At 35.5% G+C, this 50346-nt stretch carries 45 protein-coding genes, 1 tRNA gene, 1 pseudogene and 1 other annotated feature; of the genes and pseudogenes, 41 read left to right on the forward strand and 6 right to left on the reverse strand.

Annotated elements, in window-relative coordinates; genetic code table 11:
- Positions 1–112: 112 nt before the first annotated feature.
- Complete coding sequence (locus tag ACTND6_RS02515; RefSeq protein ID WP_441021835.1) at positions 113–751, reverse strand: HAD-IA family hydrolase; 639 nt, start codon at positions 749–751, stop codon at positions 113–115.
- Between the two features lie 105 nt (positions 752–856).
- Between ACTND6_RS02515 and ACTND6_RS02520 the strand changes: the two genes are divergently transcribed.
- The 4 genes from ACTND6_RS02520 to ACTND6_RS02535 all read left to right on the forward strand — a co-directional run bounded on the left by ACTND6_RS02520 (position 857) and on the right by ACTND6_RS02535 (position 7341).
- Positions 857–1450: a PDZ domain-containing protein gene (locus ACTND6_RS02520; protein ID WP_441021833.1), complete on the forward strand. Its 594-nt coding sequence runs from the start codon at positions 857–859 to the stop codon at positions 1448–1450.
- Between the two features lie 78 nt (positions 1451–1528).
- Positions 1529–2398: a phosphoribosylaminoimidazolesuccinocarboxamide synthase gene (locus ACTND6_RS02525; RefSeq protein ID WP_320100479.1), complete on the forward strand. Its 870-nt coding sequence runs from the start codon at positions 1529–1531 to the stop codon at positions 2396–2398.
- Positions 2399–2515: 117 nt separating this feature from the next.
- On the forward strand, positions 2516–2872 hold the full coding sequence (locus ACTND6_RS02530; protein ID WP_441021831.1) for a hypothetical protein: 357 nt from the start codon (positions 2516–2518) through the stop codon (positions 2870–2872).
- Entirely contained in the window at positions 2869–7341 is a 4473-nt protein-coding gene (locus ACTND6_RS02535; RefSeq protein ID WP_441021829.1) for a SpaA isopeptide-forming pilin-related protein, read from the forward strand. The genes ACTND6_RS02530 and ACTND6_RS02535 overlap by 4 nt, the downstream gene beginning before the upstream one ends.
- Before the next feature lie 29 nt (positions 7342–7370).
- Here ACTND6_RS02535 and ACTND6_RS02540 read toward each other — a convergent pair whose 3' ends face one another.
- Positions 7371–8207, reverse strand: a complete 837-nt coding sequence (locus ACTND6_RS02540) for a DUF4145 domain-containing protein (RefSeq protein WP_441045042.1) — start codon at positions 8205–8207, stop codon at positions 7371–7373.
- 209 nt (positions 8208–8416) lie between these two features.
- Here ACTND6_RS02540 and ACTND6_RS02545 point away from each other — a divergent pair, with 209 nt between their 5' ends.
- The 8 genes from ACTND6_RS02545 (at position 8417) to ACTND6_RS02580 (ending at position 17937) form a co-directional block, all read left to right on the forward strand.
- Positions 8417–9457, forward strand: coding sequence for a galactose ABC transporter substrate-binding protein (locus ACTND6_RS02545; protein ID WP_441021825.1), 1041 nt, complete (start codon positions 8417–8419; stop codon positions 9455–9457).
- A gap of 130 nt (positions 9458–9587) precedes the next feature.
- A complete protein-coding gene (locus ACTND6_RS02550) occupies positions 9588–11096 on the forward strand; it encodes a sugar ABC transporter ATP-binding protein (RefSeq protein ID WP_441021823.1) in 1509 nt (502 codons plus the stop codon).
- Between the two features lie 15 nt (positions 11097–11111).
- Positions 11112–12095: a galactose/methyl galactoside ABC transporter permease MglC gene (locus ACTND6_RS02555; protein WP_441021821.1), complete on the forward strand. Its 984-nt coding sequence runs from the start codon at positions 11112–11114 to the stop codon at positions 12093–12095.
- 92 nt (positions 12096–12187) lie between these two features.
- The gene (locus ACTND6_RS02560) at positions 12188–12505 is read left to right on the forward strand and encodes a hypothetical protein (protein WP_178175208.1); all 318 of its coding nucleotides are present in this window, start codon (positions 12188–12190) and stop codon (positions 12503–12505) included.
- A gap of 5 nt (positions 12506–12510) precedes the next feature.
- Entirely contained in the window at positions 12511–14124 is a 1614-nt protein-coding gene (locus ACTND6_RS02565; RefSeq protein ID WP_441021818.1) for a helix-turn-helix domain-containing protein, read from the forward strand.
- Positions 14121–15959, forward strand: a complete 1839-nt coding sequence (locus tag ACTND6_RS02570; RefSeq protein ID WP_441021816.1) for a cache domain-containing sensor histidine kinase — start codon at positions 14121–14123, stop codon at positions 15957–15959. Before ACTND6_RS02565 ends, ACTND6_RS02570 begins: the two co-directional genes overlap by 4 nt.
- 5 nt (positions 15960–15964) lie before the next feature.
- Positions 15965–16921, forward strand: coding sequence for a substrate-binding domain-containing protein (locus tag ACTND6_RS02575; protein WP_441021814.1), 957 nt, complete (start codon positions 15965–15967; stop codon positions 16919–16921).
- Positions 16922–16923: 2 nt separating this feature from the next.
- A complete protein-coding gene (locus tag ACTND6_RS02580; protein ID WP_441021812.1) occupies positions 16924–17937 on the forward strand; it encodes a galactose ABC transporter substrate-binding protein in 1014 nt (337 codons plus the stop codon).
- On the opposite strand, the gene ACTND6_RS02585 is transcribed toward ACTND6_RS02580, so the two are convergent.
- Entirely contained in the window at positions 17916–18530 is a 615-nt protein-coding gene (locus tag ACTND6_RS02585) for a DUF6553 family protein (RefSeq protein WP_441021810.1), read from the reverse strand. The genes ACTND6_RS02580 and ACTND6_RS02585 overlap by 22 nt on opposite strands.
- 75 nt (positions 18531–18605) lie before the next feature.
- On the opposite strand from ACTND6_RS02585, the gene ACTND6_RS02590 reads away from it, so the two are divergent.
- Positions 18606–19958, forward strand: a complete 1353-nt coding sequence (locus ACTND6_RS02590; RefSeq protein ID WP_441021808.1) for a sodium-dependent transporter — start codon at positions 18606–18608, stop codon at positions 19956–19958.
- A 200-nt stretch (positions 19959–20158) separates the two neighbouring features.
- Positions 20159–20679: pseudogene (gene tnpA / locus ACTND6_RS02595) on the forward strand (IS200/IS605 family transposase).
- A gap of 61 nt (positions 20680–20740) precedes the next feature.
- On the opposite strand, the gene ACTND6_RS02600 reads toward tnpA, so the two are convergent.
- Complete coding sequence (locus tag ACTND6_RS02600; protein ID WP_441021806.1) at positions 20741–21100, reverse strand: FMN-binding protein; 360 nt, start codon at positions 21098–21100, stop codon at positions 20741–20743.
- A 123-nt stretch (positions 21101–21223) separates the two neighbouring features.
- On the opposite strand from ACTND6_RS02600, the gene ACTND6_RS02605 reads away from it, so the two are divergent.
- From ACTND6_RS02605 to hpf, 4 genes are all read left to right on the forward strand, one after another.
- A tRNA-Ser gene (locus tag ACTND6_RS02605) sits at positions 21224–21314 on the forward strand.
- A 222-nt stretch (positions 21315–21536) separates the two neighbouring features.
- Positions 21537–22274, forward strand: a complete 738-nt coding sequence (gene aroD, locus ACTND6_RS02610) for a type I 3-dehydroquinate dehydratase (RefSeq protein WP_441021804.1) — start codon at positions 21537–21539, stop codon at positions 22272–22274.
- Positions 22275–22314: 40 nt separating this feature from the next.
- Positions 22315–23781, forward strand: a complete 1467-nt coding sequence (locus ACTND6_RS02615; RefSeq protein ID WP_441021802.1) for a DUF2779 domain-containing protein — start codon at positions 22315–22317, stop codon at positions 23779–23781.
- 155 nt (positions 23782–23936) lie between these two features.
- On the forward strand, positions 23937–24464 hold the full coding sequence (gene hpf / locus ACTND6_RS02620; RefSeq protein ID WP_178175218.1) for a ribosome hibernation-promoting factor, HPF/YfiA family: 528 nt from the start codon (positions 23937–23939) through the stop codon (positions 24462–24464).
- A gap of 28 nt (positions 24465–24492) precedes the next feature.
- Here hpf and ACTND6_RS02625 read toward each other — a convergent pair whose 3' ends face one another.
- Complete coding sequence (locus ACTND6_RS02625; protein WP_178175219.1) at positions 24493–25155, reverse strand: hypothetical protein; 663 nt, start codon at positions 25153–25155, stop codon at positions 24493–24495.
- A gap of 135 nt (positions 25156–25290) precedes the next feature.
- On the opposite strand from ACTND6_RS02625, the gene ACTND6_RS02630 reads away from it, so the two are divergent.
- From ACTND6_RS02630 to ptsP, 3 genes are read left to right on the forward strand one after another with little or no spacing between them, the layout of a single operon-like run.
- Entirely contained in the window at positions 25291–25620 is a 330-nt protein-coding gene (locus tag ACTND6_RS02630) for an MG284/MPN403 family protein (RefSeq protein ID WP_178175220.1), read from the forward strand.
- Positions 25621–25652: 32 nt separating this feature from the next.
- The gene (locus tag ACTND6_RS02635) at positions 25653–25886 is read left to right on the forward strand and encodes a hypothetical protein (RefSeq protein ID WP_320100480.1); all 234 of its coding nucleotides are present in this window, start codon (positions 25653–25655) and stop codon (positions 25884–25886) included.
- Positions 25887–25891: 5 nt separating this feature from the next.
- Positions 25892–27601, forward strand: coding sequence for a phosphoenolpyruvate--protein phosphotransferase (gene ptsP, locus ACTND6_RS02640; protein WP_441021799.1), 1710 nt, complete (start codon positions 25892–25894; stop codon positions 27599–27601).
- A gap of 72 nt (positions 27602–27673) precedes the next feature.
- Here the strand turns inward: ptsP and ACTND6_RS02645 are convergent, their stop codons facing one another.
- Positions 27674–28408 carry a fructose-bisphosphatase class III gene (locus ACTND6_RS02645; protein ID WP_441021797.1) on the reverse strand — a complete coding sequence of 245 codons (735 nt, stop codon included), beginning with the start codon at positions 28406–28408 and terminating at the stop codon, positions 27674–27676.
- Between the two features lie 94 nt (positions 28409–28502).
- Between ACTND6_RS02645 and ACTND6_RS02650 the strand changes: the two genes are divergently transcribed.
- From ACTND6_RS02650 to ACTND6_RS02745, 20 genes are all read left to right on the forward strand, one after another.
- The gene (locus ACTND6_RS02650; protein WP_441021796.1) at positions 28503–29234 is read left to right on the forward strand and encodes a YebC/PmpR family DNA-binding transcriptional regulator; all 732 of its coding nucleotides are present in this window, start codon (positions 28503–28505) and stop codon (positions 29232–29234) included.
- A gap of 82 nt (positions 29235–29316) precedes the next feature.
- A complete protein-coding gene (locus ACTND6_RS02655; RefSeq protein ID WP_441021795.1) occupies positions 29317–30207 on the forward strand; it encodes an alpha/beta fold hydrolase in 891 nt (296 codons plus the stop codon).
- 69 nt (positions 30208–30276) lie between these two features.
- The gene (locus ACTND6_RS02660) at positions 30277–30780 is read left to right on the forward strand and encodes a YceD family protein (protein ID WP_178175226.1); all 504 of its coding nucleotides are present in this window, start codon (positions 30277–30279) and stop codon (positions 30778–30780) included.
- Positions 30781–30796: 16 nt separating this feature from the next.
- Positions 30797–30973 carry a 50S ribosomal protein L32 gene (gene rpmF, locus ACTND6_RS02665; RefSeq protein WP_178175227.1) on the forward strand — a complete coding sequence of 59 codons (177 nt, stop codon included), beginning with the start codon at positions 30797–30799 and terminating at the stop codon, positions 30971–30973.
- A gap of 125 nt (positions 30974–31098) precedes the next feature.
- Complete coding sequence (gene mraZ / locus ACTND6_RS02670) at positions 31099–31560, forward strand: division/cell wall cluster transcriptional repressor MraZ (protein WP_441021793.1); 462 nt, start codon at positions 31099–31101, stop codon at positions 31558–31560.
- Complete coding sequence (rsmH, locus tag ACTND6_RS02675; protein ID WP_441021791.1) at positions 31557–32492, forward strand: 16S rRNA (cytosine(1402)-N(4))-methyltransferase RsmH; 936 nt, start codon at positions 31557–31559, stop codon at positions 32490–32492. Before mraZ ends, rsmH begins: the two co-directional genes overlap by 4 nt.
- 4 nt (positions 32493–32496) lie before the next feature.
- Positions 32497–32817, forward strand: a complete 321-nt coding sequence (locus ACTND6_RS02680) for a hypothetical protein (RefSeq protein WP_178175229.1) — start codon at positions 32497–32499, stop codon at positions 32815–32817.
- A gap of 7 nt (positions 32818–32824) precedes the next feature.
- A complete protein-coding gene (locus ACTND6_RS02685; RefSeq protein WP_441021789.1) occupies positions 32825–35017 on the forward strand; it encodes a penicillin-binding protein in 2193 nt (730 codons plus the stop codon).
- Positions 35018–35055: 38 nt separating this feature from the next.
- On the forward strand, positions 35056–36018 hold the full coding sequence (gene mraY / locus ACTND6_RS02690; RefSeq protein ID WP_441021787.1) for a phospho-N-acetylmuramoyl-pentapeptide-transferase: 963 nt from the start codon (positions 35056–35058) through the stop codon (positions 36016–36018).
- A 103-nt stretch (positions 36019–36121) separates the two neighbouring features.
- Positions 36122–36400, forward strand: a complete 279-nt coding sequence (locus tag ACTND6_RS02695; RefSeq protein ID WP_441021840.1) for a post-transcriptional regulator — start codon at positions 36122–36124, stop codon at positions 36398–36400.
- 1 nt (position 36401) lies between these two features.
- Entirely contained in the window at positions 36402–38702 is a 2301-nt protein-coding gene (gene secD / locus ACTND6_RS02700) for a protein translocase subunit SecD (protein ID WP_441021785.1), read from the forward strand.
- A gap of 52 nt (positions 38703–38754) precedes the next feature.
- On the forward strand, positions 38755–39414 hold the full coding sequence (locus tag ACTND6_RS02705) for an HAD family hydrolase (RefSeq protein WP_441021783.1): 660 nt from the start codon (positions 38755–38757) through the stop codon (positions 39412–39414).
- Positions 39411–40775: a hypothetical protein gene (locus ACTND6_RS02710; RefSeq protein WP_320100487.1), complete on the forward strand. Its 1365-nt coding sequence runs from the start codon at positions 39411–39413 to the stop codon at positions 40773–40775. Before ACTND6_RS02705 ends, ACTND6_RS02710 begins: the two co-directional genes overlap by 4 nt.
- Positions 40775–42085 carry a UDP-N-acetylmuramoyl-L-alanine--D-glutamate ligase gene (gene murD, locus ACTND6_RS02715; protein ID WP_441021781.1) on the forward strand — a complete coding sequence of 437 codons (1311 nt, stop codon included), beginning with the start codon at positions 40775–40777 and terminating at the stop codon, positions 42083–42085. The genes ACTND6_RS02710 and murD overlap by 1 nt, the downstream gene beginning before the upstream one ends.
- Positions 42075–43679 carry a single-stranded-DNA-specific exonuclease RecJ gene (locus ACTND6_RS02720; protein WP_441021779.1) on the forward strand — a complete coding sequence of 535 codons (1605 nt, stop codon included), beginning with the start codon at positions 42075–42077 and terminating at the stop codon, positions 43677–43679. Before murD ends, ACTND6_RS02720 begins: the two co-directional genes overlap by 11 nt.
- A gap of 41 nt (positions 43680–43720) precedes the next feature.
- Complete coding sequence (locus tag ACTND6_RS02725; RefSeq protein WP_178175238.1) at positions 43721–44254, forward strand: adenine phosphoribosyltransferase; 534 nt, start codon at positions 43721–43723, stop codon at positions 44252–44254.
- A gap of 68 nt (positions 44255–44322) precedes the next feature.
- The gene (locus ACTND6_RS02730; protein ID WP_441021777.1) at positions 44323–46539 is read left to right on the forward strand and encodes a RelA/SpoT family protein; all 2217 of its coding nucleotides are present in this window, start codon (positions 44323–44325) and stop codon (positions 46537–46539) included.
- Between the two features lie 40 nt (positions 46540–46579).
- Positions 46580–46791, forward strand: a binding site (T-box leader).
- Between the two features lie 38 nt (positions 46792–46829).
- Complete coding sequence (gene hisS / locus ACTND6_RS02735; RefSeq protein ID WP_178175240.1) at positions 46830–48095, forward strand: histidine--tRNA ligase; 1266 nt, start codon at positions 46830–46832, stop codon at positions 48093–48095.
- On the forward strand, positions 48095–49858 hold the full coding sequence (gene aspS, locus ACTND6_RS02740) for an aspartate--tRNA ligase (RefSeq protein WP_441021774.1): 1764 nt from the start codon (positions 48095–48097) through the stop codon (positions 49856–49858). The genes hisS and aspS overlap by 1 nt, the downstream gene beginning before the upstream one ends.
- Before the next feature lie 68 nt (positions 49859–49926).
- Positions 49927–50175, forward strand: a complete 249-nt coding sequence (locus ACTND6_RS02745) for a YneF family protein (protein ID WP_178175255.1) — start codon at positions 49927–49929, stop codon at positions 50173–50175.
- Positions 50176–50346: the final 171 nt, after the last annotated feature.

The raw sequence follows: 50346 nt of genomic DNA on the forward strand, positions 1-50346 counted from the left end.
GTATATACCTCAAATTCTTTTCTGAAATTTGTGAATATACCTGTTTTCATTCTAATTTGTAAACAATTTGATTAAATCTCGTTTATGACTGATACTTTTTCAACAGTCTCGCCTAGGCATTCTTTTTTAAGTATTCTTCCAATTGTTCAACAGTATCAACAACTGTGACTGCACCTGCTTCAATCATGGATTGTTTGTTTCCATATCCCCAATTGACACCAATACAAGGTATTGCATGTTCTTTTGCACCAAGTACATCAAAATCTGTATCCCCAATCATAATGGCATCTTGTACATCTTGTTTTTCTAGTAAATAGGCAATGACCGCACTTTTATTTTCTCTAGAAGCATCTAAAGAAGCACCTGCAATTTCTTCAAAGTACTGGCCGAGATGGAAATGTTCCAGAATTTCCTTTGCAATGTTTTCTGGTTTACTAGTTGCAACAAATAAATGAAATCCATTTTCTTTCAAATCCTTCAGCATTTGTTCAATACCTTCATATGGCTGATTCTCAAATTTTCCAATCGTCGTATAGCGAGAGCGGAAGATTTGAATTGCCTGATCAACATCTTCTTCTTTTACACCAAATTCAGGAAATGTTTTTCTAAGAGGCGGGCCAACAAATACTGAAAGTTCTTCGAGTGCAGGGTGAGGGATTCCTAATTGATCTAATGCATAGGCTGCAGATCGTGTAATACCAATTCCGGATTCTGTTAATGTTCCGTCTAAATCAAATAATATCGTTTTCATGAATACTACTTTATCATAGATTTCCCATTATGTTCTTGTAATATTCATTTAATATTCACATACGTTGTATACTCTATAGGTGCATTAAGAAAGAAGGTACAGAATATGAATGAAATAAAAAATGAACAGACAGAACAGCCAAAAGTGATATATGTTGAAAGAAAGAAAAAACCATTTCCTTGGAAAACAATTGGAAAATATGCACTTTGTTGTTTGCTTTCAGGCTTGTGTGGATTTGGTGGAGGTCTATTTGCCAATTATGTAGATCGTCAGAAAACAAATAATGACATTCAATATAACTACAGTGATAATAATGGAAATGATTTTTCAATGATTCCTGGATTTGGTGATGGTTCATCAAATGAAGAAAGTGGCAATTCTCAAATTGAAAATACAAACCAGGCAGCATTAGGTGTAAAAGTTAAAGAGACAAGTGATGGTGTCTATATTGCTGGCTTTTCTTCTAATTCCAATGCAGAAAGTGCTGGCTTGGAAATTAATGACAAGATCGTTGGTATCGATGGTAATAAATACAGTACATATAATGATATTGTAAGCTACATTGGTACAAAAAAAGTCGGAGATACAGTGAAAGTCAGTGTTGAAAGAGATGGAGAAGAAAAGACTGTGGATGTTGAATTAACAGAACGTGCATCTCAAACAACATTGCCAGGTTCTTCTAGTTCCTCTATTTACTGATTAAGAAAGAAGTGTTTCTTTCTTTTTCTTTTCATGAAGCGTATACTTTACATGTGCTAAATATGGAGGACAACATAAATGAAAGATTATGCACCAATTAAAGAAGGTAAAGTACGCGAGATTTACGATGTCGATGATGCGTTGATCATGGTAGCGACAGATCGTATTTCTGCCTTCGATGTTATCTTGAAGAATCAGATTACAAAAAAGGGAACTGTATTGACACAGATGTCTAAATTCTGGTTTGAGTACACAAAAGAAATCATGCCTAACCACATGATTTCTACAGATGTAAATGACATGCCTGAATACTTCAGAAAGCCTGAATTCACAGGTAATTCCATGCTATGTAAAAAACTCAATATGATTCCAGTTGAGTGCATCGTTCGTGGTTATATTACAGGTTCTGGCTGGGCAAGCTATCAGAAGACTGGTAAAGTTTGTGGTATTGAATTACCAGCTGGTCTAAAAGAAAGCGAAAAGCTTCCACAGGCAATCTATACACCAAGTACAAAGGCAGAAATTGGTGATCATGATGAAAATATTTCTTTTGAACAATCCATTGATGTATTGGAAAAAGCTTTTCCTTCACATGGTAAAGAATATGCTGAAAAGATTAGAGACTATACATTAACACTTTATAACAAGTGTGCTGAATATGCTTTATCTAGAGGTATTATCATTGCTGATACAAAGTTTGAATTTGGTGTCAATGAAGATGGTGAAATTGTTTTAGGTGATGAAATGCTTACACCAGACTCTTCTAGATTCTGGCCACTGGAAGGATATGAAGCTGGTCATTCTCAGCCATCTTTCGATAAACAGTTCGTAAGAGACTGGTTAAAGGCAAATCCAGATAGTGACTACAATCTTCCTCAGGAAGTGATTGATAAGACAATTGCCAAATATCTGGAAGCTTATCAGTTATTGACTGGTAAAGAACTATAATTGTAAATAGTTTCAATAGAAAACAAAGCCGATATGAAAATATCGGTTTTTTTTGACCTTTTTTCAGGGAATTCTTAAAAAATCTGTGAATAAGAATAGTGAAGGAAGGTGGTATATATGAAAACCGATGAATTGAAATTTAAAAAATTTGAAGAAGAATGCAGGAGATATCTGTATGAGAAGGAAGCTCTTTTACAGCTGGAAAAGCGATTTGTAAAAGTAAATACTTCCAACACACATTACAACGACAACTGTTCACGCTATGATCCATTAAAGAAATATCGTTTTCTTGAAGCACATACAAATCATGTGAATCATGTTTTTAAACTGATGGAAAAAGAGTATGGCTCTCTTGTCGCAAATACGATCAAAGAGCAGATGACGCATTTTCATACGAATGAAGAAATTGATGAAGCTTATAAGAATTCTGTCATTTGCATTTTAAATAAAACTGAAAAGGGAGTGCGCGCATGAAAAGGAAAATCTATCGTTGTCTTCAGTTTCTTTTATCATTTTTTATTGCATTTACAATGCCTGTTTTTTCAATGTTTGAAGTACATGCAGATGGATTGGATGTGAATCAGGCAATCAATGACATCATTGGTGGAAACATTGGAAATACATTTCATTATTCTTATCAGGGTGGTCAATATTTTGATCAGATTTTAACAAGCAACAGCAGTGAAGAATTGTATAACATAGGTTTAGACTGTACGTCAGGCACGCTTGCAATTGTGTCAAAAGCAATCCGAAATGCAAATGGAGATCCATATAAGTACTTTGGGGAATGTAGAGAGTATCTCAATACTGTCTATCCGTATGAATTGGCAACACATTTTACGAATATGGAACAGATTGCATCTGGAATTGTGGATGTGAGTGTATTAGAACCAGGTGACATTATTGTGTATGGTCAAATGGGAGAAAAGGGCCATATGAATGTGTATTGTGGAAATGGACAAACATTTGATTTTGGTTCGAATGGAAAAGGAGCAACTGCAAACTATCGTGGATTTGCAAATTACATAACATATAAAACTTCCGCTTCTTCGACGACTGGTTCGTATCCAATCAGTGCAGTATATCGAATACACTTAAATAAGAAGGTTCAGTATGAAATTGTAAAGCTTTCTACTGATCCACTTGTTTCTGCTACAGCACAATATTCACTTGCAGGTGCTGTATTTGGGGTATATACGAGCAGTGACTGCAATGAAGCAAGTCATATTGATACATTGACTAGTGATGCTTCTGGGCATGCTAGAGGAGAAGCAACGGTGTCTAATGATGTGAATACATTGTATGTAAAGGAAATCTCTGCACCAGAAAACTTCAGAATTTCAGATGCATCCATTCATACAGTGATGATACAGGATGGAAGTGCATATGATGAATTCAAGGATGAGCCAATGTATGCGAATGGATCAATTGAAATCAGCAAGATTGATCAGGAAGGCAAGAAGAATGCTGCTTCGATGGCAGAAACACATTTTACGATTACATACTATGATTCTTTTGATATCAATGGTGCAGCAACAAATACATTTACAATCAAAACACTTGCTGAATATGATGAAAGTGGTGTGAAGTATGTTGCGAGAATGGATGATGCACATCTTGTAGAAGGCGCATATATTCGCAATGCACAAGCAGAACCAGTCTTGCCAATGGGAACATATGTCATTCGTGAGACGAAAGCTGCAAGTGACTATACGATGGAAGGTGGATATTTTGAGAATGGTGTTCGTGTAGGCAGTCAGGAGCAGTTGATCTTTATTGTTGATCATGAAGGTGATTCCATTGTGATGAAAGCTGGAAATCATTATTCACAAGGCATGTATGAAAAAGAGGAACTTGTAAAGCGTGGAAGCTATGAGCTGCAGAAGAAAGACAAAGATTTATCTGCTGATCCGCTTCAGCCAGTTCGCTCTTTAGGTGATGCAACATTTGCATATGCTGAATTTGATTTATTTTATTTAGGCAATGGAAGTGAAGATGCTTCTATGATGATTGATCATGACGGAGATGGGATCGGCGATGGCAGCGAATTCATGCCATCTTTCACAACACCAGTTGATCATATCCAGCTGGATGAAAAAGGATATTACTCTACACCAAACGAAACATATTTAGCGTATGGAAATTACAGGCTTGTTGAAACAAAATCACCAGTTGGATATTCAAAACTGGATGGAGAACAGCCAGTCACAATTGATTTTTCTATTACAGAAGATAAAGAAAAGAAATATCTAGAAGCAATTGAAAAAGTGTATGAAGGTGATATCCAGATTGTGAAAACACAGAATTCTAACCAGTCCTCTTCTTTTACAAAACCGGAACAAGGTGCTGTATTTGATGTTGTATTGAAGAAATATGTTTTACAGGAAGCCAATGGCAGAGAAGTAGATCGTCAAATTGTTCTGGATGCATATGATAAAGCAAATACATGGAGCGGATATGATGCATCAAATCATTTTGTGAATGGATATGCAGATAAAGAATATGATCAGATTACTACAGATGTGAATGGCTGTGCAAAAACAAAGATGCTTGCCTATGGTGACTATTATCTTGTACAGGTTTCTTCCGCAAATGAAATGAAAATCATTGAAGATGTTCAGGAATTTTCGATTACACAAGAACATCAGCCAACATTACAATTCTATGCAACAAATAATGTTAAGGGATATGTGTTAAAGATCTTCAAGAAAGATGCAGATACAAATGAAAGAGTTACATTCACTTCATCAGCATTTAAAATCCATATGCTAAAAGATATGAATGGCAATGATGTATCGCATTCCACGACGAAAGATACATCTTTATCCACACGTTTAGTGAATGGATATGTTGTACAGACTCTTGGAGAAAATAGTGAAAAAACAAATGTAGATGTATTTATGACAGCTTCTAAAACAATGGCTTTATCGAATGATAAACTTGAAGAAGGTGTTTTCTATGGTGTGAATAACAATAAAAAAGACAATGTAGATAGCTGTACGAGCTTACCTGTAGAGTTATATCCAGGAGAATATCAACTGGAAGAAGTTGTTACAAGTGATGGCTATATCACATCTTCCCCATTACCTTTTACAATTCGACAGGAATCCATTACACGAATGAATGATGCGAAACAGAATATCATTGAAATTGAATTTAAAAATACAAGATTAAAAGGTGATGTTTTCTTTAATAAAGAAATCGTACATTATGAAAATGCAGATACGTCTTTGATCCATGATGATTTAACACAGTTTGGTTTTACACTGTATGCAAAAAATGACATTTATTCGAGTGATACTGGTGCATTGATTGTTAGAAAAGATGAAAAGGCAAAACGATTGACAACAGACATCAATCAGCCATATGCATCCATTGAAGAAACATATCCAGATACTTCAGGAAATTTTGCTTTCACTTCCTTGCCGCTTGGGGAATACTATTTAAAAGAAACGACAGTTCCAGATGGTTTTGTGAATGAAAACCGTGTATGGGATATCACAATTGAACAGTCTATGTTTGATCATTACATTGAAGAACAGACAACACTTCCATTACATTTAGGAGAAGTAACAGATCGTTCTATAGAGAAGGATGATGTGCGTACAGTTATTCAAGGAGAATCTACAAATACATACAAGATTACAAATGACGTAACAAAAGTCAGTATTTCTAAAAAAGATATTACAAATGATGAGGAATTAGAAGGTGCACAATTAAGTGTACTGGATGAAAATGAGAATGTTATAGATACATGGATTTCTAAAGATCAGCCACATACAATTGAAGGGCTGAAAGAAAATGGAACATATACTTTACGAGAAGACCTTTCTCCATTAGGCTACTACCAGACAACAGATATTTCATTTACTGTCAATCAAGGAAAACTTGTGCAGCAGATTGAAATGAAAGATGCGCCAGTCATGTACAAAATTAAAAAAGTAGATGAAAATGGAAATATCGTCAGTGGTGTGAAATTGAAACTGTTTGATCGTACAGATCAGGAAGAAATTCCATTAGAAAATGATGGTATTACAACAGAAAAGCCATTTATTTTAGATAAAGTATTAAAGACTGGACATACATATGAACTGATTGAAGAAGAAATTGTCGCAGGTGTTTTTCAAGCAGCAAATCTGACGTTTGTTGTACCAAAGGTTAATAATGATGCAGCATGTATCACAATTACTATGGTCGATGAAACAACAGGTGTGTTTGTGAATAAAGTGGATCAGTATGGGAATGGTGTTGTAAATGCAAAGCTAGAGATTCTAGAAGCAGAAGAGAATGAAAATGGTGAAGTTTATGCATTAGAAGGTATAGAACCTGTATATGCATTTACGACAGATGGAAGACAACATGATATTTCTTCTTATGTCAAAGGCAGTGATGAAACTAAGAAATACTGGTATATCTTAAGAGAAGTAGAATCTCCATTTGGTTATGCAATGATGGATGATATTGCATTTTATGTAACTGGCACAAAAGAAAATGTGCAGTTTATTCAGGCGATGGATATGAAAAAAGATGTTCGAATCAAAGTGGTGAAAAAAGATGCGTCTTCTAAAGATACATTGCTTAAAGGTGCAACGTTTACGCTGTATGATAAGGATCATCAGATTGTAAAAGATAAGGATGGAAACGATTGTATTCTGACAACAGATGATTCTGGTACAGTGCAGTTTGAAATTCCATATGATGAAGGCTATTACATCCAGGAAACAAAAGCACCACAGGGGTATCAATTAAATCAAACAAAATTTGATGTTGTATATCCAGAGAACTACACATTTCTTGAACCACTTGTCATTCAGGTAGAAGACAGGCCAAATGAAACAGTCAATACAGAAGATCAATCTAAAATATTCTTAGAAGTATGTGTATTGATTTCATCTATCACTGTTGGTGGGGTGTGGATGCGTATGAAACACGTTTACCGATAAAAGAAAAGTAGAGCGAGTCTCTACTTTTTCTATAGATGCATGATGAGATATATTGTAAGTGCAATTAGAAGTATCGCAAATAAGAGAAACAAGAATAAATTCTTTTTATCAATGGATTTTCCTTGCTTTGTGAATTCTCTTTGATAGCTTTGTAATGTCATATCCATTCTATCCAGCCATGTTTTTGCGATTGTTTTAGAAATATGTACGCTTTCTCCATGAGAAGCATTGTTGCAGTTTAAACGGATGTCATGAAAGAGGGAACGCTGAGAAGAAGTGATGTAGTTTTGTGCGTGTAGAAATGAAATGCGGTTGTATAAAGTATCAGATGGAATTTTTTGTGTATTGATAAAGATTTGATAGTTTTCATTCAGCTGATAATATTCGACAAGTGATTTTGTGAGCTGATCTACTGTACTTCTCATATTTGTGGCAAAAGATGTATCATCAAAATCTTTTTGATAGATGGCATTTGCTTTTTCATAGCATTGTAAAGCATTCTGATAATGATGAATTGCCTCATTGGATGCGGTGAGTCTTGGCTGCAATGTAACTGGGATTTCATATGTCATTCCTCGACTTTTTGCATAGACTTCATTTGTACGAAATTTTGTTTTGGAATCAGTAAACATAAAATGAGAGAAGGAATAGTTCTTTAAATGTGATGGATTGATGAATGAAGAAGTGTCTGGATTTGTTGCACCAATAAATGTAATGGTGTCATTTGGATAAATTCCTTTTTTGACATATGTATATTTTGTACAGCCAACATATAATGTTTTGTTTTGCTGATTAATAAAAACAGCGTATGAAATATGCTTTGCAGGATCACCAGAAAGCGTATTTCCACGAAATTGAATATCCATGTTTCTTTCCTTTCTAAATTTCATTTTAAGTATAACATGACAAAGTAAACATGAAATTGAGAAATCTTTCACATGATTTTCACATAAAAAATTTATAGAACCATCAAAAAAATTTCTATTTAAATATTGTAAGCGTTTTCCTAAAATACTAGTATCAAGTGAGGAACAGAAAACACCTCACACAAGTTAATAGGAGGGAATATTATTCCATGAACAAGTTTTCAAAAGTTTTACTCGCTGGAACAATGGCATTAGGTTTAGGTGCTTGCTCTAGCAAACCAGCTGCTTCAGCAGGTGGATCCGCTGCTACTAAAGGTGGCGATTATGCTGACAAGAAAGTCGGTATCGCAATTTATCAGTTCAATGATAACTTTATGACATTATTCAGAACTGAACTCGAAGACTACTTAGTAAGCAAGGGATTCGACAAGAGCAACATCACAATTACAGATGGTGCTAACGACCAGGCTACTCAGACAGCTCAGATCGATAACTTCATTACACAGGGTGTAGATGTTATGATCGTTAACCCAGTTAACTCTTCTTCAGCTCCAACAATTACTGATAAGGTAACATCTGCTGATATCCCACTTGTTTACATCAACCGTGAACCAGATGAAGAAGAACAGAAGAGATGGAAGGATGAAGGCCTCAAGGTTACATATGTAGGTGCTGATGCTAGACAGTCCGGTACATACCAGGGTGAACTCATTCTTGAAACAGAAACAAAGGGTGATATCAATGGTGATGGTGTTGTTTCATACATCATGATCGAAGGTGACCCAGAAAACGTAGACGCTCAGTACAGAACAGAATATTCTGTTAAGGCTTTAACAGATGCTGGAACAAAGGTTAAGGAACTCGATGACGAAGTTGCTAACTGGGATCAGGCACAGGCTCAGGAAAAGGTTCAGAACGCTCTATCTAAGTATCCAGAAGCAGAAGTTGTATTCTGCAACAACGATGCTATGGCATTAGGTGCTCTTGAAGCTATCAAGGCTACTGGCAAGACAGTTGGCAAGGATATCTACTTAGTTGGTGTTGACGCATTAGCTGATGCTTTAGATAAGGTTGAAGCTGGCGAAATGACAGGTACAGTATTAAACGACCACATCGCTCAGTCTCATGGTGCTGCTGATGCTGCTATGGACTACCTCGATGGCAAGGATGTTGACTACAAGTATGTTAAGGACTATGTTAAGGTAACAAAGGACAACATCGCTGACATCAAGAAATCCTTAGGCTTATAATTTAAAAACTTAAGCATTGATTCTCATGAGTGTGGGTGCTCATAGCGGTGCCCACACTCATATCTTATTTAAAATGATTTAAAAAATTCTATCAATTCACGGAGTAAAGTGAAAAATTACGGAGGATAAAATGGCGGAATACAAACTTGAACTCAAGGGCGTATCCAAGTCGTTCCCTGGCGTTAAGGCACTTGATAACGTACAGCTGTCTCTACGACCTGGATCAGTACTCGCATTAATGGGTGAAAATGGTGCAGGTAAATCAACATTGATGAAATGTTTATTCGGTATCTATCATATGGATGCTGGTGAAATTTACATTGATGGAGAAAAAGTAGAAATCAAAGATCCTGATGATGCAATGGAAAAAGGTATTGCAATGGTACATCAGGAATTACAGCCTGTACCTGCAAGGTCTATTGCAGAGAATATGTATCTTGGACGTTTCCCGGTACACAAATATGGACCACTTCAGGTCATTGATCACAAGACAATGAATGAAGAGACAAAGAGATGGTTGGCTCAGTTAGGATTGGACTTTGATCCAACAGCATTATTAGGTACATTATCAATTGGACAGATGCAGTGTGTAGAAATTGCAAAAGCTGTATCTCATAACGCAAAAGTAATTATCTTTGATGAACCGACATCTTCCTTATCTGATAAAGAAGTTGAATTTTTATTCAAGATCATGAATCAGTTAAGAGATGAAGGTGTAGCTATGATCTATATCTCACATAAAATGGATGAAATCAAGCGTATTGCGGATGATGTTCAAATCATGCGTGATGGTCAGTACATTGGAACATGGCCAGCAAAAGAATTATCTATCGATGAAATCATCACAAAGATGGTTGGTCGTGAAATGACACAGATTTATCCAGAACATCATCATGAAATTGGCGATGTTATTCTTGATTGTGAAGATATTTGTTCTATTCATTCTAGAAGCTTCCAGCATGTATCATTCAATGTGAAAAAGGGTGAAATTGTTGGATTTGGTGGACTTGTTGGTGCGCAGCGTACTGAATTAATGGAAGGTATTTTCGGTATTAGAAACCTTTCTGCAGGTACAATCACAGTCAATGGAAAGCAAGTTACGATCAAACAGCCTAAAGATGCTATGAAGGCAGGCTTAGGTATGATTACAGAGGATAGACGTGGCACTGGTATTGTTGGATGTCTTTCCATCAAAGATAACGTTGGTATCACAATTTACAACAAACACTTGAAAGCTGGATTTGTCTTAGATCATCCAACAATCAATAAGATCGTTGATGATTCTATTCAACAGTTAAGTATCAAAACACCTAGCATGCAGACATTAATTTCTACTCTTTCTGGTGGTAACCAGCAGAAAGTAATCGTTGCTAGATGGCTGGCAAATGACCCTGATATTCTCATCATGGATGAACCTACAAGAGGTATTGATATTGGTGCAAAACATGAAATCTATGAAATCATGGAAAATCTTGCACAGCAAGGCAAAGCAATTATCATGATCTCATCTGAAATGCCAGAATTGATTGGTATGTCTGATAGAATCTATGTTATGAGTGAAGGAAAACTCACAGGTGAAATTACTGATCGTAACGACATGACACAGGAAAAGATCATGAGTTATGCTGCTCAGTATTAAAAAGGGGAAAGGAAAATGAAAAAGGATTTTAATTTAAAGGACTTTTTGATCAATAATGGCGTTGTCGTTGTCATGATCATTCTTGTCCTCTATACAGGTTTTACAAGTAATAACTTCTTTACAGTGAAAAACTTCCTGAATATTGCGGCAAATATGTCCTATAGACTTGTTATTGCATTAGGTATCGCAGGATGCGTTATCACTGGTGGCTGTGACCTCTCCGGTGGTCGTATGGTAGGTTTTGCTGCATGTATCTCTGGTACATTGTTACAGAATCTTGATTATTCTCAGAAATTCTTCCCAGGTATGGAACCATTGAATCCATTCTTAGTTATCTTGATTGTTATGGTCATTTGTGGATTGTTTGGTGCAATTACTGGTGCATTCGTTGCTTACTTACATGTTCCACCATTTATCGCTACATTAGGTATGATGGACATTATCTATGGTCTTGGTTTGATCTATACAGGTGCTACTCCATTAGGTGGATTTACTAGAGCATATACAACATTCTCAACGGGTAAATTCTTAGGTATATCTTATCTGATCTGGATTGCTATTATCGTAATGGCAATTACATGGTTCATCTTCAACATGACACGTCATGGAAAGTATATGTATGCAATTGGTGGTAACGCACAGGCTGCTGAAGTTGCTGGTGTTCCAGTAAACAAGACACTTGTTATCATCTATGCTAAGGCTTCTGCTTACTTCGCACTTGCAGGATTCATGCTCGGTGCAAAAGCTGGTGGTTCTTCTGTAAATACAGGTCTATCCTATGAAATGGAAGGTATAGCTGCTTGTGCTCTTGGTGGTGTATCCGTTACTGGTGGACGTGGTAAAGTATCATCTGCACTAATTGGTGTTGCTGTTCTTGAATTATTGAAGGCTGCATTACAGTACTTAGGTGTCGACCAGAACGCACAGTATATCGCTATCGGTATCGTTATCTTGATCGCTATTACACTTGATATTCGTAAGTACGTTCAGAAAAAATAATTTCAGGAAAATCCTATTAACAAAGCGTTCTTCGGAACGCTTTGTTTTATTAAACAGAAGTGAGATAATAGTAAACAAGGAAAGGTTGTCATATGAGTTTTATAGAGTTTATTAATGAATCCTGGGTAACATTACTTTTAACATTTTTACCATTATATTATGCATTTCAACTATTGAAGAATGAAAGAATAGAGATGATTCGACCAAAGGGCAGCAAGGCAATTGAAAAAAAGAAAAGAAAACCATATGCACATGATGCTGGTATGATCATGTTGTTTACTGGTATTTCTATGGGATGTATTACAGTCATTCGTTTATTTTCACCAGTTGGTTCTTTGATTGGTTCCATTGTTGTATTTGCTGGATTTGTGTATGCATGGAAAAAAACACATGATGTGTATGAAAGATAATGATTATGAGAGATAAATATAAGGTTATTCTTGTCGATGATGAAATTGACGTTGCGGAAAGAATTGCAAACAAGATGCAATGGGAAGAACTGGGGTTTGAAAAACCTGTCATTTGTAAAAATGCATTAGATGCATTGGATGTTGCTGAAAAAATCCATCCTGAAGTTGTTATGACAGATATTACAATGCCATATATGAATGGATTACAGTTATCTCATAAGCTGAAGGAAGAGTATCCAAACATTCGTATTATTATTTTTTCTGGCTATGATGAGTTTGAATATGCACAAGAAGCGGTGCATATTCAAGCTGAAGAATATATTCTGAAGCCAATTGATGCAGATAAGTTAAAGACTGTTTTTACAAACATTCGCAACGACTTAGATAAAGAATATGATGAACGACAGAATATTTCAAAACTTGAATCGTATTATAATGATTCCTTGCCAATTTTACAGGAATCCTTTTACGCTTCTTTAATGGAAAATAAGTTTGCAAAAGATCAATTGGATCATTTTAAAGAAATCTATTCTATTGATTTGAACAGTCCATATTATTGTGCTGTGATCTTACATGTTTCTACACATACATTGAAAGAAAAAATGAATCCTTTGTATGTCAGCTTATCTGTAAAAAAACTGGCAGAAGAAAAGCTGTGTGAACAATGGAAAGGTAAATTGTTTACGTATCAAGGAAACACTGTCATGATTGCGCAGTTAGATGCTTCAGAAAATGAAATTACAAAATTGACGGATGACTGTGATAAGTTTACGCGTCTAGCAAAAAGTTTAGTGGATGCTACAGTGACAATTGGTATTGGCAGAATCTGTTCGCAGTTGATTGATATTTCTGACAGTTATAATGGTGCACGTTTAGCAGTCAGCTATCGCACATTGTATGGAACAATGAAAGCAATCAATATTAATGAAATTGAGCCAGATCAAGACGTGCAGCCTATATTTCTTGAAACAGATTCGCTAGATGAAGTATTTAAAAAAATGCGTGTGAATAATCAGGAAGGATTATCTCATGCCATTGATCAATATCTGGATAAATCTACGGCGAGCTTGACAAAAGTGCCTGAATTCCGTTTTTTTGTCATGCAGCTTGTCAGTGAACTGTATAGCTTTGCTTTAGCAAATAAACTTGAAATTTCAGAATTATTTACAAGCTATCATGAAATTATTCTTCAGGTTGAAAAGCTTGAATTAAAAGATTTGAATGAATGGATGAAAGATCATTGCTTTAAGATGCAGAGGATGATCAATGAAAAACGATCAAATACGACGAAGAACTTTATTGTAAAAGCAATTGATTATGCAAATGAAAAATATAGTGATCCAGATCTGACAGTTGAAAGTATCTGTGCATATCTGAATGTATCGTATGCATATTTTTCTACTGTATTTAAAAAAGAAACTGGAAAATCTTTTACAAGCTATTTAACAGATATTCGCTTAAAAAAGGCTGTTGAACTGCTGTTGGAAAAAGATGAAAAAACATATGTGATTGCACGTGATGTTGGATATACAGATCCCAACTATTTTTCCTATGTGTTTAAAAAAGCATATGGTGTTTCTCCAAATAAATATCGAATGAAAATTCAGGAAGAAGTATGAGTGAACACAAGACATTCAAAGATACATTTGATGATATATGCAACTTTAAGTCAATCAGCATTCAAGGCTTGATGTTGATTAGCTTTACTGTTGTTTCTGCAGTGATTGTCTTTGTTCTTGGAATTATTTTTTACAAATTCTTTTCAATTCAAAGTGCACAGACGATTATTCAATCAACAAAGCAGGTTACTTCACAAACTACAACAAATCTAGAAGATTATCTACAACAGATGAGACAATTATCTGATACTTTATATTACAATTCGATTAAAGAAATCGACATTTCTAATGCAACATGTGAAACAGAAATGAATATGTTATATGAAGCAAACAAAGATAAACTCATCTCTTTTGCGTTGTTTTCTGAAGATGGTAAATTGATTGCGGCTTCTCCAAATGCAGATTTAAAAGATGATGTCGATGTGAAAACACAACAATGGTTTCTAGATGCAGTAAGTGAAGTAGAAAACCTGCATTTTTCTCTTCCTCATGTACAAAACTTATTTGATGATTCTTCAATTCGCTATAACTGGGTGATTTCATTAAGCAGATCTGTCAGCTTGAACGATCATGGAAAAATGTGTGAAGGCGTTCTGCTTGTTGACATGAATTATTCCTATATTGAACAAATTCTAAATTCTGTGAATACTGACAATACAAATTTCTATACGTATTTAATTGATGGTTCTGGTGCTGTGATTTACCATCCAAAACAAATGCTGATTAATTCAGGTGACTATAAAGAAAACAATATGAAAGCAGCGTTGTATAAAGATGGTTTGCATAATGAAGAATTTGAAGGTGGAAATAGAAATGTTGTAGTGGATACAGTTGGATATACAGGATGGAAGCTGGTAGCAGTTTCTAGCGCAAATCCATCCATCTACGAAAATCGAGTGCGTTATATTGTAATTCTGCTTGTTGCAGTAACATTCTTAATCTTGATGTTTATTAACCGTTTTATTTCTCGATTTGTTTCTAGACCATTGTATGTACTTGCAGAATCTATTTCGGGTTTATCACAAGGAAGCAAAAAAGGATTGGAAATATTGCCAGGTGCTACGTCTGAAGTAAAACACCTGGGGGAAGTGATTCATTTTTATGAACAGAGTAATGAAAGACTTGTACATGATATTGTAAAAGAACAGGAAGAAAAGAGAAAGAGTGAACTGGATGCCTTACAGGCACAGATCAATCCACATTTCTTATATAACACATTGGATTCCATTGTCTGGATGATTGAAGAGGGTGGAAAGCAGAAAGATGCAGTATTTATGATTACTGAACTTGCTTCATTGTTCCGTCTATCTTTATCTAAAGGAAAAACAATCATTACGATTGCGGATGAAATCAAGCACGGCAAAAACTACATGAATATTCAGGCAGTACGATTTAAGAATCACTTTATATATGATTTTGATATTCCTGAAGAAATTGAGAAGTATTGTACAGTGAAACTGATTGTTCAGCCTATTCTTGAAAATGCAATATATTATGGTGTGAAAAATATGGATGAAGATGGAGAAATCCATGTTAAAGGCTGGAAAGAAAATGATGATATCTATATTACAGTCAGTGATAATGGATTTGGTATTCCTGAAGACTATCTGAAAACAATTCTTTCAGATACGGAACATAAAAAGGCACATGGTTCTGGTGTTGGCTTAATTAATGTTCATAAGAGAATTCAGCTTAGATTTGGTGAGCAGTATGGGATATCCATTGCTTCTGAATTGGATGAAGGAACATGTGTTACAATTCATATTCCAGCAGTTCCTTATACAGAAGAAAACCAGAAAGCTCTGGAAGATGGAACATATTTTGAGAAGGAGTGATATCAATGAAGAAAAATAAACCATTCATTATTACAGTTGTCATTCTTTCTATTGTAATTATGTCAACGATATTTGCCTTGCGTTCTCCAACAATTGAAAATGTATATGAAATATCAGTCATTGTTCCAAATTCTTCCAATAATATGTGGAATCGCTTTGAGTCTGGTGTTAGAGAAGCTATGGACAATGAAAATGTCATTGTGAATATTGTCAATACAACAGATATGGAAACCCTGGCTGATCAGAAAAATCTGATTGATAAGGAAATTAGAAATGGAACGGATGGATTGATTGTAGAATTTATTGCTTCCAATGATACAGAAAAAGTTGTGGATGATATTGTTTCTAAAACAAATCTTCTATTGTTGAATACAAAATGTGCAATGTATGACATTGATCTGAAAAAAGTTGATACGGTAACACTAGATGATGAATTGATTGCGACAACATTAACTTCTCAATTGTTTGATCAGGTGGGAAGAGATTTAAGATTTAAGCGTGTAGGGATTCTTGCGAATAATGTTGATCAATATAATATGAAAAAACGTCTAAATACTGTAGAAGATATTTTAGATCACGCAGGTGCGAAAATTGCCTGGGTTGTCAGTGGCAGTTCTTTGGAAATGGAAGAACAGTTGAAGTTTGTAGATATTCCAAATTATGTGATTGGATTAAACAGTGTTTCTCTTGATTCTGGAATTGATTTTGCGAAGAAATATAACATTCCTTTATATGGTATTGGTGAATCGGATCAGAATGTTAATGCATTAGATGAAGGAATTATTCAATCGATGCTTGTTCCGGATGTGTTTATGATGGGATATAATTCTGTTCAGTTAATGGTGCAGAGAATCAAGTTTCCTCATGAAAGAAAAGAAAAAATTATTGATTTTTATACGATAAACAAAGAAAATATGTTTTCTAAACAGAATGAAAGTATTTTGTTTCCGATTGGAGATTAATCATGCGTAAAGTATTGTATGGATTATTAACAGTGATGTTATTTTTAACAGGCTGTAAAGAAAAGATAATTGAAGAAAAGCAGAAAATTCGTATTGGTATTTCCTATTATGATTCTTATGATCCATTCATTATGGAATTATCATCTAGAATCGAAAAACAATTAAATGAATACGAAAATGTGATTGTAAAATCGGTTGATTCTGAAAAATCGCAATCAACACAGAATCGTCAGGTTTCTGATATGTTAAGTGATTCTTATGATGTGATTTGTGTCAATCTTGTTGATCGAACTGCACCGAAAAAAATTATCAGTATGGCAGAAGATTCTAATGTGCCAGTTATCTTCTTTAATCGAGAACTGGTATTACAAGATCTAGAAAGCTGGACAAGACTATATTATGTAGGTGCGGATGCAGGTGAATCTGGAAAGATGCAAGGTGAAATTGTTTCTGACTATATCAAAGAACATCCAGAAGTTGATAAGAATCAAGATGGGAAAATTCAGTATATTATTTTAGAAGGTGAAACCGGACATCAAGATGCAATTGTCAGGACAGATGTGTCGATTCAAACAATTTCAGATGCAGGCATTGTTCTAGATAAATTAAGCTTTGCGATTGCTAACTGGAATAGAAGTCAGGCATGTACAAAAACAAAACAGTTATTATCAAAATTCAATACAAATATTGAATTGATCATGGCAAATAATGATGAAATGGCAATTGGTGCAATTCAGGCATTGACTGAAACTGGAATTGCGAAAGAACAATGGCCAATTGTGATTGGTATTGATGGAACAGAAGATGGACTAGAACAGGTGAAAGAAGGAAATATGATTGGCACTGTCTATAATGATGGAATCAAGCAGGCAGATGCGATTGCAGATTTATCCATTGCACTCGCAAAAAACGAATCGTTAGATTCGTTTAATTTAAAAAATGGAAGATATATTCGCAGTCCTTATCAAAAAGTAACAATAGAGAATGTAGATGATTATCTTAAATTGCTGCAGTAATCATTCCAATACTGTTCACCATTTTCAAGCATCTGTTGATATGTTTCAACCATAATATCATGAAGCTCTTTGCATTCATCTTCAAGCAAGAAAGATGCAGGGAGTTTTTTTGTGATGTGATCGATGTCTCCCGCAATACGCATCGCAACATTTTTATCACTGACATGACCGATTCCCACGGCAACCTGCTTATAGGAATGGGAATCAATACAGGAAAGAATAAATTCCTGGGCAAAGCTTTTCCATTCTTCATGAAGAATGGGACTTCTTTCATAATTCAGGATACATAGATCTTCCAGACATTGTCTGAATTCTTTTTCTATTCTTTTTTTATTAAAGAAATGAATGTTTTCTGTTGTTAATGTCTTCGAATTAATCCATCCACGCATAAACAAATCAGCACGTTTATGATCTTTTAGACATACAAAACGTTTTTGTAGAAGCTGTAATCGGTTTTGGTCATCTACTGAATCAGGATTCTTTTCAATATAAGACTTTAAAATGTTTTCTCTTTCATTGATATCCTTGATTTCATAATAATGTTCAGGCCAGTTTTCAAGGTAATTTAAATTGATTTCTTTTTTTAATAACATATATTTATTATAGCTTGATTTGAAAAAAACATAAAATGACGGTATTATTTTTTCTGTTGAAAAAATGGGGAAAATATGAAAAGAGAGAAATTTGGATCACGCATTGGCTTCCTGCTTGTATCTGCAGGATGTGCAATTGGTATTGGAAACGTATGGAAATTTCCATATCTTGCTGGACAAAACGGTGGGGGCTTTTTTGTTCTGTTTTATTTGTTGTTTTTAATTATTATGGGTTTACCTGTATTAACGATGGAATTAGCAGTCGGCAGAGCATCGAAAGCTTCTGTTGTACAGGCATATGAAAAACTAGAGCCGAAAAATTCATTCTGGCATATCCATGGATGGGTGTGTATTTTTGGATGCTTGATGCTGATGATGTATTACACAACAGTATGCGGATGGATGATTGCGTACTTTGTTAAGTTTTTACAAGGTACATTTAATGGTATTTCTACTGAAGCTGCGAATATGGTTTTTTCTAATATGCTGGCCAGTCCAGAAGAGCTGCTTTTATATATGGCAATCAGTGTTTTTGGTGGTTTTGCGATATGTTCTTTTGGTTTGCAAAAGGGTCTGGAAAAAATTTCTACGATTATGATGAGCGCACTCATTGTATTGATTGTTGTTTTAGCTGTACATTCCTGTCTGTTGCCTGCAGCAAAGTCAGGTATTGCATTTTATCTTTTGCCAAGCATGGAACGATTAAAGCAGGCAGGAATATCAACTGTCATTTCTAATGCGATGAATCAGGCGTTCTTTACATTGTCATTAGGTATTGCGGCGATGGAAATCTTTGGGTCATACATGTCTAGTGAAAAAACGTTAACAAGCGAAGCATTTACGATTGCTTCCTTAGATACGTTTATTGCTTTACTGGCTGGATTGATTATTTTCCCGGCATGCTTCTCATTTGGTGTAGATCCTGATGCTGGACCGTCTTTAATATTCATGACATTGCCAAAAGTTTTTATGCATATGCAGGGTGGACAATTATGGGGAACATTGTTTTTTCTATTTATGTCATTTGCGAGTTTTTCAACTGTGATTGCGGTTTTTGAAAACCTGATCTCTACAACAATGGAAAACTTTCAATTTTCTAGAAAGAAGGCAGTACTCATCTGTTGCGTCATTGTATTTGTTATGAGTATTCCATGTGCACTTGGATACAATGTTCTATCAGATGTACATTTGATTGGAGGAAGAGATATTCTAGATTCTGAAGACTTCCTTGTATCAAATTTATTGCTTCCTGGAGGTTCATTGATCTATTTATTGTTCTGTACAACAAAATGGGGATGGGGATTCGATTCATATATGGAAGAATGTAATAAAGGAAACGGAATGCATTTATCAAAGAAGCTTAAGCCATACTTTCAATACGTATTGCCGGTGCTGATTTTAATCATTCTGATACAAGGACTGTTATAAAATTTATTTGAATGGACTATGCCAGTGAAATAGAATTCACTGGCTTTTTAAATGTCTGTTAGGGCGTTTAATAATACCACGTACTATGCGCGTGGATAAAAGAGCTTTAGCGTTGGGCGATATAGTATAAAAAATCTCCAAGTCGTAAGATAGAAATGGACTGACAACCACAACTATCAAAAGACAAGGAGAAGATACCTATGAAAATAGATAACACACAAAGTTTATCGCATACAAGTTATCGGTGCAAGTATCATATAGTGATAGTGCCCAAATATAGAAGAATGGTGATATATAATCGTTTGAGAAGAGATATCATCGAAATATTGAAAGTATTGATTCAAAGAAAACCTGATGTACGTACCATTGAAGGTGAGGCGTGTCCAGATCATATTCACATGCTACTAGAGATACCACCAAATATCTGTTATCAGAAATTATGGGATATTTGAAAAGCAAATCAACATTGATGATATTCGACAGACATGCAAATTTGAAATATAAATACGGGAACAGACATTTCTAGGCAAGAGGATATTTTCTTGATACAGTTGGAAAGAATGAAAAAGTAATAAGAGAGTATATTCAAAACCAACTGCAAGAAGACAAATTAGCAGATCAGATGAGTATGAAGGAATTTATAGACCCTTTTACGGGTGAGCCTGTAAAAGAAGGCAAGGGAAAGATTCCTTATAGGGCGAGAGCATACCACGTCTTTTAGGCGTGGTTATGTGATATATTGTGAACTAAAAAAGGATGCGTATTTGCATCCTTTAAAGTGCTTATTCGTAGTCGCTTGCGTTTAAGCCGGCAGCTTCTAAAGCAGCTTTCGCTGCATCCTTGATTGCATCAGAAGTGACTGTTGCACCAGTCACACCATCAACACTGATTTTGTTTTCCTTTACAATTTCACCAGGTAACTGATCAATAGCATTTGTGCCGATTCCTTCTGTTTCTCCAGCACCGTCAACGGAACATTCAGTGATTTTACCATCTTTTAATGTTAAAGTAACAGTAACGTCACCCATACCTTTTGCTGTACCTTTTGTTGTTCCAGAATATGCAGAACTCTTTGAAGAAGAACAAGCAGTGAGTGAAGCTGCCATAGCAATTGCAACAAGACTATTTAATAATTTTTTCATTTATTTTTCCTCCGTATAATGGCATTATATCGAGGAAATTTGAAAATAACAACGCTTTTACAAAAATAGATATAAAATAATGTTTGCTTTTCATTCTAATCTGTTGTAAACTAGATAAGCAATGCAGGATTACCCAAGCGGTTGAAGGGGCGGGCTTGGAAAGCTCGTAGATCGGGAAACCGGTGCCAGGGTTCAAATCCCTGATCCTGCGCCATAGATGAGTATCTGGAGACAGATACTTTTTTTATATTTTATTGCGTTGTAAAATGTTTGAGGAATATGAAAAAGAATAGAAAATTCAAAACAAATCTGTTGAGAGGTTTTTCCAGATTTCAGAAATTCTGGATTATTTTGCTTCTTTTATTATTAGCTGTTTCTTTATGCTTAACAGTGATTCAATTATTTATTTTGTTATTGATGCGATAAAGGTGAATATATGATTGTAAGAAATATAGAATTTGGGAATGGAACACCTAAGATCTGTGTTCCTGTCATGGGGAAGAATCTTCATTTATTAGAAGAGGAAATCTCTAATTTGCAAGGGTTGAAATATGATCTTGTTGAGTGGAGAATTGATTTCTATGAAGATATGGATCAAGTAAAAAATGATATTTATGTAATACGTGATCTTCTAGGAGAAACACCATTACTTGTAACATGTCGAACACAAGATGAAGGTGGAAATGTCTGCGTGAGCAAAGAAGAGTATTGTTCTCTATTGAAACCGGTGATTTCTAGTCAATGTTGCGATCTTGTTGACCTTGAATGTTTTCTAGATGAAGAAATCATTACTTCACTTGTAAAATATGCACATGAAAATGGTGTGAAAGTTATTATGAGTAATCATGATTTTTCAAAGACTCCTTCCTATGAAGAAATCATGTATCGCTTTTCTAAAATGGAACAAATGCAGTGTGATATTGCTAAAGTAGCATATATGCCAAAAGACAGTGATGATGTTTTGACACTTTTGCGTGCTACAAATGATGCCTCCAGAATGATGTCTTGCTTACTTGTATCAATGTCAATGTCTCAATTAGGTGTTATTTCAAGAATTTCTGGGGAATTTTTTCATTCCTGTATGACATTTGGGTGTGCAGAGAATGCAACTGCGCCAGGTCAATTAGAAGCAAATGTTTTAGCTGGTATCCTGGAAGCTTTGCATCAACGATGAAACAAAGATACTTGTGTGTTACAATAACGTAGGTGATTTTATGTTTCATATTAGTGATTGTAAAAAGTTTTCTAGATGTCCGCGCTTATATTTCAATGATTTAAAGGATGATACGACAGAATATCATCCATTTGTTCGTTTGGATGAAAAAGTAAGTGACCTGGCAATTCAGAAATTAGGAATTCAAGAATATTTTCTTGGCAGTGTTGGTGATGAAGCACAAAAAGCATTGGATGCTTTAGAAAAGTATGAATGGTTGGTAAAGGCTCGTTTTGAGTATGATTCTCTGCGTGTGAAAGTACCATTTCTACATCGTACAAATCGTGGATGGGATTTGTATTTTCTATTTATTGGTATTTATCCACATACAAATGATCTCGCATTTTATACAGATACTTTATGGGTATTGGAAAATAATGGCATTCAAATCAATGATATTTACATGATTCACCTGAATGGTGAATATGTTCGTGGAAAACAGCTTGATCCAGAAAAGCTGTTTGTCGTGACTGACTGTTTCTATAATAATAAAAATAATCCGACGCAGCCAATCAAGCCAACACTTCTGCAGGCAATGAAAGATGTGCATCCTTTACTGGAAGAGATGAAAAATACAACACTGGAAGATTTAGAACCTCCTGTTAGAACGAATAAATGCACAGGAAGAAGCAAGTGTATTTATTATGAACAATGTTTTCCACATGAAGAAAAGATGGAGGATAATTCCATTTTGACGCTGATTGCTTCAAGTGAGAAATATAAGATGCTGGAAGAAGGAAAACGCTATTTAAAAGATGCTGATATTGAACGCATTGAAGGAAGCAGACAACAATTTGCTCAAATCTGTGCAGATTTGAATGGAGGATTGTTTGTTGATCATTTAGCTTTACATTCCTGGCTGTCAAAGATTCAATATCCAATTGCATTTTTAGATTTTGAATGGGAAAGATTTGCTATTCCACCATACATTGGGATGAAGCCGTATGATGTCTTGCCATTTGAATATGCCTTGATTATCATGCATGAAGATGGCTCCTTGCAGAAAAAGATTTATCTTAATATTCATGATGATCGTAGAGATATGGCAGAAAATCTGACAAAAGATATTCCATCAACTGGAACAGTCATTGCATATAATGCAGAAGGAGCAGAAAAAGTGAGAATTCAAGAATTTGCACAACTGTTTCCTGATTTAAGCAAGAAGCTTTTATCCATCAATGAAAGGATGGAAGATCTGCAATTGCCATTCTTGTCTGGAACTGTATATGATACAAGAATGAGAGGACAATGGTCTTTGAAATCTATCATGTCTATGATGGATGATCCAGGATATCAGGCATTGGATATTCGTCAAGGAATGGATGCGGTATTTCAGTGGAGACATTTAGATTATAACGATGAAGTGGATCAAGAAGAAAAGAACAAAATCATTGAGGATCTGAAGAAATATTGTGGTATGGATTCCTATGCAATGACGGTTGTCTATAACTGGTTGAAAAAAAAATAAGAAGTTCAGTGAATGAACTTCTTTTTTATCTTATTTCTTCATCTTTTTTTCACATTATTCCTAAAAGAACTGCTATAATAAAATTATCAAAAAGATATATCTAAAAAATAATCGTCACATGTGTGTATTATACAATTTTAGCAGGAGGAATTATTATGAGGTTCGAAATTGTAGGTAAAAATGTCACTGTTACACCAGCTATGAAGGAGAAGATCGAAAAGAAAATTTCATCATTGAGCAAGTACCTGATTATCAATGATGATACGATCGTAAGAGTCGTTGCACGTGTCTATCCGAATTCTCAGAAAGTAGAAGTTACGATTCCAACAAAGATCGGTATTTTAAGAACTGAAGTAGTAAATGATGATTTCTATGCAGCAGTTGATTTAGCAATTGATAAGCTGGAAGATCAGATTAGAAGACAAAAGACCCGCCTGAGCAAGAGACATAAAGAACATCTTGTACAAGCATTTATTGATGAAATTGAATCCGAAGAAGAAAATGATATTCCAGTAAAGACAAAGAGTGTTACTGCAGAAGAAATGGTACTAGATGAAGCAATCATGCAAATGGAACTGTCTGGCCATAGTTTCTATATCTATAAAGATGAAGACAGTCAAAAAATCGCAGTTGTATATGCCCGTCATAATGGCGGATATGGATTAATTGAAGTCGATGAGTAACTGAAAAAGCTGGGTTTTCCCAGCTTTTTTATAACAATGATGCAATCATGAAGAACAAATTACTTCCCGCAAAACCAATCAATCCTGGAATGAAGGAATTAGATTGATTATATAAGTAAGAAAGAATCGTACAAAGAACAACGTTATATAACAAGGTAATCAATATTGTTAATAGATTCTTGCTTGGAAGAAATAAGATAGTAGTTAATAAACCAATGGAAATGCCAGATAATAAAATGATTTGCAATTCACGGTGATGAATCGTTAATGGATCCGTAGCACATTTTCCTACAATGCAAAGCATACTTGCTTCTGAGAAAGAGTATGCAATCAGCATTCCAATTCTTGCATATCCGTATCGTACGAGTACTTCTGTCCTTGGCATAATGACAATACATTTTAAGTAACGGTTGCTAATATATGTCCATAAAGTAAACAGAACAAATGCGATAAAAGAATAAATGCATGTATCAATAAAGTTATATTTTGCACGATTATAATGAATGCCAAATAGATTCCAATTGTACATGATCATAACAGCAGCACCTAAATTTAGTGAAAACATTAATGAGAGATCATATTGTACAACAGCGATGTTTATTAAATGTGCCAGCAAAGGTGTGCAGATAAATATTGCCAGCGTTATGAGAATTCTTTTCTTAGATAATGTCGTTATAGATGTATTTGTCATAGGACTCCTTACTGTCACGAGTATTTTATCAATCTTCTAGAAGTTTGTCATTTTTTTAAGAAATTTCAGGGAGATTTAGAAAAAACTGTGAATAGTATTATATATGGAGTAAGAGGGGTAGAAAGGAAGTGGAAAATGTATAAAGGAAAGAAAAACTTTAGACAATTGAAGAAGAATGTGATGTATATTGCAAAATGTTATCGAACAAATATTGATCGTCTTTTATTAGATGGCTATGATAACCATAAGGTTGATTATGTAAAACAGACACATTCGGATTTAGAAATGGTTGGATATCTAAACTTTGTTTTAGAACTATGCTCAAAAGAAAGTAACTTATTCTTACGTGCTGTTTATTTTGATCAAAATGATAACAAACTGTATTTCGAGAGTTTGTCTAGATCTTCATATTATCGTTTGGATCGAAAAGCAATCTATGAAATCGCTGATTGCTTAAACTTGTAATTAATGCTAAAATTTTTTTTAGAGGAATATTCATGAATCAATTGGCTATTCTTAATAAAATCTTAGAAAGAACAAGGGGATTTTCTGCTGGTTTGAAAGCGGATACAACATTTGAAGAATTAAAAATGGATGATTATGAAATTGTTGATTTTTTAATGAATGTTGAAGAATACTATCGTTTTGCATTTCATGAAAACGAAATGTTGGAAATGAAGACAATGCAGAATGTCATGGATATGATCAATAAAAATATGCAGGAGGATTAGAAAAAATGCTGAAAGGTATTGCTGCTTCACAAGGAATTGCTATCGCTAAAGTTTATAAGCTTGTTCAACCAGTATTAGACATCCAGAAGAAAGATGCTAATGCAGAAGAAGAATTATCAAAGCTTGATGCTGCTTTTACAAAGACTGTCAATGATATTGAAAAAATCAAGACAGTTGCTTCAAAGAGCTTGAAAGAAGAAGAACTTGCCATTTTTGATGCTCACTTAATGATGGCAAATGACCCAGAATTTAGAGGCATGATTGAAGAAGAAATCAAGAATAATAATGTCAATGCAGAATATGCCGCAAACACAGTTTCTAGTAACATGGTTGCAATGTTTGAAGCTATGGATGATGAATACATGAGAGGCAGAGCTGCAGATATTCGTGACGTTACATTCAGATTAATGTGCAATTTAACTGGTAAAGAAATTCCAAATTTATCTACATTAGATGAACCAGTTATCGTGGTTGCCAAGGATCTAACACCATCTGATACAGGTTCTCTAAATAAAGAATTTGCAAAGGGATTCGCAACTGAAATGGGTGGACGTACATCTCACTCTGCAATCATGGCTAGATCTCTTGAAATTCCAGCAGTTGTTGGATGCAAAGGTATCTTAGAAGGCGTAGATAACGGTGATATGATCATCTTAGATGCTATCAATGGTGAAGTTATCGTTAACCCTAGTGAAGAAGAAATCAAGTCTTATGAAAAGAAGGCTGAAGAATATGCTGCAGAAAAGGCTGCTTTATTTGCTATGAAGGAACAGCCATCCGTATCTACAGATGGCCACAAGGTATTATTAGTTGGTAATATCGGTTCCCCAGCTGATGTTGATGGCGTATTGGCAAACGGTGGTGAAGGTGTAGGTCTATTCCGTTCTGAATTCCTATATATGAAGAGCGAAGATGATTTCCCTAATGAAGAAACACAGTATGCAGCTTACAAAGAAGTTCTTGAAAGAATGGAAGGTAAACCAGTTGTTATCCGTACATTAGATATCGGTGGTGATAAGAAGTTAAACTACTATTCATTCCCAGAAGAAATGAACCCATTCTTAGGTGTAAGAGCTGTTCGTTTCTGCTTAAAGAGAAAAGATATTTTCAAGACACAGTTAAGAGCATTAATTAGAGCTTCAGCTTATGGTCATTTATGCATCATGTTCCCAATGATCGCTACAGTTGCTGAATTCAAGGAAGCTAAGGCTTGCTATGAAGAAGCTAAGGCTGAATTAATCAGTGAAGGCGTTAAGATTGGTGAAAAGATTGAAGTTGGATGTATGATTGAAATCCCAGCTGCAGCAGTACTAGCTGATCAGTTGTCTAAGTATGCTGACTTCTTCTCCATTGGTACAAACGACTTGATCCAGTACTCTATGGCAGCAGATAGAATGAGTGAACCAGTATCTTATCTCTATCAGCCATTGAACCCATCTATCTTGAGACTTGTCAAGATGACAATTGATGGTGCTCACAAGAATGGCAAATGGTGTGGTATGTGTGGAGAAATGGCAGGCGATGAACTTGCTGCTCCGGTTCTATTAGGACTTGGTCTTGATGAATTCTCAATGTCAGCTACATCTATCTTAAGAGCTCGTAAGATGATCAATGGTCTAAGCTATGCAGAAATGCAGGAATTAGCTGCCAAGGCTGTTGAATTAGATACTTGCGAAGAAGTTACAGAATTAATTAAGTCTGTTGTAGAAAAGTAAGTAATTTGAAAAGATGATCCCGTTTCGTGGTCATCTTTTTTTGTGATAAAAGAAAAAGAGGTTATTGACCTCTTAACAATGTACATATGGCATAGAACTCTTTACATAGAATTCTTTTTTATCATCTAAACGAATACATCCAAGACTTCTTCCGTAGACGCATCCACAGTCGATATGGAAGATTGTATCATTTTTTCCGTGTATGATTTTGTTCTCATATTCAGGTCCATAACAGAATGTAGGTACATGCCCAACAATCATCGTGACATCAGAAAATGGATTATCATCAATTCCGATATGTGACCAGACAAGTACTTCTGGTGGAACTTCAGATAAGTGAATATCTGGCTTGTAGTATTCGTCTAACAATCCACCATGTACAAGAAGAAACTTCTGATTATGAATATCCAGGTACTGATAGTATCTTTTGTTTTCTTCCATATACAGTTTAATGTCATAACATTCAGGAAATGAAAGATCCATATACTGATCGGCTGTTGTATATCCACCGTTGTAGTGGAGCCAGTTCATAAAATCTTCTGTCAAATCTGTCATATTGCTGTCTTTTTTGCAGTTGATCAATTCCTGCATATACTTTTCCAGCCAGACATCATGGTTTCCATATACAATATGCATGTTTGGGCTTGCGATAATTTCCTGCAGTAAAGCAATCGATTCTTTTCCTCTATCACAGATATCACCATTTATCCAAAGCTCATCATATTCATTAGAAAAATTAATTTTTTCTAACATGGCATCGAATTCTTTTTTACAGCCATGTGGATCACTTATTACGTATGTACTCATAGTATAATTATTTTAACACAAATTTTTTTTCTTCACATTCTACATCCTCTTTGATATAATTCTTACGTTATAAATAAAGAGAGGTAATTGAAAGATGGGAAGAGCACATGAAGTCCGCGCAGCATCTATGGCTAAAACAGCGGCAAAAAAATCAAAGCTGTACTCAAGATTTGGAAAAGAATTATATATTGCAGCTAAGAATGGCGTCCCTGATCCTGATATGAACCTAGCATTAAAGAGAAAGATTGCTGAGGCTAAATCGAACCAGGTACCTGCAGATGTCATTAAAAGAGCAATTGATAAAGCAAAAGGTGGCTCAGATGATAACTATGATGAAGCAAGATATGAAGGTTTTGGTCCAGGCAATTCAACAATTATCGTTGACTGCTTGACAGATAATACAAACCGTTCTATCACAGATGTTAAAACATGCTTCAATAAGACACACGGTGCTAAATTAGCTGGTGCCGGCGCAGTATCTTTTGGATATCAGTCTGTTGGTCTATTCGTTTTCCCTTATGAAGACGAAGAAGGCATGCTTGATATTTTAATGGATGGTGATGTTGATGTTGTTGATTTATCTTGTGAAGATGGAACAATGACAGTTAAAACAGCTTTCACAGATTTTGGAAAAGCACAGGAAGTAATTGAAAAGGCAATTCCAAATGTTGAATTTGAAGTATGTGAAGCAACATTACTTCCAGATGAATATGTAACTTTAACATCTCAGGAAGATATTGATGCTTATCACAAGCTCATGGATCTTCTAGATGAAGTTGATGATGTAAACAAGGTTTACACAAACGTAATCATTGAAGGTGAATAAAATCTAGTCTGAAGAGTAATCTTCGGACTTTTTTTCTGTGTATGGTAAAATATTAGTAGAAAAGAAAATGAGGATTTTTATAATGAAAGAACAGAATTTGTCGTATAAATTTTATAGACCGAAAACTGAAGCAGAAGCAGTTGTTTTCTGTGTGCATGGAATGCAGGAACATAAAATGCGTTATGATGCATTTGCAAAATATTTGAATGAAAATGGAATTGCATGTATTACGTATGATTTGCCAGGACATGGAAAAAGTGCAAAAGATGGAAAACCAGGATATTTCTCTGATCAGGATGGATGGAAAACATTGGTGAATTCTGCAGTTGAGATTGCCAAGATGGTAAAAGAAGAATATCCAGATCTTCCACTGATCTATTTCGGTCATTCCATGGGAACAATTATTGGACGTGTTTTTCTGCAGGAACATGATGATTTGGTTGATGAATGTATTTTATGTGGTATTCCATGTTATCAAAGTGCATGCAGGATTGGTATCCTTTTAGCAAAAACTGTAGTAAAAATGAAAGGAAAAGACAGTCAAAGCAAGTTTTTAGAAAATCTGGCAACGGGATCATTTAATAAAGTGATTGATCATCCAGAAACAGATGTTGACTGGCTTTCATATAATAAAAATAATGTACAAGACTATATCAATGATGAATTGTGCGGTGTTCCATTTACTTCACAGGGCTATTTAGACTTATTTACATTAATGTCAAAAATGGGAGATCTTTCCCTATATCAATGTAAAAAACCAGATCTACCAATCTATGTATTTGCTGGAGAGGATGATCCGTGTATTGGTGGAAAAAAGGGGTTTGAAGATAGTATTCAGCGATTACAAAATGTCGGATATAAACATATTGATACAAAACTTTTTACGCATATGAGACATGAGGTGCTGCATGAAGAAAATTCTTTGGAAGCAATGCAGGCTGTAGTAACATGGATTAAGAAAAATATCCACTAAAAGTTGAAATACATTGACTTTGTTAATGTCTTTGTTATAATAATTTAGCGTTAACGAGCGCATATCTTTATGAAATGGACGAGAAGTGAATTATTAAAAAATTCTGTACACGTAAACTTTGATGAAGATGTTACGATTGATGCACATGCATTTGATGGTAATTTACTGATTGAAGATGCGAAAGATGTACATGTATCTGGAAGTGGATTCTTAGATGATGAAAACGACAGATTCTATTGTGAGCTTCGTGTAGAAGGAACGATGATTGTTCCAGATTCTATTACGGGTGAAGCAATCGAGTATCCTTTTGTTTCTGAAAGTAATGAAACATATTCGTTTGAAGAAACAGATGAAGAAGATACACGCGTCGTTAGTGGTGAAGTCATTGACTTGATGGATGCGATTATAGATGCCATTCTATTAGAAGTTCCATTAGAAGTGAGTGATGTTCAAGAAGGAGAGTATCCTGAAGGCGATGGCTGGAAGGTATACAGTGAAGCTGAGTATCAGGAAAGCCGGAAAGATCTTATTGATCCGCGTCTGGCAAAACTGAAGCAATTCAAGAGTGAATAGTAGGAGGTGCTAGACAATGGCTGTACAGCAGAGAAGAGTATCAAAACACAGAAGAGACAAGAGAAGAACACATTATAAACTTGTAGCTCCAACATTAGTTAAGTGTCCTGTATGTGGCGAAGTAAAGCGTCCACATCATGCTTGCCCTAATTGTGGTAATGTAGGTAGTGCAGAAACAAGCGCTGCTAAGTAAAAACAAACATTTTACGAATTAGAATATAGGCTTAGGTCTATATTCTTTTTTGTTTTGTAAAATTGAACGAAATGTATAGTTTTTTCTTGCATACAACAACAGAAGTGGTAGAATAGTGTCATGAAGTGGTAGAAAGTGGAGGAAAAGTGATGGTTATGTTCATGGGCGAGTACAGACATAATCTGGATTCAAAAAACAGACTCATTATTCCTGCCAAATTTCGTGACCAACTTTCTACGTCTGTCTATGTAACTGAATGGATGGACGGATGTCTTGCCGCATATACAGAAGAAAAATGGGGTGAGATGGTAATGAAACTGAACAAGCTTCCTAAGACCAATGCCGCTGCAAGAGCATTTGTAAGACATATTACAGGTAAAGCAGATGAATGCGGTATTGACAGTCAGGGAAGAATTTTATTGCCTCAGTTTCAAATTGATGATACAAAAATCATCAAGAATTGTGTCATTGTAGGTGTCAGCGACCATTTCGAGATCTGGCCAGCTGAAAAATATGATGTCTATGATGATGAATCATGCGAAAGCTTTGAGAACTTAGCAGAAGGATTGACGGATTTATTACAATGAAACACGTATCAGTACTATTACATGAAACTGTAGATTCCTTGAATGTAAAACCAGACGGCATTTATGTTGATGGAACACTTGGCAGAGCAGGGCACGCAAAGTATTTGATCTCGAAATTAACAACAGGTCATCTCTATGCATTCGATAAAGATGAACAGGCATTAAAAGAATCCAGAGAAAATCTAAAAGACGTACTTGATAAAGCAACACTGATTCATGCTGATTTTTCTAGAATGAAAGAAGAACTGCATGCAAGAGGCGTTGAAAAAGTAGATGGAATCATGATGGACCTTGGTGTATCTTCGCCACAGTTTGACGATTCCCAAAGAGGCTTTTCTTATCGCTTTGATGCAAGACTTGATATGCGTATGAATCAGGAACAAGATTTAGATGCAGAGAAAGTCGTCAATACATATTCTGAGCAGGAACTGACAAGAATCTTGAAAGAATATGGTGAAGAAAGATATGCGTATGCAATCGCAAAAGCAATCGTAAAAAAGAGAACTATCCAGCCAATCAAAACAACTTTTGAATTGGTAGATGTGATTAAATCTGCACTTCCTGCAAAGGAACTGCGTAAAAAGGGTCACCCAGCAAAACAGACCTTCCAGGCAATCCGCATTGAGGTAAACAATGAACTTGGTGCATTGCAGAAAGGAATTGAAGAAGCACTGGATCTATTGGATGTAAATGGCAGATGTGCAATCATCACATTCCATTCATTAGAAGACCGTATTGTAAAAAATACATTTAAAGACTATTCCTCTGCTCCATTTGTTGAGCCTAGAATTCCATTGAAGGTTGAACAGATGGAGCAGGCCTCCTTCCAATTAATAAATCGGAAGCCTATATTAGCAACACAAGAAGAACTAGATGAAAATCATCGTTCACATAGCGCAAAGCTGCGTGTGATCGAAAGAATAAAAGGATAAGATCATGGCAAAAATCGTAACTGTAAAAAAGAAAAAAAGAAGAATCAATTTATTCCGATTATCTATCGGACTTTTCTTCATTTCTGCTGCAGCTGCGCTTTTTTCATCTTTATTTTTAAGATCCTATAACAATTCTTTAAGTACACAGAAGCAATCTATTGACTCTCAAATTGCTACAATACAAACACAGAACGATGCTGTAAAAGTAGAAATTCAAACTCTATCTTCCTCTGATCGTGTTGATGAAATCGCTGCTGGCAGTGGCATGAGCCGTAACCAGAATAATGTCATCACAATCACAGATGGCTCACAAGATGGGGAGTGAGAAATAAATGAAAAAAAGAAGACGCAATCATGCGATTCGAAATATTATTTGCGTAACATTGGGGATAATGATACTCATTACAGCCAATGTTTTTGTTGTATCTATTGGTAAAGTGCATTTCCTTTCCGGTACAGATCTAAGTGTATATGCAGATAATCAAAATATCGTAACAAAAAAAGAACAGGCATTACGTGGAGAAATCAAAGATCGTAATGGAAATATTATCGCACAGGATAATAAAACATATAACATTGTATGTATCTTGGATTCTTCTAGACCATCCGTAGGAAAAAGCGTTGCATATGTCAAAGACAAAGAACATACGGCTGATGTTTTATCAAAGATTCTCCGTATGGATCGAGAGAAAATTCTGGATTATCTATCACAAGATAAATACCAGACAGAATTAGGACTTGCTGGTAGAAACCTATCTAAAAGTGTGAAAGATGAAATTGAAGCATCTGATTTAACAGGAATTGAATTTACAGATTCGATTCAGCGTGTCTACCCAAATAATGTATATGCATCAAACTTGATTGGCTACGCACAATCGGATGAGAGTGGCAATACTATTGGAAAGATGGGGCTGGAATTATATCTGGATTCCTATTTAAGAGGAACAGATGGTTCTAGAACATATCAGGTTGATAAAGATGGATATGTTCTTCCAGGGATGAAAGAAGAAAAAGTATCGGCAGTGAATGGAGATAATGTGTATTTAACATTAGATTCCGGGATTCAATCCACACTGGAACAATCCTTTCAGACAACAAAAGAAATGTTCAACGTATCACGTGCCTGGGGTGGTGCAATGGAAATCAATACTGGAAAAGTCATTGCCTGGGGACAGACACCTTCCTTTAATCCAAATACTTTGGAAAATATTGAAGACTATACGAACATTGGCGCACAGACACCATATGAACCAGGATCTACATTAAAGACATTTACATGGGCTGCCGCAATCAATGAAGGCAAGTATGATGGAAATGCTTTAGGAGATGGAAATGAATTCTGTTTTACATCTGACAGTAAGAATGATCCTGTACAGACATATTCAGAAGATAACTATGGATGTATCTATAATGCGAGAAAGAAAAAATATGGACAAATTGATTTGGATCATGGTTTAATCTATTCGTTAAATACAATTGCGGCAACAATTCAAACGCAATACATTACGCCTGAAACACATCTAGAATATTTAAAGAAATTTGGTTTCTTTTCTAATGTCAATACAGATGGATTGCCTGAAAGTTCTGGTCTATTGAACTTTACCTGGCCAGCAGATAAATTGTCTTTATCTTATGGGCAGGGCAGTACTGTTACAATGCTGCAACTATTCCAGGCATATTCATCTATTTTCTCAGACGGAACAATGGTAAAACCCTATTTTGTTGATTCCATTGTTGATCCATATGATGAAAGTAAAGTCATCTATAAAGCAGAAAAAACAGCTGTTGGCAATCCGATTACTTCTGATACCGCTAAACAGGTACAATCCATCATGTATCGTGTTGCTAATGATGAAGATGGATCTGCAAGATTCTATCAGATTCCAGAATGCAAGATTCTTGCAAAAACCGGTACAACACAGGTTGCTGACAGTGGCAGTGATGGGAATGCATATGAAACAAGTAATACAACTATTATATCTTTGATGGCTGCACTTCCTGCAGATAATCCACAGGTTCTTGTATATTACGCATTTGAAGGGGACTATAACCCGAATGCACATGCGCAGACAGATGCAACGACAGCCTTTCTAAGAAAAGTTGCACAGACATATGGATTTTCTAATGGAGATAATGCAACAATATCTTCCCAAGAAACAACACAACAGACAATTACGACAGGTACAATGCCTGACTTGTTGAATCATTCACTTCAATACGCAGATAGCAAATTAGCATCAACAGGATGCCAGACAATTGTATTAGGAAATGGAAATGCAGTGATTGATCAATTTCCAAAAACAGACAGTTCCGTTGTCAGTGGAGAAAAAGTATTCCTGTTAACAGATACAAATGCGTTTACGATGCCAGACTTGTCCGGTTGGACTAGAAAAGATGTATCGTCATTGTGGGCTGTCAGTGGATTTGGATTTGAATTAAGTGGAAGTGGAAATGTCATTTCACAATCGGTTGCTCCTGGAACTGTTGTTGAAAAGGGAACAACGATCAAAGTTGAATTTGGTTAAGAGATTGTAATATAATTATACGGCTATGGAGGCGCTTTATGGTTTTGAAACTTATGATCGGTTTTATTGTCAGCCTGGCAGTTGTTCTAGTGCTGATGCCGCCGTTTATCACATATTTAAAAAAATTGTCATTCAAACAATCAGTCAGTGAATATGCACTTGAAGATGATCAGAAGAAGGCAGGTACACCAATTATGGGAGGGGTACTGTTTATCCTTGTTCCAATTTTAGTGACACTTGTTGCTTTTCCTTCTTCAATGAAAGATCTAAATGTCTGGATCATTATTTTAGCATTTGTTGGATATGGACTGATTGGATTTATTGATGACTTTCTCATTGCGGTAAAAAAGAATAATGATGGGTTAACACCAAAGCAGAAATTTACAATGCAGGTTGTTTTAGCAGCTGCTTTCTTCTTTCTCTATCGTATGCATGGAGATCTTTCTATTATTCTTCTATTCTCTAAAACAACACTTTCTTTAGGATGGCTGTATTTCCTGCTTGTATTATTTATGTTTGCTGGAAGCTCAAATGCGGTGAATCTGACAGATGGTATGGATGGATTGAGCAGTGGCGTTACAATCATTGCTTTAGTACCATATGCAATCATTACATATGTTCAGCAGAAATATACAGTATTGATGTTTGTTCTATGTTTGATTGGTGCTTTGCTTGGATACTTATATTACAATAAAAAACCAGCAAAGGTATTTATGGGAGATACAGGTGCATTAGCTTTAGGTGGCGTATTAGCAGCTTTAGCAATGGTGACAAAAACAGAACTGCCTTTGATATTTATCGCAGGCGTTCCAGTCATTGAAACACTTTGTGTCATCATTCAGCAGGTATCTGTTAGAACAGTTCATAAAAGAGTATTCGTGTATACGCCAATTCATTATGCCTTTAGAATTAAGGGCATGAGAGAAGTGAATATTGTAAAAATGTTCTGGGTTGTAGAAGCAATATTTGCTTGTATTGGACTATGGATTGCTTTATATTAATTGGGATCAGTTATTTGATTCCTTTTTTTAAATCAGTATAAAAATCAACAAATAATTTGATATAATGTATTAGTTATCAATGGAGGAGGAAATCGATTTGGAAGTGTTTGATGTAAATAATACCTGTGTTCAGCTTGTGATGGTATTGAAAATGCAGCAACTGAAAAGCAAAGAAATTCCCTCGCTTCAATATGAAAACCTGGAAGACTATCTGAGAGATCGTCTTTGGAAAAATGATTGTCCTAGGTCGCTTCATACGGCAATCAATCAAGTTCTATCTGTAAAAGCACAAGATATTGTACGTTTTTTAGCGCGTAATGCAATTGTGAAAGGTTCATCACAAGACTTAAGTGAATTTGCAGATCTTTTTGGAGGAAAATAAAATGGCAAAGCAATCAAAAACAAAAAAGAGTTCAATTGCGGTATTCATAGGTATTGTTGCTATTCTGTTTGCTTTAGTAACAACAACTTATAGTACAGTGAAATCAAATTTGAACCTTGGACTTGATCTGCAAGGTGGATTCGAAATCTTGTATCAAGTGAAACCTTTGAATGGAGACAGTTCTATTGACATGGATGCGGTTGTGAATTCAATTTCAAAACGTATCAATGTATTAGGTGTATCTGAACCAAGTATTTCTGTTGAAGGAAATGACAGAGTCAGAGTTCAGCTGGCTGGTGTTACAGATCAAGATGCAGCACGTGAAATGATTGGTACAACTGCTAATCTTACATTCAGAGATGTTGATGATAATGAACTAGCTGATTCATCTATCTTAACGGAAGGCGGTGCATCTTTAGCATATAACGAAAATGGGCAGCCAATCGTTTCATTAAAAATCAAAGATCAGAAAAAATTTGCTGAAATGACAAAAGAAGTTTCCAAGAAAACAAAAGGAAGCAACATTATGGTCATCTGGCTTGATTATGAAGAAGGTAACTCCTATAAAACAGAAGCAGCAAAAGCTGCAAAGGGAGAAGAACCTAAATATATTTCTGCAGCAAGTGTAAATTCTGAAATTTCTGGTGACTGTCAGATTTCTGGCAACTTCACAGACGAAGAAGCACGTGAACTGGCTAACCTGATCAATTCTGGTTCTTTACCAGTCAAGATGACCGAATTATCATCCAATGTAGTTTCTGCACAGTTTGGTCAGGATGCTTTAGCAAAAACAGCTTTGGCTGGCGGTATCGGTGTAGCACTTGTTATGCTGTTCATGATTGTTAAGTATAGACTTCCTGGTATTGTATCTGCAATTATGCTTGTTGCATATATCTGGGGCGTATTTGGTCTATATTCACTTATGGGTGCAGTATTTACATTATCAGGTATCGGTGCTCTTGTTCTTGGTGTTGGTATGACAGTAGACGTTAATATCATTGATTTTGAAAGAATCAGACAAGAACTATATAAGGGTAGAAGTGTTCCAAACGCAGTTAGAGAGGGACAAACAGTATCATTCTCTGCAATCTTTGACTCACAGTTTACAACATTCCTTACAGCTTTGATTATGTATATCTGGGGTAATGGATCTGTTAAGGGATTTGCAACAATGTTGATCATTACAGTTATTATGACAATGCTGTTGAACGTTGCTTTAAGTAGAATCATGTTAAAGCTTATTGTAAATTCTCATATTGCGGATAATCATCCTGAATGGTTCGCTGTGAAGAAAGAACAGATTCCAGATATATCTAAAGGACAGTCTCAATTCTATACAGGAACACATCAGTTTGACTATGTTCAGAAATCTAAGCTTGTCATTCGTGCAGCTTTAGCTGTCTTTGCTCTTGCACTATGTCTTGGTATTTTCAATATGGCAAAGGGTAATGGTTTTGTAAAACTAGGTATTGACTTTGCTTCTGGTACAAAGCTGACAATTACATCTGATAACGCATTAACAACAGATGAAGTTAAGAGCGAAATGGAAACACTTGGCTATAAGGGTTTTGCTTATCAGGCAGCTGGAGAAAATTCTGTATACGCTACAACAACACAGACATTCTCTACAGAAGAATTGACAAAGCTAAAGGCTGAATTGAAGGATGTATATGGACAGGAACCAAACGATAACGTTGTAACTCCAGTTGTTGGTAAAGATCTTGTTAGAAATGCAATTATCTTAACAGTTGTTGCCTGGGTTGCAATGCTTGCATATATTACATTCCGTTATCAATGGGATTATGCAGTTGGATGTCTTGTTGCATTGTTCCATGACGTATTCATGGTATTGGCACTATTCATGATTGCCAGATACGAAATTAATACAGAATTAATTTCTGTATTGTTAACAATCATTGGTTATTCTATCAACAACTCTATTATCGTATTCGATAGAATTAGAGAAACAATGGAATCCAAGAAGGGCAACTTAAGCAAGGAACAGTATGCTGAAGTTGTGAACAGTTCATTAGATAAGACAATCAAGATGTCATTCTATGGATCTATTACAACTCTGTTCCCAGTTATCTTCTTGCTTTTTATGGGAAGTAATGCAATCTTTACATTTAACTTCGCTATGCTTATTGGTTTAGTCGCTGGTACATTTTCATCCTTGTTTATTGCACCAAGTGTATGGATTTATCTCAGAACTCATACAAAGCATGAGGATAAGCCAAAGAAGAAAAAGAAGCAGAATAAAGAAGTGCTTGATGAATATACATTCAAAGGAATCAACGCTTAATGCTATAATAGTAGACAGCACAATGTGCTGTCTATTTTTTTGAGGTTTGTATATGAAGATGAAAGCTGTTTTATTTGATTGCGATGGATTGATGTTTGATACTGAAAGAGTCGCACAGGATATGTGGAGAGAAATTGGAAGAAGCTATGGCGTTGAAATTCCGGATGATCTATTTGTGGCAATTACTGGTGTAAAAGATACAAGAGCTTTAACACCATATTTTGAAACTGTTCCACATTTGCAGGATATTTTAGATGCATCTAGAAAAAAGAGATTTGACTTAGAATTCTGGGCATCTTTTTATCCAGACGGTTTGAATAAAAAAGGCTTGGTTGCTTTAAATCAATATTTAAATGAGAATCATATTCCTTGTTGTGTATGTTCATCATCAAAGAAAGAATATGTAGAAACATTACTTCATACTGTCAGTGTTCCTTTACATTTTGACTCCATTGTTGGCGGAGATATGGTAGAACATGGAAAACCGGATCCAGATATTTTCTTGCTTGGTGCATCTATTTTAGGTGTAGAAGCTGAAAATTGTCTAGTTCTGGAAGATTCTAAGATGGGTATTCTTGCGGCAAAACGTGCAGGTATGCATTCCTGCTTTATTCAAGATACGATCAAGCCAGATGATGAAATGAAAGAAAATATTGAATTTGAAAAAGAAGATCTTTCGCAGGTAATTGATCTATTGGAGGAACTGCAATGAAATATGAAGAATTAAGAAAACAATATACGGAGTTTTATTATCATTCCTTTGATATTGAAGATTTGCAGGATGCATATCGATTCACATTTCATTTTGAAGCAAAAGGCCTTTCTGAATTTGCGCCTACAATGACAATTCCAAAGCCAAAAGATATTCCTTCTCACTTAAATACAAAATATGTCAAGGAAGCAGCATTTTCTCTAGGTATGGTGGAACTCATTTCCTACTGGAAAATCGCCTGTCCTGAAAATGTTATTGTGGAATGTGGAAAACTGGATGACTATCAGATTGCCTGGTGGAAGAAGCTGTATTTCCATGGTCTTGGTGAATTCTTCTACGTTAACAATATTCCTCTAGATCCTGATGGATTCATGCATTTATCTTCCTGTGGAGAACAAATCAGTGGTGATTCATATGATGCAGAAGTGAAAGGAAATCTGATTCCTGTTGGTGGAGGAAAAGATAGTTTTGTTACGCTGGATGTACTTACACCATACAAGAAAGATAATTGTGCATTTATCATTAACCCAGTTATTTCTGCAGTCAACTCTGCACATGCGGCTGGTTACAAAGAAGGAAAAGATCTGATTATCAATCAAAGAACACTGGATCCAAGAATGCTTGCACTCAACAAGCAGGGGTATCTCAATGGTCATACACCGTTCTCTGCCATGGCAGCATTTGCTTCTTATTTAACTGCTTTGATCTATGAAAGAAAGTATATTACTTTATCCAATGAATCAAGTGCAAATGAATCAACGATCAAAGGCAGTACAGTGAATCATCAATATTCAAAAACATTTGAGTTTGAGAAAGATTTCCATGAATACTGTAAACGATATCTGACATTGGACATCCAATATTTTTCTTTGTTAAGACCACTTTCCGAATTACAGATTGCTGGATTGTTTTCTCGATTAACTTCGTATCTTCCAGTATTTAGAAGCTGTAATGTTGGCTCTAAAAAGGGTGAGTGGTGTGGTCATTGTGCAAAGTGTCTGTTTGTCTGCTGCATGCTTTGTGCATATCTGGATGATAAAACGATTGTCAATATCTTCCATACAGATATGTTAAATGATCCATCTATGAAAGAACTGTTTGAACAATTAACAGGAATTCTTGATGACAAGCCATTTGAATGTGTTGGTACAAGAGATGAAGTGAATATTGCTTTATGCATGTCCATTCGTCATCATGAGAACAATCATGAAACATTGCCAGAATTACTATCCTGGTATAAAACAAGTACATATTATGAAGCATACAAAGATAAGAGTGTAGATATGCTTGCATTTAATGAAGAGAATAATCTACCTTTAGAATATGCTGAAATCTTGAAAAGAAAGCTGCGTGAATTTTAATGTTAGAAACATGGAAACAAGAATTTGAAGGAAAAAATATATGTATCTGGGGATATGGAATTGAAGGGAAAGCAACGTACCGTTTGATTCGTTCTTTATTTCCAGATATGGAAATTACAATTGCGGATGGTGGAAAAGGATTGGCTACTGCGAAAGAAACAACGGAACATACTATTTGTTTGAGTGACAAAGATTGTGATTTTTCTAAGTTTAATCTAGTGATGAAAGCACCTGGAATTGTTGTGTCTGAAGGACAGTCTTTAGACAATATCAGTGGAGAAGCACAATTGTTTTTAAAGCATTATGCTTCAAAAACAATTGGCGTAACAGGAACAAAAGGAAAATCCACAACAACATCTCTTGTTGCGGAATTACTGCGTGAAAAGTATCCAACTGTACTTGTTGGCAACATTGGTGTTGCATGTTTTGATGCAATTGAAGAAATGGAAAAAGGTGCATATGCAGCTTTTGAAATATCTTGTCACCAGCTAGAGTATTGTCCATATTCTCCTCATATCGGTGTATATTTAAATCTCTTTGAAGAACATTTAGATCACTATGGATCTTTCAAGAAATATGGAGATGCAAAGTTTAATAACTTCAAAAATATGCATGCAGGAGATATTGCAATCATGCATACAATGCTGGATCAATATGGCTATATTGAAAAAGCACCTGTAAAACCAGTATTGATTGGAAAAGATATCTATACAGATGGAAAAGAACTGCATATTCCACAAAAAATACTCACTGTAGATCACTGCTCATTGATTGGTCAGCATAACTATCAGAATTTAGCAGTCGCATGGTATATTGCGGATGTACTCGGAATCAGTGAACAGCAGGTTTTAGATGCCTGTAATAAATTCCATCCTTTACATCATCGTCTAGAAAATATTGGTACAAAGGATGGTATTCGCTATATCAACGATTCTATTTCCACAATTGGTCAGGCATGTATTCAGGCACTACAGTCTATTGATGATGCAGATGTTGTACTTGTCGGTGGAATGGATCGTGGGATTGAATATAATGAGCTGGAAGCTTACTTTAATGAGAAAAAAGACATCAAAGTCATCTTTATGTATGCAACAGGAAAAAGAATCCATCATGAAATGAAAGAAAAAGGATTCGATAGAGAAGGTCTTTTTGAAGTAGAAAATCTTGAAGAAGCCGTTTCTTTAGCAAAACAGATTTGTCGTCAAGGACACAGCGTTGTATTATCTCCAGCGGCAAGTTCCTATGATCACTTTAAAAACTTTGAAGAAAGAGGCCGTATATTTGAGGAGTTAGCATTGCATGGATCATGAACTCATTACCGTCGATGAAAAAGAAATTGTAGAAAAATGGAATGTAGGTAAATTGAGTGGAAAGCTGATTGCCGCATCCAATATGGATGATGCATTGATCTATGATCTTCTTTCTTCAGATGATCATCTTTCTGTATCTAAAGCAGATTGCGTATTAAAAGCTTGTGCACGACTGATAGAAGCAAAAAACAATCATGAAAAAGTGTTTGTTGGTGGGGACTATGATGCAGATGGCATATGTTCAACAGCAATTATGAAACGCACATTAGATGTATTTGGAATAGAAAATGGATACTATATTCCAGATCGTTTTAAAGAAGGCTATGGCTTAAATGCGAAAACAGTAGAACTTGCATACCAGAAAGGATATTCTGTTATCTTGACCGTAGATAATGGTGTCAAGGCACATGATGCTTTACAGAAAGCTAAACAGCTTGGGATGTTTGTGATTGTAACTGATCATCATGAAATTGAAGAAGAAGTTGAAGCAGATATTGTTGTACATCCTGACTATATGGAAAGTGAATTTTCATATCTTTCTGGCGCTGGGGTTGCATTGGAAATCAGCAGAAATCTGATTGGTACAGGCAGTGAATTTGATGAGCTTGTTGCCTTATGCAGTGTTGCTTTGATTGGAGATGTGATGCCTGAGTGGAAAGAAACACGCAAGCTGATCAAAAAAGGTATTTCTATTATGAAACAAGGCAGAGTAAAGTCTTTACGTTCTTTACTGCCTTATTATTCTTCTGTTGATAAAACTGCAATTGCATTTAATATTGTTCCAAAATTGAATGCGGTAGGAAGAATGAATGATATTTCAAATGTGAATACATTGGTTCCATTTCTCTTATCCAAAGATGATAATGTGATTGCTTCCTACTCTGCACAGTTGAATACTGTCAACGAAAAAAGAAAAGAATTATCAGAAATTGAAAATAGAAGTGCTGAAAAAATGATTGATGATTCTTTGATTCAGATTATTTACAGTCCAACATTTCATGAAGGTATTTGTGGACTGGTTGCGGGAAGACTTGCAAATACGTACCATAAACCATTTCTTGTTCTATCCAAAAGCAATACATTGATCAAAGGCAGCGGCAGAAGTGTTCCAGGATTTAATCTTTTTGATTTTCTTTCAGATTTTGATCAGAAGATTGCGTTTGGCGGTCATGAGCAGGCAGTTGGAATTTCTATTAAGGAAGAAGACTTGACTGTATTGAAAGAACACGTCAGCTATAAGCTGCAGCATCAGCAAATCCACTTTACACAAGAAAAGAAAAAAGCCATTCTTCTTTCAGAAGACGATGTGAGTTTTGATACCGTTGTTGATTTATCAAAACTCTCACCATATCCAAGAACGATGATAGAACCATTATTTGCATTGAAAGATGTTTCTGTGATTTCTCAAAAAGAAACACCAAAAACAATTCGCTATGAAATACAGTTAAAAAATAATGTATTAGATGCAATTGTATATAAGCGAAAAGGTATTTCGACACCAGAAAATGTAAATGGATTTGTCGGAAAACTACAAATAAATCGTTTCCGTGGAAAAATTTCTTTACAGATGATAGTGGAAGAAATATTACATTGAGATATAATATCTATATTATTTTACAAATTTGGAGGAAAAATATGTCATTAAATCTAGAAAACTATATTGCATCCATTCCAGGATTTCCAAAAGAAGGAATTTTGTTTAGAGATGTTACACCAATTCTATCTAACCCAGAAGCATACAAAGAAACAATTCGTTTATTCTGTGACTATGCTAAAAAAGTTGGCGCAACAAAGATTGCTGGACCAGAAGCAAGAGGATTCTGGTTTGGATGTCCAGTAGCTGCTGAACTTTCTCTTGGATTTGTTCCAGTTAGAAAACCTGGGAAACTTCCTCGCGAAACAGTCAGTGAAAAATATGATCTTGAATATGGTTCCAATGAAGTTTGCATGCATAAGGATGCAATTGAAGCAGGCGATAAAGTATTGATCATTGATGATTTGCTTGCTACAGGCGGTACTGCAGAAGCAAGTGCAAAAATGGTTGAAAAACTTGGTGGTGAAGTAGTTGGATGTGCATTTGTCATTGAATTATATGGCAATGGCATGGATGGCCGTGGTACTTTAAAAGACTACGATGTCTATAGTATTTTAAATCTTAGTGACAATTGATTTTATCATGCTTAATAAGTAAAAATCGAAGAGTGATTCTTCGATTTTTATCAAGAGGGGAGGTTAACATGAAAGAAAAGAACAAAGATATTGGAATTAATGATGTTCTAAAAGAAGTCAGAACATATATTCATAATGAAGAAAACATTCAAATCGTTGAACATGCAGCGAATTATGCCAGTGAAAAACATGCTGGGCAGTTTCGTCGTTCTGGAGAACCTTATCTTGTTCATTTAATTAATGTTGCCTATATCCTTGCTACTTTGAAGTGTGGCCCTAAAACAGTAGCAGCTGGCTTTCTGCATGATGTCATTGAAGACTGTGGTATTTCAAGAGATGAACTTGCGGAAGAATTTGATGAAGAAATTGCAGATATCGTAGAAGCAGTTACTAAAATTGGTACATTACGCTTTAAAGGAAAAGATGATCCTGAATATCAGGCAGCCAATCATAGAAAAATCTTTATTGCGATGGCAAAGGACGTACGTGTCATTCTTGTAAAGCTGTGTGACCGACTTCATAACATGAGAACATTACAGTATCAGCCAGAAGCAAGTCAGAAACGTATTGCGGCAGAAACATTAGATGTCTATGCACCTATTGCCCATCGTTTAGGTATCAGTGCAATCAAAAATGAATTAGAAGATCTTTGCTTTTATTATTTGAATCGTGAAGAGTATCATCATATCGCAAGTTTAGTAGAAGCGAAAAAGACAGAAAGAGATGCTGCGGTTTCTCATATGATTTCTGAAATCACTGAAATGTTGAATGAGAACCATCTGCAGTTTAGAATTTTTGGCAGAAGCAAGCATCTATATTCTATTTACAATAAAATGATCAAAAAACATAAGCGTTTTGATCAGATTCTGGATCTTCTTGCGATTCGTATCGTTACACAGTCGGAACTAAACTGTTATGAGCTTCTTGGCTACATTCACGCAAAATACAAGCCAATTCCAGGAAGACTCAAAGATTATATTGCAATGCCTAAACCAAACATGTATCAGTCATTGCATACAACAATTATTGGTGATGATGGGAAAATCTTTGAAGTACAGATTCGTACAGAAGAAATGGACAGCATTGCTGAAAACGGTGTTGCGGCACACTGGAGATATAAAGAAGGGTCAAATTATAATCCAAAGATTGAACAGAAGCAGATTGAAGAAAAACTTGGCTGGTTTAAAAACTTTGCATTATATTCAGAAGAAGAAAGTGCTTCTGAATCTGCAAGTGAATACATGGCAACATTACAGCACGATGTATTTGAAGCAAATGTCTATGTGATGACGCCAATGGGTAGAGTCATTGATCTTCCTAGTGGAGCTACACCAATTGACTTTGCATACCGTGTTCATACAGATGTTGGACATACCTGTGTTGGTGCAGTTGTCAATGGTGTCATGGTTCCTTTAAATACAGAATTACATACAGGGGATGTCATTGAAATCAAGACAAGAAAAGGAACAGAACCAAGTGAAGACTGGCTGCAGTTTGTTAAAACAAATCAGGCAAGAAATAAGATCCGTAATTTCCTGCAGAAAAAAGAAACGGAAAAACGATCTGAACTTGTTGATCTTGGTGAAAAACTGTTAAGAGAAGAGTTAATAAAACGTGGATTTGATGCAAAAGAATACATGGATAAAAAACGCCTGGAAGCAGCCTATCATGATTTCCAGGTTGGCACTTACGTTGATTTCATGTATGGAATCGCAGTGAAATCCATTAACCCAACAGTCGTTACTGAAAAACTGACACGTCAGAAAGCACGCGTTACGGACTTTGAAGAACAGGCAATTTCTCGTATTACAAATCGTGATACAAGTAAAAAAGCAAATACAAAAACAGGTATTATTGTTCCGGGTATTGAATCTATGAGAATGAGTATTGCACAATGTTGTTTACCTGTATATGGAGATGAAATCAAAGGCTTTATTACCAAAGGAGAAGGTGTTAAAGTGCATCGTGCAATGTGTCCGAATATTCATTCTGCAAATGCAAGATTGATTGATGTCATGTGGGATGCAGGAGATCCAACACGTACATATGATTCTGAAATTGTGATTACTGCACGGGACCGTGCATTTCTTGTAACAGATATATTAACAGTCATTTCTCAATTTAAAGCACCAATTGATAAAATCAATGCTGATGTCAATCATGAGCTGTTGATTTCAACATTAAAGCTGACTGTACGTGTGCATGATGTGGAACATTTAAATACATTGATTGCAAATATTAGAAAAGTGGAATCTGTTGTGGATGTTGATCGAGGCTTCCACTAATTCACTTGTTTATTATAGAAAAGAAGTTTATAATGCTTATGCAATTTCGATGAAAGAGAAATTCTTAAAGATTCATTTTTAGAGACAATGATCAGGTGAAAGCATTGAATGAAATCAATAAGAAAAGACACTCTGGAGAAGATATTCTGAAAGATGAGTAGGAATATTCGTTAACCGCGTTAAGGTAATGAAGTGTGCATCTAATGAGTTAGATGTGAATAAAGGTGGTACCGCGCTATGAGCGTCCTTTTGTGTAAAGGGCGTTTTTTGTTTATATAAAGGAGGTTAATATGAACTACCAGACACCTAGAGGAACATACGACATTTTACCAGAAGAGATGAATGCCTGGCATGATGTTGAAGATGTCATCAAAGAAGTAACAAGAGTATACCGTTATCAGGAAATCCGTACACCATATTTTGAAAGTACAAATGTATTCAAAAGAGAAAACGATTCCTCTGATATGGTAAATAAGGAAATGTATACATTTCAGATGGGAAGTGATTCCTATACATTGAGACCAGAAGGAACAGCTGGTGTCATTCGTGCATTTGATCAGCATAAGCTATATGGATCTATGGAACTTCCTGCTAGATTCTATTATTGTGGAGCAATGTTCAGACATGAACGTCCACAGAAGGGAAGACAGCGTCAATTCACACAGTTTGGTGTAGAAAATATTGGTGCGAAGTCTCCTGAATTAGATGCGGAAACAATTGCACTAGGCTATGACATTGTTAAGAAGATGGGTATTTCTTCTGTGAAGGTATTGATCAACACATTGGGAGATGATGATTCTAGAAGTGCATATAGAGAAGCTTTAAAGAAGCATTTTGAACCACATTTAGATGAATTGTGCTCTGACTGCCATAGAAGATTTGAACAGAATCCATTAAGAATTCTTGACTGTAAAGTTGATCATGATCTTGACTGTATGAAACAGGCACCATCATTAAGTGAATATCTCAATGATGAAAGTAAAGAATATTTTGCGCGTGTACTGAAAGCATTGGATGCACTAGGTATTCCATATGAAATCGATGAAAGACTTGTCAGAGGTCTAGACTACTATACACATACAGTATTTGAAGTTGTATCAACACGTCCAGAATCAGGATCACAGGCAACAATTTTCGCAGGTGGCAGATATGACCACTTTGTTGAATACTATGGTGGACCACAGATGAGTGGTATTGGCTTTGCGATTGGCCTGGAAAGATTGATTTCCTTAGCAAGAGAAGAAGGACATGATTTTGGTCATACAGATGATCTAGATGCCTATGTCATTGGCCTTGGTGATGTGAATGATGCTGTTCTAACATATACACAGATGTTAAGACATGAAGGATACGTTGCAGAAGGAAACCTTGTAAAACGTGGCTTAAAAGCACAGTTTAAATCTGCAGATCGAAAGAAGGCAAAATACATTGTCATCATTGGTGAAGAAGAAGTTGCTAATGGAACATGTAATGTCAAGAAGAGTGGCGAAGAACAAATCACAATCAAGAAAGAAGAATTGATTGAAACGATTGGAAAATGGGAAGGTAACAAGTAATGAAAAGAACACATGAAAATGGAACTTTACGTGCAGCAAATGCTGGCGAAAAAGTAACTTTGATTGGATGGGTAGCAAAAAGAAGAAATCTTGGATCATTAGTATTTATTGATCTAAGAGATCGCAGCGGCATTGTACAGGTAACATTTGATGAAACAATGGCTGAAAAGGTAAAAGATGTTCGTAATGAATATATTTTACAGGTAACAGGTACAGTACAGTTACGTAAGGATGCAAATCCTAAGATGGCAACTGGTGAAATTGAAGTACATGCAGAAGATGTTGTAATTGTTAACAGCTCTGATGTTCTTCCAATTGATCTATCTGAAAATTCCACAACAAATGAAGACACAAGATTGAAGTATCGTTATCTTGATCTTAGAAGAACAACAATTCAAAAGAATCTGATCTTAAGACATAAAATCTGTATGGTTGCTAGAAGAGTTCTTGATCAGGAAGGTTTCATTGAAATTGAAACACCAATTCTGGCAAAGAGTACACCAGAAGGTGCAAGAGACTACCTTGTACCATCAAGAATCTACAATGGTCATTTCTGGGCACTTCCTCAATCTCCACAGATCTACAAGCAGCTATGTATGATTGGCGGTATGGAGAAGTATTTCCAGATTGCAAGATGCTTTAGAGATGAAGATTTAAGAGCAGACCGTCAGCCAGAATTTACACAGATTGATATTGAAATGAGTTTTGGTGATGAAGATACAATTTTCGGTATTGTTGAAAATCTAATGAAGAATATCTTCAAAGAAACAAAGAACTATGACTTAGAAGATCATTTTGTACGTCTTCCTTGGGAAGAATGTATGAGGAGATATGGTTCTGATAAACCAGATTTAAGATTTGAAAATGAAATTCAGGATATTACAGATTTGTTCAAGAATACAGAATTTGCTGTATTTAAAAATGTTGTAGAAGATACAAGAGGAATGATTGGTGCATTAAAGTTTGAGAATGCACAGGATAAGTATTCTCGTAAGGGATTAGACAAGCTGCAGGAATTTGTAAAACACGGATTCAAGGCAAAAGCACTTGCATATCTGAAGATGGCAAATGGAGAACTGTCAGGTTCTATTGTGAAGCCATTAAGTGAAGAAGAAAAGAATGCAGTTGTTGAAAGATTAGACATGAAAGATGGTGATCTTGTTCTTATCATTGCAGATAACAATCGTATCGTTGAATCTTCTCTTGGTGCTTTAAGAGTCAAGCTTGCACATGAATTAGATCTCATTCCAACTGGTGAATGCTATAAGTTCTTGTGGGTAACAGACTTCCCAATGTTCGAATATTCTGAAGAAGAAAACAGATGGGTAGCTGCACATCATCCATTTACTGCACCTAAGGAAGAAGATATTGATAAGCTATTCTCTGATCCAGAGCATGTATCTTCTAGAGCATATGACTTAGTATTAAACGGATATGAATTATTATCTGGTTCAATTCGTATTCATGATCAGGATCTTCAGGAGAAGGTATTTGAAGCAATTGGATTATCTATGGAAAAGGCAAAGGAAAGATTTGGCTTCTTCTTAGATGCATTCAAGTTTGGTACTCCTCCACATGGCGGTGTTGGTATTGGTCTAGAAAGATTAACAATGGTACTTGCTGGAACAGACAATATTCGTGATGTTGTAGCATTCCCAACAACAAACTCTTCATTAGATCTCATGTCTGATGCACCTGGTAATGTTGATCCTGAACAGTTGTCTGTACTAGGAATTGAAGTTTCTAAAAAAGATTCTGAATGAATCATATAGGAAATCTCATTCTTATTTGATATAATGCTTAGTGACGTTTAAAAAGGTAGGTATTAATGATGAGTACATTTTGGTCAAGTGTTTTATGGTTTGTAGCTGGTGCAGCTGTTGCAGCAGTGATCACATTCTTTGTTTCTAGAAACTATTTCCAGAAGCAGATTGAAGAAAATCCGCCAATCAACGAAAAGATGATTCGTGCAATGTTCATGCAGATGGGAAGAAAACCAAGTGAAGCACAGGTTCGTCAGGTTATGAAATCCATGGGCGTTAAACCTAAGGAAGCAAAAGACGAAAAGAAAAAGAAGTAAAATAAATACATCCAGATGAAAATCTGGATGTTTTATTTTGGTTATGGAAAAAGAATAATATTTCATAATTAACCATCAGATTCACTATTGAGCAAAAATAGGAAAAGCAGCATTCAAAGCATTCGTAATCTGTCTGCGGGTCATTGGATGAGATTTAAAAATATATTTGGC

Origin of the sequence: Bulleidia sp. HCP3S3_C9, from assembly GCF_052064035.1 — a bacterium.
Lineage (GTDB): Bacteria > Bacillota_I > Bacilli_A > Erysipelotrichales > Erysipelotrichaceae > Bulleidia.

Bases quoted from the DNA above. Each gene is read 5' to 3' on its own strand.
- ACTND6_RS02580 (WP_441021812.1), top strand. From the start codon at position 16,924: ATGCGTAAAGTATTGTATGGATTATTAACAGTGATGTTATTTTTAACA.
- ptsP (WP_441021799.1), top strand. From the start codon at position 25,892: ATGCTGAAAGGTATTGCTGCTTCACAAGGAATTGCTATCGCTAAAGTT.
- ACTND6_RS02630 (WP_178175220.1), top strand. From the start codon at position 25,291: ATGTATAAAGGAAAGAAAAACTTTAGACAATTGAAGAAGAATGTGATG.
- aroD (WP_441021804.1), top strand. From the start codon at position 21,537: ATGATTGTAAGAAATATAGAATTTGGGAATGGAACACCTAAGATCTGT.
- ACTND6_RS02725 (WP_178175238.1), top strand. From the start codon at position 43,721: ATGTCATTAAATCTAGAAAACTATATTGCATCCATTCCAGGATTTCCA.
- mraY (WP_441021787.1), top strand. From the start codon at position 35,056: ATGGTTTTGAAACTTATGATCGGTTTTATTGTCAGCCTGGCAGTTGTT.
- ACTND6_RS02545 (WP_441021825.1), top strand. From the start codon at position 8,417: ATGAACAAGTTTTCAAAAGTTTTACTCGCTGGAACAATGGCATTAGGT.
- rpmF (WP_178175227.1), top strand. From the start codon at position 30,797: ATGGCTGTACAGCAGAGAAGAGTATCAAAACACAGAAGAGACAAGAGA.
- murD (WP_441021781.1), top strand. From the start codon at position 40,775: ATGTTAGAAACATGGAAACAAGAATTTGAAGGAAAAAATATATGTATC.
- ACTND6_RS02515 (WP_441021835.1), bottom strand. From the start codon at position 751: ATGAAAACGATATTATTTGATTTAGACGGAACATTAACAGAATCCGGA.
- ACTND6_RS02590 (WP_441021808.1), top strand. From the start codon at position 18,606: ATGAAAAGAGAGAAATTTGGATCACGCATTGGCTTCCTGCTTGTATCT.
- ACTND6_RS02550 (WP_441021823.1), top strand. From the start codon at position 9,588: ATGGCGGAATACAAACTTGAACTCAAGGGCGTATCCAAGTCGTTCCCT.
- ACTND6_RS02660 (WP_178175226.1), top strand. From the start codon at position 30,277: ATGAAATGGACGAGAAGTGAATTATTAAAAAATTCTGTACACGTAAAC.
- hpf (WP_178175218.1), top strand. From the start codon at position 23,937: ATGAGGTTCGAAATTGTAGGTAAAAATGTCACTGTTACACCAGCTATG.
- secD (WP_441021785.1), top strand. From the start codon at position 36,402: ATGGCAAAGCAATCAAAAACAAAAAAGAGTTCAATTGCGGTATTCATA.
- ACTND6_RS02635 (WP_320100480.1), top strand. From the start codon at position 25,653: ATGAATCAATTGGCTATTCTTAATAAAATCTTAGAAAGAACAAGGGGA.
- ACTND6_RS02535 (WP_441021829.1), top strand. From the start codon at position 2,869: ATGAAAAGGAAAATCTATCGTTGTCTTCAGTTTCTTTTATCATTTTTT.
- ACTND6_RS02585 (WP_441021810.1), bottom strand. From the start codon at position 18,530: ATGTTATTAAAAAAAGAAATCAATTTAAATTACCTTGAAAACTGGCCT.
- ACTND6_RS02615 (WP_441021802.1), top strand. From the start codon at position 22,315: ATGTTTCATATTAGTGATTGTAAAAAGTTTTCTAGATGTCCGCGCTTA.
- ACTND6_RS02650 (WP_441021796.1), top strand. From the start codon at position 28,503: ATGGGAAGAGCACATGAAGTCCGCGCAGCATCTATGGCTAAAACAGCG.
- ACTND6_RS02560 (WP_178175208.1), top strand. From the start codon at position 12,188: ATGAGTTTTATAGAGTTTATTAATGAATCCTGGGTAACATTACTTTTA.
- ACTND6_RS02680 (WP_178175229.1), top strand. From the start codon at position 32,497: ATGGCAAAAATCGTAACTGTAAAAAAGAAAAAAAGAAGAATCAATTTA.
- rsmH (WP_441021791.1), top strand. From the start codon at position 31,557: ATGAAACACGTATCAGTACTATTACATGAAACTGTAGATTCCTTGAAT.
- ACTND6_RS02710 (WP_320100487.1), top strand. From the start codon at position 39,411: ATGAAATATGAAGAATTAAGAAAACAATATACGGAGTTTTATTATCAT.
- ACTND6_RS02525 (WP_320100479.1), top strand. From the start codon at position 1,529: ATGAAAGATTATGCACCAATTAAAGAAGGTAAAGTACGCGAGATTTAC.
- ACTND6_RS02745 (WP_178175255.1), top strand. From the start codon at position 49,927: ATGAGTACATTTTGGTCAAGTGTTTTATGGTTTGTAGCTGGTGCAGCT.
- ACTND6_RS02730 (WP_441021777.1), top strand. From the start codon at position 44,323: ATGAAAGAAAAGAACAAAGATATTGGAATTAATGATGTTCTAAAAGAA.
- ACTND6_RS02685 (WP_441021789.1), top strand. From the start codon at position 32,825: ATGAAAAAAAGAAGACGCAATCATGCGATTCGAAATATTATTTGCGTA.
- ACTND6_RS02555 (WP_441021821.1), top strand. From the start codon at position 11,112: ATGAAAAAGGATTTTAATTTAAAGGACTTTTTGATCAATAATGGCGTT.
- ACTND6_RS02655 (WP_441021795.1), top strand. From the start codon at position 29,317: ATGAAAGAACAGAATTTGTCGTATAAATTTTATAGACCGAAAACTGAA.
- hisS (WP_178175240.1), top strand. From the start codon at position 46,830: ATGAACTACCAGACACCTAGAGGAACATACGACATTTTACCAGAAGAG.
- ACTND6_RS02600 (WP_441021806.1), bottom strand. From the start codon at position 21,100: ATGAAAAAATTATTAAATAGTCTTGTTGCAATTGCTATGGCAGCTTCA.
- ACTND6_RS02570 (WP_441021816.1), top strand. From the start codon at position 14,121: ATGAGTGAACACAAGACATTCAAAGATACATTTGATGATATATGCAAC.
- ACTND6_RS02705 (WP_441021783.1), top strand. From the start codon at position 38,755: ATGAAGATGAAAGCTGTTTTATTTGATTGCGATGGATTGATGTTTGAT.
- ACTND6_RS02625 (WP_178175219.1), bottom strand. From the start codon at position 25,155: ATGACAAATACATCTATAACGACATTATCTAAGAAAAGAATTCTCATA.
- ACTND6_RS02530 (WP_441021831.1), top strand. From the start codon at position 2,516: ATGAAAACCGATGAATTGAAATTTAAAAAATTTGAAGAAGAATGCAGG.
- ACTND6_RS02565 (WP_441021818.1), top strand. From the start codon at position 12,511: ATGAGAGATAAATATAAGGTTATTCTTGTCGATGATGAAATTGACGTT.
- ACTND6_RS02520 (WP_441021833.1), top strand. From the start codon at position 857: ATGAATGAAATAAAAAATGAACAGACAGAACAGCCAAAAGTGATATAT.
- aspS (WP_441021774.1), top strand. From the start codon at position 48,095: ATGAAAAGAACACATGAAAATGGAACTTTACGTGCAGCAAATGCTGGC.
- ACTND6_RS02575 (WP_441021814.1), top strand. From the start codon at position 15,965: ATGAAGAAAAATAAACCATTCATTATTACAGTTGTCATTCTTTCTATT.
- ACTND6_RS02540 (WP_441045042.1), bottom strand. From the start codon at position 8,207: ATGGATATTCAATTTCGTGGAAATACGCTTTCTGGTGATCCTGCAAAG.
- ACTND6_RS02720 (WP_441021779.1), top strand. From the start codon at position 42,075: ATGGATCATGAACTCATTACCGTCGATGAAAAAGAAATTGTAGAAAAA.
- ACTND6_RS02645 (WP_441021797.1), bottom strand. From the start codon at position 28,408: ATGAGTACATACGTAATAAGTGATCCACATGGCTGTAAAAAAGAATTC.